At 71.9% G+C, this 57671-nt stretch carries 49 protein-coding genes, 1 tRNA gene and 5 pseudogenes; 37 read left to right on the top strand and 18 right to left on the bottom strand.

Annotated features, from left to right (window positions below):
- Positions 1 to 249: 249 nt before the first annotated feature.
- Positions 250 to 1749 carry a cellulase family glycosylhydrolase gene (locus BG482_RS33190; RefSeq protein WP_079142443.1) on the top strand — a complete coding sequence of 500 codons (1500 nt, stop codon included), beginning with the start codon at positions 250 to 252 and terminating at the stop codon, positions 1747 to 1749.
- Between the two features lie 210 nt (positions 1750 to 1959).
- Positions 1960 to 3693, top strand: coding sequence for a glycoside hydrolase family 6 protein (locus BG482_RS33185; protein ID WP_069772905.1), 1734 nt, complete (start codon positions 1960 to 1962; stop codon positions 3691 to 3693).
- 108 nt (positions 3694 to 3801) lie between these two features.
- Here the strand turns inward: BG482_RS33185 and BG482_RS33180 are convergent, their stop codons facing one another.
- Positions 3802 to 4572, bottom strand: a complete 771-nt coding sequence (locus BG482_RS33180; RefSeq protein WP_069772904.1) for a phytanoyl-CoA dioxygenase family protein — start codon at positions 4570 to 4572, stop codon at positions 3802 to 3804.
- Between the two features lie 125 nt (positions 4573 to 4697).
- Between BG482_RS33180 and BG482_RS33175 the strand changes: the two genes are divergently transcribed.
- Both BG482_RS33175 and BG482_RS33170 read left to right on the top strand, forming a co-directional pair.
- The gene (locus BG482_RS33175) at positions 4698 to 5618 is read left to right on the top strand and encodes a trans-aconitate 2-methyltransferase (protein WP_069772903.1); all 921 of its coding nucleotides are present in this window, start codon (positions 4698 to 4700) and stop codon (positions 5616 to 5618) included.
- 243 nt (positions 5619 to 5861) lie between these two features.
- Entirely contained in the window at positions 5862 to 6581 is a 720-nt protein-coding gene (locus tag BG482_RS33170; RefSeq protein WP_069772902.1) for an SDR family oxidoreductase, read from the top strand.
- Between the two features lie 83 nt (positions 6582 to 6664).
- Here BG482_RS33170 and BG482_RS33165 read toward each other — a convergent pair whose 3' ends face one another.
- The 3 genes from BG482_RS33165 to BG482_RS44250 all read right to left on the bottom strand — a co-directional run bounded on the left by BG482_RS33165 (position 6665) and on the right by BG482_RS44250 (position 10150).
- The gene (locus BG482_RS33165) at positions 6665 to 7501 is read right to left on the bottom strand and encodes an aldo/keto reductase (protein WP_069772901.1); all 837 of its coding nucleotides are present in this window, start codon (positions 7499 to 7501) and stop codon (positions 6665 to 6667) included.
- A 157-nt stretch (positions 7502 to 7658) separates the two neighbouring features.
- Positions 7659 to 9485: a long-chain fatty acid--CoA ligase gene (locus tag BG482_RS33160; RefSeq protein ID WP_069772910.1), complete on the bottom strand. Its 1827-nt coding sequence runs from the start codon at positions 9483 to 9485 to the stop codon at positions 7659 to 7661.
- Positions 9486 to 9817: 332 nt separating this feature from the next.
- Complete coding sequence (locus tag BG482_RS44250; protein WP_069772900.1) at positions 9818 to 10150, bottom strand: hypothetical protein; 333 nt, start codon at positions 10148 to 10150, stop codon at positions 9818 to 9820.
- Positions 10151 to 10200: 50 nt separating this feature from the next.
- Between BG482_RS44250 and BG482_RS41745 the strand changes: the two are divergent.
- Positions 10201 to 10377: pseudogene (locus BG482_RS41745) on the top strand (AsnC family protein); the annotation flags it as partial.
- A 15-nt stretch (positions 10378 to 10392) separates the two neighbouring features.
- Here BG482_RS41745 and BG482_RS33150 read toward each other — a convergent pair.
- Positions 10393 to 11307, bottom strand: coding sequence for a LysR substrate-binding domain-containing protein (locus tag BG482_RS33150; protein WP_069772909.1), 915 nt, complete (start codon positions 11305 to 11307; stop codon positions 10393 to 10395).
- A gap of 142 nt (positions 11308 to 11449) precedes the next feature.
- On the opposite strand from BG482_RS33150, the gene BG482_RS33145 reads away from it, so the two are divergent.
- Positions 11450 to 12466 (top strand): bile acid:sodium symporter family protein, encoded by a 1017-nt coding sequence (locus BG482_RS33145; protein ID WP_069772899.1) that lies wholly within the window; start codon positions 11450 to 11452, stop codon positions 12464 to 12466.
- An 86-nt stretch (positions 12467 to 12552) separates the two neighbouring features.
- Here BG482_RS33145 and BG482_RS33140 read toward each other — a convergent pair whose 3' ends face one another.
- Positions 12553 to 13470, bottom strand: a complete 918-nt coding sequence (locus BG482_RS33140) for a zinc-binding dehydrogenase (RefSeq protein WP_069772898.1) — start codon at positions 13468 to 13470, stop codon at positions 12553 to 12555.
- Between the two features lie 81 nt (positions 13471 to 13551).
- Between BG482_RS33140 and BG482_RS33135 the strand changes: the two genes are divergently transcribed.
- Positions 13552 to 13989, top strand: a complete 438-nt coding sequence (locus BG482_RS33135; RefSeq protein WP_069772897.1) for a MarR family winged helix-turn-helix transcriptional regulator — start codon at positions 13552 to 13554, stop codon at positions 13987 to 13989.
- Positions 13990 to 14008: 19 nt separating this feature from the next.
- Positions 14009 to 14548: pseudogene (locus tag BG482_RS33130) on the top strand (isochorismatase family protein).
- A 219-nt stretch (positions 14549 to 14767) separates the two neighbouring features.
- Here the strand turns inward: BG482_RS33130 and fdhD are convergent.
- On the bottom strand, positions 14768 to 15616 hold the full coding sequence (gene fdhD, locus BG482_RS33125) for a formate dehydrogenase accessory sulfurtransferase FdhD (RefSeq protein ID WP_069772896.1): 849 nt from the start codon (positions 15614 to 15616) through the stop codon (positions 14768 to 14770).
- 7 nt (positions 15617 to 15623) lie between these two features.
- Positions 15624 to 15787 (bottom strand): annotated as a pseudogene (locus BG482_RS44245) (Fe-S-binding domain-containing protein); the annotation flags it as partial.
- 185 nt (positions 15788 to 15972) lie between these two features.
- Between BG482_RS44245 and BG482_RS33120 the strand changes: the two are divergent.
- The 12 genes from BG482_RS33120 (at position 15973) to BG482_RS33070 (ending at position 26133) form a co-directional block, all read left to right on the top strand.
- Positions 15973 to 17307 carry an OFA family MFS transporter gene (locus BG482_RS33120; RefSeq protein WP_069772895.1) on the top strand — a complete coding sequence of 445 codons (1335 nt, stop codon included), beginning with the start codon at positions 15973 to 15975 and terminating at the stop codon, positions 17305 to 17307.
- Entirely contained in the window at positions 17273 to 17410 is a 138-nt protein-coding gene (locus BG482_RS44240) for a hypothetical protein (protein WP_176741532.1), read from the top strand. The genes BG482_RS33120 and BG482_RS44240 overlap by 35 nt, the downstream gene beginning before the upstream one ends.
- A gap of 181 nt (positions 17411 to 17591) precedes the next feature.
- Positions 17592 to 18539 (top strand): beta-ketoacyl-ACP synthase III, encoded by a 948-nt coding sequence (locus BG482_RS33115; protein ID WP_069772894.1) that lies wholly within the window; start codon positions 17592 to 17594, stop codon positions 18537 to 18539.
- Between the two features lie 338 nt (positions 18540 to 18877).
- Positions 18878 to 19555 (top strand): GntR family transcriptional regulator, encoded by a 678-nt coding sequence (locus BG482_RS33110; RefSeq protein WP_069772893.1) that lies wholly within the window; start codon positions 18878 to 18880, stop codon positions 19553 to 19555.
- Positions 19556 to 19690: 135 nt separating this feature from the next.
- Positions 19691 to 20167, top strand: a complete 477-nt coding sequence (locus BG482_RS33105; RefSeq protein ID WP_069772892.1) for a MarR family winged helix-turn-helix transcriptional regulator — start codon at positions 19691 to 19693, stop codon at positions 20165 to 20167.
- Between the two features lie 123 nt (positions 20168 to 20290).
- Positions 20291 to 20375 (top strand) — tRNA-Leu (locus BG482_RS33100).
- A gap of 419 nt (positions 20376 to 20794) precedes the next feature.
- Entirely contained in the window at positions 20795 to 21967 is a 1173-nt protein-coding gene (locus tag BG482_RS33095; RefSeq protein WP_069772891.1) for an ATP-binding protein, read from the top strand.
- Positions 21964 to 22365: a roadblock/LC7 domain-containing protein gene (locus BG482_RS33090; protein ID WP_069772890.1), complete on the top strand. Its 402-nt coding sequence runs from the start codon at positions 21964 to 21966 to the stop codon at positions 22363 to 22365. The genes BG482_RS33095 and BG482_RS33090 overlap by 4 nt, the downstream gene beginning before the upstream one ends.
- Positions 22362 to 22739, top strand: coding sequence for a DUF742 domain-containing protein (locus BG482_RS33085; protein ID WP_069772889.1), 378 nt, complete (start codon positions 22362 to 22364; stop codon positions 22737 to 22739). The genes BG482_RS33090 and BG482_RS33085 overlap by 4 nt, the downstream gene beginning before the upstream one ends.
- Entirely contained in the window at positions 22714 to 23307 is a 594-nt protein-coding gene (locus tag BG482_RS33080) for an ATP/GTP-binding protein (protein WP_069772888.1), read from the top strand. The genes BG482_RS33085 and BG482_RS33080 overlap by 26 nt, the downstream gene beginning before the upstream one ends.
- Positions 23308 to 23316: 9 nt before the next feature.
- A complete protein-coding gene (locus BG482_RS33075) occupies positions 23317 to 24663 on the top strand; it encodes a cytochrome P450 (RefSeq protein WP_069772887.1) in 1347 nt (448 codons plus the stop codon).
- Positions 24664 to 24885: 222 nt separating this feature from the next.
- A complete protein-coding gene (locus tag BG482_RS33070; RefSeq protein WP_069772886.1) occupies positions 24886 to 26133 on the top strand; it encodes a tryptophan dimethylallyltransferase family protein in 1248 nt (415 codons plus the stop codon).
- A 287-nt stretch (positions 26134 to 26420) separates the two neighbouring features.
- Here the strand turns inward: BG482_RS33070 and BG482_RS33065 are convergent, their stop codons facing one another.
- From BG482_RS33065 to BG482_RS33030, 8 genes are all read right to left on the bottom strand, one after another.
- Positions 26421 to 27707 (bottom strand): NAD(P)/FAD-dependent oxidoreductase, encoded by a 1287-nt coding sequence (locus tag BG482_RS33065; protein WP_107450841.1) that lies wholly within the window; start codon positions 27705 to 27707, stop codon positions 26421 to 26423.
- 207 nt (positions 27708 to 27914) lie between these two features.
- A complete protein-coding gene (locus tag BG482_RS33060; protein WP_069772884.1) occupies positions 27915 to 28676 on the bottom strand; it encodes a GntR family transcriptional regulator in 762 nt (253 codons plus the stop codon).
- A gap of 94 nt (positions 28677 to 28770) precedes the next feature.
- The gene (locus BG482_RS33055) at positions 28771 to 29772 is read right to left on the bottom strand and encodes a proline racemase family protein (protein ID WP_069772883.1); all 1002 of its coding nucleotides are present in this window, start codon (positions 29770 to 29772) and stop codon (positions 28771 to 28773) included.
- A gap of 37 nt (positions 29773 to 29809) precedes the next feature.
- Positions 29810 to 30730, bottom strand: coding sequence for a dihydrodipicolinate synthase family protein (locus BG482_RS33050; protein ID WP_069772882.1), 921 nt, complete (start codon positions 30728 to 30730; stop codon positions 29810 to 29812).
- Between the two features lie 33 nt (positions 30731 to 30763).
- On the bottom strand, positions 30764 to 32170 hold the full coding sequence (locus BG482_RS33045; RefSeq protein ID WP_069772881.1) for an NAD(P)/FAD-dependent oxidoreductase: 1407 nt from the start codon (positions 32168 to 32170) through the stop codon (positions 30764 to 30766).
- Positions 32163 to 32462, bottom strand: coding sequence for a (2Fe-2S)-binding protein (locus BG482_RS33040; protein ID WP_069772880.1), 300 nt, complete (start codon positions 32460 to 32462; stop codon positions 32163 to 32165). The genes BG482_RS33045 and BG482_RS33040 overlap by 8 nt, the downstream gene beginning before the upstream one ends.
- Positions 32450 to 33643 (bottom strand): FAD-binding oxidoreductase, encoded by a 1194-nt coding sequence (locus BG482_RS33035; RefSeq protein WP_107450840.1) that lies wholly within the window; start codon positions 33641 to 33643, stop codon positions 32450 to 32452. The genes BG482_RS33040 and BG482_RS33035 overlap by 13 nt, the downstream gene beginning before the upstream one ends.
- A gap of 57 nt (positions 33644 to 33700) precedes the next feature.
- Positions 33701 to 34576, bottom strand: coding sequence for a hypothetical protein (locus BG482_RS33030; protein WP_370745935.1), 876 nt, complete (start codon positions 34574 to 34576; stop codon positions 33701 to 33703).
- Between the two features lie 283 nt (positions 34577 to 34859).
- On the opposite strand from BG482_RS33030, the gene BG482_RS33025 reads away from it, so the two are divergent.
- The 4 genes from BG482_RS33025 (at position 34860) to BG482_RS33010 (ending at position 40330) form a co-directional block, all read left to right on the top strand.
- Positions 34860 to 35564, top strand: a complete 705-nt coding sequence (locus tag BG482_RS33025; protein ID WP_069772879.1) for a DNA polymerase beta superfamily protein — start codon at positions 34860 to 34862, stop codon at positions 35562 to 35564.
- A 283-nt stretch (positions 35565 to 35847) separates the two neighbouring features.
- Complete coding sequence (locus BG482_RS33020) at positions 35848 to 36573, top strand: alpha/beta hydrolase (RefSeq protein ID WP_107450839.1); 726 nt, start codon at positions 35848 to 35850, stop codon at positions 36571 to 36573.
- Positions 36574 to 37004: 431 nt separating this feature from the next.
- A complete protein-coding gene (gene fusA, locus BG482_RS33015) occupies positions 37005 to 39179 on the top strand; it encodes an elongation factor G (protein WP_069772877.1) in 2175 nt (724 codons plus the stop codon).
- 254 nt (positions 39180 to 39433) lie between these two features.
- Complete coding sequence (locus BG482_RS33010; protein ID WP_256096555.1) at positions 39434 to 40330, top strand: LLM class flavin-dependent oxidoreductase; 897 nt, start codon at positions 39434 to 39436, stop codon at positions 40328 to 40330.
- Between the two features lie 48 nt (positions 40331 to 40378).
- Here the strand turns inward: BG482_RS33010 and BG482_RS33005 are convergent, their stop codons facing one another.
- Positions 40379 to 42184 (bottom strand): coagulation factor 5/8 type domain-containing protein, encoded by a 1806-nt coding sequence (locus BG482_RS33005; RefSeq protein ID WP_069772875.1) that lies wholly within the window; start codon positions 42182 to 42184, stop codon positions 40379 to 40381.
- A gap of 230 nt (positions 42185 to 42414) precedes the next feature.
- Between BG482_RS33005 and BG482_RS33000 the strand changes: the two genes are divergently transcribed.
- From BG482_RS33000 to BG482_RS32960, 9 genes and pseudogenes are all read left to right on the top strand, one after another.
- A complete protein-coding gene (locus BG482_RS33000; protein ID WP_069772874.1) occupies positions 42415 to 43734 on the top strand; it encodes an ABC transporter substrate-binding protein in 1320 nt (439 codons plus the stop codon).
- Positions 43735 to 43739: 5 nt separating this feature from the next.
- On the top strand, positions 43740 to 44726 hold the full coding sequence (locus tag BG482_RS32995) for a carbohydrate ABC transporter permease (protein WP_069772873.1): 987 nt from the start codon (positions 43740 to 43742) through the stop codon (positions 44724 to 44726).
- Positions 44727 to 44733: 7 nt separating this feature from the next.
- Complete coding sequence (locus tag BG482_RS32990) at positions 44734 to 45573, top strand: carbohydrate ABC transporter permease (protein ID WP_069772872.1); 840 nt, start codon at positions 44734 to 44736, stop codon at positions 45571 to 45573.
- A gap of 173 nt (positions 45574 to 45746) precedes the next feature.
- Positions 45747 to 47105: a GH1 family beta-glucosidase gene (locus tag BG482_RS32985; protein WP_069772871.1), complete on the top strand. Its 1359-nt coding sequence runs from the start codon at positions 45747 to 45749 to the stop codon at positions 47103 to 47105.
- Between the two features lie 629 nt (positions 47106 to 47734).
- Positions 47735 to 48583 carry an alpha/beta fold hydrolase gene (locus BG482_RS32980; protein ID WP_069772870.1) on the top strand — a complete coding sequence of 283 codons (849 nt, stop codon included), beginning with the start codon at positions 47735 to 47737 and terminating at the stop codon, positions 48581 to 48583.
- A gap of 116 nt (positions 48584 to 48699) precedes the next feature.
- A complete protein-coding gene (locus BG482_RS32975; protein ID WP_069772869.1) occupies positions 48700 to 49239 on the top strand; it encodes a hypothetical protein in 540 nt (179 codons plus the stop codon).
- A gap of 523 nt (positions 49240 to 49762) precedes the next feature.
- A pseudogene (locus BG482_RS32970) lies at positions 49763 to 50308 on the top strand (GNAT family N-acetyltransferase); the annotation flags it as partial.
- Between the two features lie 106 nt (positions 50309 to 50414).
- Positions 50415 to 51959, top strand: a complete 1545-nt coding sequence (locus tag BG482_RS32965) for an ABC transporter substrate-binding protein (protein ID WP_069772868.1) — start codon at positions 50415 to 50417, stop codon at positions 51957 to 51959.
- A 4-nt stretch (positions 51960 to 51963) separates the two neighbouring features.
- Positions 51964 to 53826 carry an ABC transporter permease subunit gene (locus BG482_RS32960; RefSeq protein WP_079142439.1) on the top strand — a complete coding sequence of 621 codons (1863 nt, stop codon included), beginning with the start codon at positions 51964 to 51966 and terminating at the stop codon, positions 53824 to 53826.
- A gap of 89 nt (positions 53827 to 53915) precedes the next feature.
- On the opposite strand, the gene BG482_RS32955 is transcribed toward BG482_RS32960, so the two are convergent.
- Positions 53916 to 54671, bottom strand: a complete 756-nt coding sequence (locus BG482_RS32955; protein WP_069772906.1) for a CDP-alcohol phosphatidyltransferase family protein — start codon at positions 54669 to 54671, stop codon at positions 53916 to 53918.
- A 108-nt stretch (positions 54672 to 54779) separates the two neighbouring features.
- Here BG482_RS32955 and BG482_RS32950 point away from each other — a divergent pair, with 108 nt between their 5' ends.
- From BG482_RS32950 to BG482_RS32935, 4 genes and pseudogenes are all read left to right on the top strand, one after another.
- On the top strand, positions 54780 to 55763 hold the full coding sequence (locus tag BG482_RS32950; RefSeq protein WP_069772867.1) for a zinc-binding alcohol dehydrogenase: 984 nt from the start codon (positions 54780 to 54782) through the stop codon (positions 55761 to 55763).
- 116 nt (positions 55764 to 55879) lie between these two features.
- Positions 55880 to 56278, top strand: coding sequence for a 6-carboxytetrahydropterin synthase (locus BG482_RS32945; protein WP_069772866.1), 399 nt, complete (start codon positions 55880 to 55882; stop codon positions 56276 to 56278).
- Entirely contained in the window at positions 56275 to 57489 is a 1215-nt protein-coding gene (locus BG482_RS32940; RefSeq protein ID WP_069772865.1) for a glycosyltransferase family 4 protein, read from the top strand. The genes BG482_RS32945 and BG482_RS32940 overlap by 4 nt, the downstream gene beginning before the upstream one ends.
- Positions 57486 to 57671 (top strand): annotated as a pseudogene (locus tag BG482_RS32935) (trans-aconitate methyltransferase); the annotation flags it as partial. The gene BG482_RS32940 and the pseudogene BG482_RS32935, both read left to right, overlap by 4 nt.

Here is a 57671-nt window from a genome sequence, read left to right as displayed (position 1 = left end):
GCGGCTCGGAAGAAGTGGGGGGAGGAGCAACAAGCCTTGAACCAGTGGGAGCGCTCCCATAGTGGGGATGGGGGTGAACGCGGTCAAGGTGCTTGAAGAGTCGAAAAGATTCGACACCTCAACTTGAGGGAAAGTCAGTGACGCCTCTGTTCTTTGCCAGCACGTGGCGCTAGCTTCGAGGCACCAGTGGGAGCGGTTCCATCAGTCGACGCGTCTGTCACGACGCGCCTGAGCTGCAAGGAGTCGCTCATGCGACACCCCGCGCGTTCAGCACTTCTCGCCGTAGCCGGCACGGTCGCCCTCGTCGCGGGCGCCCTGCTGCCGGTCGTCACGGCGCAGGGGGCCGCGTCTGCCTGCACGGTGGAGTACTCCGTCACCGGTCAGTGGGACGCCGGCTTTCAGGGCGCCGTGACCATCACCAACAACTCGGCGGCCGTGACCGGTTGGAGCCTCGCCTTCGACTTCGCGAACGGTCAGAAGGTCACCCAGGGCTGGAGTGCCGAGTGGTCCCAGTCCGGCACGACGGTCACCGCCGTGAACGAGAGCTGGAACGGCTCCCTGCCCTCCGGTGCGAGCGTCAGCGCGGGGTTCGTCGCCTCCAGGTCGGGCACGAACACCGTACCCGCGGCGTTCAGGCTCAACGGCACGACCTGCAACGTCGACCCCACCCCCACCCCCACGCCCACCCCCACACCCACCGCGCCGCCCTCGACGGACCCGCCGGGTCCGGGTGACGGTCCGCCCGCGTTGCACGTCTCGGGGAACAAGCTCGTGGACGCCGACGGCGGGAACCGCCGTCTCCTCGGCGTGAACCGCTCGGGCGGCGAGTTCATGTGCGTCCAGGGGCGCGGCATCTGGGACGGCCCGGTCGACGACGCGGCCGTCAAGGCGATCGCGGACTGGAGGGTGAACACCGTCCGGATCCCCCTCAACGAGGAGTGCTGGCTGGGCCTGTCGAACATCGACCCCGCCTACGGCGGCGCCAACTACGTCAACGCCGTCAAGCAGTTGGTGGCCCGCGTCAAGGCGCACGCCATGACGCCGATCGTCGAACTGCACTGGACCTACGGCCAGTACACGGGCAACTCGGCGGGCTGTTCCGACGTGCACGCCACCTGCCAGAAGCCGATGCCCGACATGCAGTACGCCCCGGCGTTCTGGACGTCGGTGGCGAACACGTTCAAGAACGACACGGCCGTCGCCTTCGACCTGTTCAACGAGCCCTACCCGGACCGTGCCACCTCCACGACCGCCCAGGCGTGGCAGTGCTGGCGAGACGGCGGCTCCTGCCCCGGCATCGGGTACCAGGTCGCCGGAATGCAGGATCTCGTCGACTCGGTACGGGCGACCGGCGCCCGGAACGTGGTCCTGGCCGGAGGGCTCGCCTACTCCAACGACCTCGGCCAGTGGCTGACGTACAAGCCCGACGACCCGACCGGCAATCTCGCCGCCGCGTACCACGTGTACAACTTCAACAGCTGCGCCGACGCCGGCTGCTGGAACTCGACGCTCGCTCCCGTGGCCGCCCGCGTGCCGCTCGTGGCCGGGGAGATCGGGGAGAACACCTGCTCGCACGGTTTCGTCGACCAGGTCATGAAGTGGTTCGACGACCACGGCCTGTCCTATCTGGGCTGGACGTGGAACTCCTGGGACTGCTCGGCGGGGCCGTCCCTGATCTCGGGCTACGACGGTACGCCCACGGCGTACGGCACCGGCCTGCGCGACCATCTGCGCGCACTCCAGGGATAGGCGCCACGAGCCGGCCCCGCGGACATGGGGCCGTCCGAACAGGATCCGCCCGGCACGGGATCCACCCGGCGTCCGTCCGTCGGGCGCGGGCCCCCGGGGCAGGAGCCGCCTGCGGTCCCGCGGGTCGGACCCTCGCACCGCAAACGCACACCGAACAGAAACACCGAAGAAACGGACAAACTCCCGCAACCAAGAAGGAAACCCGCACTCATGAGCCGTAGCAGAACAGCGGTACTCGCCGCGCTGGCGCTGGTCGCCGGCGCCTCCGGGACGGCGCTCGCGGTCGTCCCCGGCGATCCGGGCATCGCCGCCATCCCGTGCAGCGTCGACTACAAGGTGCAGAACGACTGGGGCAGCGGCTTCACCGCCGCCGTCACCGTGACCAACAACTCCGCCGCCAAGTCGAGTTGGGCGGTGAAGTGGGCGTACGCCGGAAGCCAGAAGGTCACCAGCGCGTGGAACGCGAAGGTCACCCAGTCCGGCACGGCCGTCACCGCCGCCAACGAGACCTACAACGGGACGCTGGCGACCGGCGGTTCGGTCAGCTTCGGGTTCCAGGGGACCTACAGCGGCACCAACGCGGTCCCGACCACGTTCACCCTCGACGGCGTGACCTGCAACGTCGACGGCGGAACCGGCGGTCCCACCGATCCCGGCCCGACCGACCCCGGCCCCACCGGCCCCGGCGGTTCCACCAAGGTCGACAACCCCTACGCAGGCGCCAAGGTCTACGTGAACCCCGAATGGTCCGCGCACGCGGCGGCCGAACCGGGCGGCAGCCGCGTCTCCAACCAGCCCACCGGTGTCTGGCTCGACCGCATCGCGGCCATCAACGGAGCCAACGGCGGCATGGGCCTGCGCGCCCACCTCGACGCGGCCCTCGCCCAGAAGGGCAGCGGCGAGGAAGTCGTGCAGCTGGTCGTCTACGACCTTCCCGGACGGGACTGCTCGGCCCTCGCCTCCAACGGTGAGCTCGGCCCGACGGAGATCGACAAGTACAAGACGCAGTTCATCGACCCGATCGCGGCGATCCTCTCGGACAGCAAGTACGCGGGCCTGCGGATCGTCACCACCGTCGAGATCGACTCGCTGCCGAACCTCGTCACCAACACCGGAGGCAAGGCCACGGCCACCCCGGCCTGCGACACCATGAAGGCCAACGGCAACTACGTGAAGGGCGTCGGTTACGCGCTGAACAAGCTCGGCGCGATCCCCAACGTCTACAACTACATCGACGCCGGTCACCACGGCTGGCTCGGCTGGGACGACAACTTCGCCCCCTCCGCCCAGATCTTGTACCAAGCCGCCACCGCGGAGGGCGCGACCGTCGACGACGTGCACGGCTTCATCACCAACACGGCCAACTTCAGCGCCCTGAAGGAGAACAACTTCACCATCAACGACTCGGTGGCCGGCAAGTCGGTCCGTGAGTCCAAGTGGGTGGACTGGAACCGCTACGTCGACGAGCTGTCGTACGCCCAGGCCTTCCGCAACCAGCTGGTGACCACCGGCTTCCGGTCCGACATCGGCATGCTGATCGACACCTCCCGCAACGGCTGGGGCGGCTCCGCCCGGCCCGCCGGCCCGGGCGCCACGACCAGCGTGGACACCTATGTCAACGGCGGCCGTTACGACCGCCGGATCCACATCGGCAACTGGTGCAACCAGGCCGGCGCGGGTCTCGGCGAGCGTCCCAAGGCGGCGCCGGCCGCCGGGATCGACGCCTACGTGTGGATGAAGCCGCCGGGGGAGTCGGACGGCGCGAGCTCGGCCATCGCCAACGACGAGGGCAAGGGCTTCGACCGGATGTGCGACCCCACCTACACCGGCAACGCGCGCAACGGCAACAGCATGTCGGGCGCCCTGGCGAACGCCCCGCTGTCCGGGCACTGGTTCTCCGCCCAGTTCCAGCAGCTGATGCAGAACGCCTATCCGCCGCTGTAGGCCGATGCGCCGGTCCGCGACCGCGGTACGGCGACGACGGTCCCCGTCGGGGTCCGCGTCCGCCGGGGTCCGCGTCCGCGGTGAGGCGACGGTGATCCGCCGGGGCGCTCAGCCCTCCCGGGCCAGTCCCCGGCGGATCGCGAACTCGACCGCGCTGTAGTCCCCGTCCGGCCGCTCCAGTTCGAAGGGGGCGGCCGGATGCAGCGGTGGCTGGGCGAGGAACCGGGGGCGCTCCCCGTGGTGCGGCTGCGCGGCGTGCACCAGGAACGGATGGCAGAGGTAGACGTCACCGGGGCGTCCGGTGGCGTAGGCGACCGGACGGTGTGCGGTGGCCCGCTCGAGACGCGGCGCGATCTCGAGGATCGAGACGCCCTGCTCGCCGTACGGTTCCAGCAGCGGGGGCACGTCCAGATGGGAGCCGACGCGGACCCGGGTCGGGGCGTCGGTCTCGCTCACCTCGCTGAACAGGAACAACATCAGAAGCGCGCGATCCCTGGAGCGGACGTCGGCCCAGGGCCAGGTCGCACCGTCCGGGTAGTAGCTGCCCTCGATGTGCCAGCCCGCGTCGTCGGGCTCGGACTCGTGCGGGAAACGCAGCGGAAAGGTGCCCAGCGAGTAGCGCGGCGTCCAGCGGCCCTCGCCCACCAGCAGATCGAACGCCTCGTGCAGCGCCGCGCTGTTGGCCGCGGCGGCGAACGGGCCCTGTGCCATGTCCCCGATCCGGACCACCGGCTCCTGCCAGGTGCCGGGGTCGTCCGCGTCGTACCCCGTCTCCCGCCACAGCAGCACCGCGCAGTCCTCGGCGACCCGCGGCGGAACAGCCCCTTCGAGCCTCACGAACCCGTCCTCGAGGAACCGCTCGACCTGGCTGTCGTCCATCGGGCCATCCTCGGCGAACCGGCTTGCCGTCCGCATCCGGTTTTTTGCCGCCTCGGCAACAGGAGTGGCCTCGGGCCGGTGCGTCGGCGCACGCTGACGGCACCCCGGACGAGAGGCTGACCACCATGGCGCACCCCCCGCACGCATCCCACGGCGACCGGCACACGCCCGACGCCGGACACACCCACGGCCACGGCCACGGCACCGACATCGACTGGGCGGAGATGGCCCCGCACCTCGAAGCGCAGGCCGAGCTGTTCATGCCTTTGTACGAGCGGGCCCTGTCCTGGCTCGGAAAGGAGGTGACCGAGCCGGGGCTGATCGTGGACGCGGGCAGTGGCCCGGGGGTCGTCTCCACGTTGTTCGCCGAGACGTTCCCCGGCGCGCGGGTGATGGCCGTCGATGCCTCCGTTCCCCTTCTGGAACGGGCACGGCAACGGGCCGAGCGGCTCGGCCACGCAGACCGCTTCGGCACACTCGCAGGCGAACTCCCCGCAGTGCTGCAGGAGTTGGACTACCCCGCAGACCTGCTGTGGGCCGGCCGCAGTCTGCATCACCTCGGTGACCAGCGCGCGGCCCTGACCGCCTTCGCGGAGCGGCTCGCTCCCGGCGGGACGTTGGCGATCATGGAGGGCGGTCTGCCGTCCCGGTTCCTGCCGCGAGACCCGGGCTTCGGACGGCCGGGGCTGGAGGCGCGGCTCGACGTGCTGCAGGAGGAGTGGTTCGCGCAGATGCGGGCCGCCCTGCCCGGTTCCGTGGACGAGGCCGAGGACTGGGCGGCGCTGCTCGGCTCGGCCGGCCTGAAGCACGCCCGCAGCCGCAGCTTCCTGCTCGACCTGCCGGCGCCCGCCTCCGGGCGGGCCCGCTCCTACATCGCCGCGACGCTGTCGCGGCTGCGGGACGGCTTCGGCGACTCCCTCGACCCCGACGACCGCACCACGCTGGACCGGCTGCTCGACCCGGGCGACGAGGCGGGGGTGCACCGCAGGGCGGACGTCTTCGTGCTCGCGGCGCACACGGTGCACACCGCGGTGAAGCCGGTGTAGAAGCACGGCTCCGGCACCGGGCCCGCGCGACCACGTCCGCGCGATCGAGCCCGCGTGCCAAGCCCGCGTGCCAAGCCCGCGCGTCAAGACCGTGCGTCAAGTCCGTCCGATCGGGCTTGACTTGGAGAGTGCTCCAAGTGATGGACTGCGCAGCGCCCGTCGCACGACGCCTCGCATCTCGCGCACGTCGAGCCGCGCGACGGCGCACCGAGGACCGTACGGGCAACACCATGGGGGCATGTCATGAGCAACTCTTCCGGCGCTCCGGGCGCACCGGTCGCACTGATCACCGGCGGCGGCAGCGGCATCGGCGCGGCCGTCGCCCGCCGGCTGCTGGAAGCCGGACACCGGGTCGTCGTCACCGGTCGGGGCGAGAAGCGGCTGCGCGCCTTCGCCGAGGAACTCGGCGAGCCGCAGGGGCTGTTGACGGTCGCCGGGAACGCCGCCGACTACGACAGCGTACGGTCGGCGGTGGATCTGACGCTCAGCGAATTCGGCCGGCTGGACACAGTGGTCGCCAACGCGGGGACCGCCACCCACGACTCGGTCGCGGAGGGCGACCCGGCCGGCTGGACCGACATGGTGCTGACCAACGTCCTGGGCCCGGCACTGCTCGTCCGCGCGTCGATCGACGCCCTCAAGGAGACCGGGGGGCGGATCGTCCTGATCGGCAGCGTCGCCGGCTTCGTGCCCACCCCGGGCAACGTCTACGGGGCGACGAAGTGGGCGGTGACGGGGCTTGCGGAGAACACCCGCCGCCAGGTCACCGAGTGGGGCGTCGGCGTGACGCTGATCGCGCCCGGCCGGGTCGAGACCCCCTTCTGGGACAGCTACGGCAGCCTGCCGCCCGGGCATCTGCTGACCGCCGACCAGATCGCCGACTCCGTCGTGTGGGCGATCCGGCAGCCGGCCGGCGTGGACGTCAACACCGTCGTCGTACGGCCGATCGGCCAGCCCAACTGACGAGCCGGTGCGACGCGTCGAGGGCGCTCCCCGGACCGGGGAGCGCCCTCGACGCGTGCGGGGGAGCCACCCCCTTCAGTCCTTCAGGAGGGATCGAACGTCCCCGGGTCGGGACCGATGCGCCGGTCCTCGTTCAGGGCGCTGATGGCCGCCAGGTCCTCGTCGTCCAGGCTGAAGTCGAACACGTCGATGTTCTCCTCGATCCGCGACGGCGTCACGGACTTGGGGATCACGACGTTGCCGAGCTGGAGGTGCCAGCGCAGCACGACCTGGGCCGCCGTGCGCTCGTGCTTGCGGGCGATCGCCACGATCGCCGGAACCTCCAGGAGGCCCTTGCCCTGACCGAGCGGGGACCAGGCCTCGGTGGCGATCCCGTGCGCCGCGTGGACGTCGCGGGACGCCTGCTGCTGCAGGTGCGGGTGCAACTCGATCTGGTTGACCGCGGGGACGACCGACGTCTCCCCGATCAGCCGCTCCAGGTGCTCCGGCAGGAAGTTCGACACGCCGATGGCGCGCACCCGGCCGTCCGCGAGGAGCTTCTCGAACGCCTTGTACGTGTCGACGTAGCGGTCGCGGGCCGGGAGCGGCCAGTGGATGAGGTACAGGTCCACGTAGTCCAGGCCGAGCTTGGCCAGGGAGGTGTCGAACGCGCGGAGCGTCGAGTCGTACCCCTGGTCGTCGTTCCAGAGCTTGGTGGTGACGAAGATGTCCTGGCGGGGCACGCCGGAGGAGGTGATGGCCTTGCCGGTGCCCTCCTCGTTGCCGTAGATCGCCGCTGTGTCGATGCTGCGGTACCCGGCCTCCAGCGCGGTGGAGACCGCCTGCTCCGCCTCGTCGTCCGGCACCTGCCAGACGCCGAAGCCCAGCTGGGGCATCTCCACGCCGTTGTTGAGGGTGATCTGGGGGACCTTGCTGCTCACGAGCTCTTGATCCTTCGGTTGTCCGTCAAAGTGATGCTCCCATCGTCAACGATCACGTCGGGCGCCGCATTCCTGCCCCCGCCGATCGGTTTCCCGGGGAGCCTGTCGGAGACCCGTCTCGTGCCCGTCGGTAACCGTTTCACCTCCCTCGGCGAGATCATGTGCGATAGAGGGCGTCGACTTCCTTTGCGTAAGCGTTTTCGATGGCCTTGCGCTTCAACTTCAGCGACGGGGTGAGCAGTCCGTGCTCCTCCGTGAAGGGCTGGGCGAGGATGCGGAAGGTGCGGATCGACTCGGCCTGCGACACCAGCGTGTTCGCCGCGACGACGGCCCGGCGCACCTCCGCCTCCAGGTCGGGGTCGCGCACCAGCTCGACGGGCGTCAGCTGCGGTTTGGCGCGCATCTGCAGCCAGTGCTCGACGGCCTCCTGGTCGAGGGTGACCAGCGCGGCCACGAACGGCCGGTCGTTGCCGACGACGATGCACTGGTTGACCAGCGGATGTTCGCGCACCCGCTCCTCCAGCAGCCCGGGCGAGACGCTCTTGCCGCCCGACGTGACGAGGATCTCCTTCTTGCGGCCGGTGATGGTGAGGTAACCGTCTTCGTCGAGGGAGCCCAGGTCGCCGGTGGCCAGCCAGCCGTCGTGCAGGGTCTCGTCGGTGGCCTTGGGGTTGTTGAGGTAACCCTGGAAAACGTTTTCACCGCGCAGCCAGATCTCGCCGTCGTCCGCGATGTGCACGGTCATGCCGGGGATGGCCTGGCCGACGGTGCCGTAGCGGGTGCGCCCGGGCGGGTTGGCGGTCGCCGCCGCCGTCGTCTCGGTGAGGCCGTAGCCCTCGTAGATCAGCACGCCCGCGCCGGCGAAGAACAGACCGAGCCTGCGGTCCATGGCCGAGCCGCCCGACATGGCGTGCCGCACGCGTCCGCCCATCGCCGCGCGCACCTTGGAGTAGACGAGCTTGTCGAACAGCTGGTGCTGCATGCGCAGACCCGCGGAGGGGCCGGGTCCGATGCCCCACGCCTTCGCCTCCAGAGCCTCGGCGTAGTTCACCGCCACGTCGACCGCCTTCTCGAACGGCCCGGCCCTGCCCTCCCGCTCCGCCTTGCGGCGGGCCGCGTTGAAGACCTTCTCGAAGATGTACGGCACGGCCAGGAAGAACGTCGGCCGGAAGGAGGCCAGGTCCGGGAGGAGGGCGGCCGCGTGCAGCTGGGGCTGGTGGCCGAAGCGGACCCTGCCGCGGATCGCGGCGATCTGCACCATCCGGCCGAAGACGTGGGCGAGGGGCAGAAACAGCAGAGTGGCCGCCTCGTCGCCCTTTCTGGAGTGGAACACCGGCTCCCACCGCTCGATGACGGTGTCCGCCTCGAACATGAAGTTGCCGTGCGAGATGACACAGCCCTTGGGCCGGCCCGTGGTGCCGGAGGTGTAGATGATCGTCGCGGTGGAATCGGGAGTAACCGCTTCCCGGTGCCGGTGCACCACCTCGTCCTCGATGCCGGCGCCGGCGTCGTAGAGCTCCTGCACACAGCCCGAGTCCAGCTGCCAGAGCTGCCGCAGCTGCGGAAGGCGGTCGATGACGGTGGCGATCGTCATCGCGTGGTCCTCGTGCTCGACGACCGCGGCCGTGCACTCGGCGTCGTAGAGCATCCAGAAGCACTGCTCGGCGGACGAGGTCGGGTAGACCGGCACCACCTGCGCGCCGATGGTCCACAGGGCGAAGTCGAACAGGGTCCACTCGTAGCGGGTGCGGGACATGATGGCGACGCGGTCGCCGAACCGGATGCCCTGGGCCAGCAGGCCCTTGGCCAGGGCGAGGACCTCGTCGCGGAACTCACCGGCGGTGACGTCGCGCCATTCGCCCTGTTCGTCCTTGCGGCCGAGGGCGATGTACTGCGGGTCCTCCTGGGCGTGCCGGAAGACGACGTCGGCCAGACCGCCCACCGGCGGCGCCAACGCCAACGGAGGGTTGGTGAACTCGCGCAAACGCACCCCGCTTCTCATGGCCCCACAGCGCCGTGAAAGCTACCCCACCCGGCGACGGGGCGGGAGAGGGGCGGAAAGCGAGCGATGCCCTCGTCTGCGCGGGTCGGGCGCGGAAAATGGGCGCACATGGGGAAGGGTCGGACACAAAGCTGACGGTTGAGTAAGTTTCGGTACCGTAATCTCCACCGAATCTGCCCGTACCGCTTACGCTGTCCGACCGCTTCCGGGGCCGGGCGCGATCCGCGCGGCCCGGCCCGGTGCCCCGCGTCAGGAATGCCTTCCCGCCGGCCTCATGTCCGCGTCAGGCCCCCCGGCCGATCTCATGCCGCGCGTCAGGAGCGCCTCCCGCTCCTGCGCCGCGGGTCAAGGGCGGGGAGCGCCCGCTCCTCCGACGGAGCCGGGGACGCCGGTCCCGTCGCCTGCGGGACGGCCGCGCGCGGCGCCCGGACCAGGAGGAGGACGAGCGCGGCGGCGGCCACGCCCGTGCAGCCCGCGACCACGAGTGCCGCGTCCGGTCCGGAAGCGAACGCGGACCGCAGGGCATGCTCGGAGAACGTCCCGTGCAGCGCCTCGGCGCCGCCGCCCGCCGGCGTGTGGGCCGCCGCGTGCGGCAGGGCGCCGGTCGTCCGTGTCGCGCCCACCGTGGCCGGCGCGGCGCCGGCCACGCCGGCCACGGTCGAGCCGGCGCGGGCCGCTACGGCGGCGCGAGGAGGTCGCCTCCGCCACGGCCGGCCCCTCCCACATCGTGGTCACCGCGGTGCTCCGTGACACGGCGGGCCTCTACGCCTGCCTCAGCGGACCCCTGGGACGCCTGGAGGGCGTCCAGCACGTGGAGGCGACGCCGCTCCTGCGCAGGGTGGAGCAGCTCACGTATCAGCCCGGCGGGCGGTAGGGCGCAAAGGGGCGTTCAGGCGTCGTCGGCCGGACGGGGGTCGCCGTGGCGGGTGGGGCCGGGGGGTGGCCGCCGGTGGAGACGGTCGCCGCCGGTGAGGATCGCTGCCGCCAGTGCGTCGGCCGCGCCCTGGGCGGAGGATCGTCGGGGACCGTGCACCAGCACGAAGTCGACGCGCCCCAGCTCCGGCAGCCCCGCCCGTTCCGGGATCCGCACCAGGCCTGGCGGGATCAGGCCCCGCGAGTGCGCCATCACGCCCAGCCCCGCCCGTGCCGCCGCGATGAGCCCGTTCAGACTGCCGCTGGTGCAGACGATCCGCCAGGCCCGCCCCTGCCGTTCCAGCGACTCCAAGGCCAGGGCGCGGGTGATGCCGGGCGGCGGGAAGACGATCAGCGGAACCGGACGGTCGGCGTCCAGACGCAGCCGCTCGGCGCCGATCCACACCAGTTCGTCGTTCCGGACCAGCTCGCCGTGCGGGTCCTCGGGGCGCCGCTTGGCCAGCACCAGGTCCAGTTTTCCGGCGGTCAGCTGTTCGTGGAGGGTCCCCGACAGCTCCACCGTCAGTTCCAGGTCGACCTCGGGATGGTCGTAGCGGAAACTCTCCAGGATCTCCGGCAACCGGGTCAGCACGAAGTCCTCCGAGGCGCCGAAGCGCAGCCGCCCGCGCAGCCGGGTGCCGGTGAAGAACGCCGTCGCCTGCTCGTGGACGTCCAGGATCCGGCGCGCGAAGCCGAGCATCGCCTCGCCGTCCTCCGTCAGCTCCACGGAGTGGGTGTCCCGGGTGAAGAGGGGCCGCCCGGTCGCGCCCTCCAGCCGTCGCACGTGCTGGCTGACGGTGGACTGGCGCAGCCCCAGCCGCCGCGCGGCCTGCGTGAAGCTCAGTGTCTGGGCCACGGCCAGGAAGGTTCGCAGCTGAGTGGGGTCGTACACACCCGCCACGGTACCCGCGTCATCGCGATACGTGATGACAGTGAGAGCGGTATGCCGGATTCCCGATCACTGTGACGGGGGCGACCATGGAGGGGGGCCTTCCGGTCCCCGAGTACGCCTGTCGAACCGCACGTGGAGCCCCGTGAAACGCCTGCGCTGGCCGGGTCGGATGCCGGTCGACCCCTACATCCTGCTGCTGCTCGGGACGGTCGGGCTCGCGGCGCTGTTCCCGGCGCACGGCTCCGCCGCCGACGTGGCCTCCGGCGCCTCCACGGCTGCGATCGCCTTCCTCTTCTTCCTGTACGGGGCCCGCCTGTCCACCCGTGAGGCGATGGACGGGCTGAAGCACTGGCGACTGCACGTGACCGTCCTGGTCTGCACGTTCGTCGTGTTCCCGCTGCTGGGCCTGGCCGCGCGCGGTCTCGTCCCGGTCCTCCTCACCGATCCCCTCTACCAGGGGCTCCTCTTCCTCACCCTCGTCCCGTCGACGATCCAGTCGTCGATCGCCTTCACCTCCATCGCGCGCGGCAACGTGCCCGCCGCGATCTGCGCGGGATCCTTCTCCTCGCTGGTCGGCATCGTCGTCACACCACTGCTGGCCGCCGCCCTGCTCGGCGGCAGCGGCGGCGGCTTCTCCGCCGACTCGGTCGTCCAGATCGTGCTGCAACTGCTCGTGCCGTTCGTCGCGGGGCAGCTGCTGCGCCGGTGGATCGGCGCATTCGTCACCCGGCACAAGAAGGTGCTCGGACTCGTCGACCGCGGTTCGATCCTGCTGGTGGTCTACACGGCGTTCAGCGAGGGCATGAACCGCGGCATCTGGCACCAGGTCGGCGCCGTACGACTGGGCGGTCTGCTCGTCGTCGAGGCCGTGCTGCTCGCCGTGATGCTCACCCTGACCTGGTACGGCGGGAAGGCGCTGCGGTTCGACCGCGGGGACCGTGTGGCCATCCAGTTCGCCGGCTCCAAGAAGTCCCTGGCCTCCGGACTGCCCATGGCGAGCGTCCTGTTCGGCGCGCACGCCTCTCTCGCGGTGCTGCCGCTGATGCTCTTCCACCAGATGCAGTTGATGGTCTGCGCGGTCATCGCCAAGCGCCGCGCACGGGACCCGATGGACCCGGCGAGCGCACAGGCCGACGACCGGGCAGCGGCGACGGCGTGAAGGACGCGGGGCTGCCGGGCGGCCCGGCAGCCCCGCGAGAGCGCCTCGGTGGTCTGTCGTCTCGACGGTCCAGGGCCGTCCCCAGGTCAGGGCACCAGGACCACTTTTCCCAGGTTGGTGCGCGACTCGATCACCGCGTGTGCCTCGGCGGCGTCCTCCAGGGCGAACTCGCCGTGCACGCACGGCTTCAGCGCGCCCTCGGTGAAGAGCCGCCACAGCTCCCGCCGTCGCCGCTCGCACAACTGCGGCTTCTCGCGCGCCACATGGGCCATCTGGAATCCGATCACCGACTTGGCGCCCACCAGCAGGTCGTAGGCCCGGACGGTCCCGCCGCCCGAGCTGTACGCCACGAGCCGGCCGCCCGGGGCGAGGGCCGCCACGGCCGGAGTGAGCAGGTCGCCGCCGACCGCGTCCAGAACGTAGTCGGCCGGGGCGCCCCAGTCGTCCTGGTCGTAGACGATGACGTCGTCCGCGCCCAGCGCCCTCACGAACGCGGACTTCGCGGGGTCGGACACGGCGCCCACCACGCGGGCCGCGCCGCGCGCCCTGGCGAGCTGCACGGCGAGGTGGCCGGCCCCGCTCGCCGCGGCGGTGACGAGGGCCGCCTCGCCCGGTTCGGGGCGCGCGGCGGCCAGCGCGCCCAGGGCCACCTGCCCGCAGCGGACGAGGGCGACGGCGTCGACCGCGCTCGCGTCCTCGGGGACGCGTGAGGCCATCGTCCGGTGGACGATCGCGAAGTCGGCGTAACCGTGGCCGAAGCACAGGCCGGTGACGCGCTCGCCGACCCGGAAGTCGTCGACCCCGCTCCCGACGGCCGTGACCCGCCCGGCGATCTCACCCCCGAGCGCGATCGGTTCCGCCGCTTCCGCGACCTTGCGGACGACGGGGAGGGTCACGCCGACGGCCTCGCACCGCAGCAGGAGCTCCCCGGGGCCGGGCTCGGGGACGGGTGCCTCCTCCAGGAACAGCGGGCCACCGGTGGACTCGTACCGGACGCGACGCATCGCACCTCCACAATTCGTTGGGAGTCCCAACGGTATAGCCGGTTCGTTGGGGTGTCCAATGATTTTTGCTAGGGTGCCGCCATGTCCGAAGCGCCCCTTGCCGCGATCCGCTCCCTGCCCAGCTGGCTGCTCGGCCGCGCCGCCGCGCGGGGCCGCTCGCTGGTCGCCGACGCCCTCGCCGTCGAAGGCGCCAAGATGTGGTCCCACGTCGTGCTCTCCGCCGTGCGCGATCTCGCCCCCGTGGCCCAGGCGGACCTCGGACGCGCTGTCGGCCTGGACCCCAAGGATCTGGTCGGCGTCCTCAACGACCTGCAGTCCGCGGGCCTGGTCCTGCGCGAGCCGGATCCGAACGACCGCCGCAAGAACGCCGTGTCGCTCACCGCGTCCGGTGAACGCCTGCTCGAGCGCTGCGAGAAGGCCGCCCGGGAGGCGAACGACGCGTTGCTCGCCCCGCTCACGCCGGCTGAACGGGGCCAGTTCACGGCCCTGTTGGTCAGGATCTCCGGCAGGGACCGCTGACGGTGGACAGCGTTCCGTCATGATCACACTCGCCGCGCTCGATCCCGCGCGCACCGCCCTCGTGCTCGTCGACCTGATGGACCCGATCGTCGGACTGCCTCTGGAGCCTCGGCAGGCCTCCGAAGTGCTGCAAATGGCCCATGAGTTGGCGGCGTCGTCCCGCTCGGCGGACGCCCCCGTCGTCCTCGTCCTCGTCCTCGTCGAGTGTCCGGGCGTCGCCGAGCAGCCGCCCGGCAGCGGTCTCGTCCAGGGCCTGCGTGCGGAGGGGGACTGGGAGATCGCTCGTCAAGCGGACCATCGGCGCCTTCCAGGCCACCGGCCTGGACGCCCGGCTGCGTGAACACGGCGTCGGCACACTCGCGTTCGGCGGCATCGCCACCGATCTCGGAGTCGAGTCAACCGCCCGCGCGCCGGCGATCTCGGCTACGACCTGGTCTTCGTCGAGGACGCGATGTCCGCCCTGACGGGCGCCGAGCACGAAACGCCGTCGGTGAGGCGGGACTTCCTCCGGCTCGGGACGGTGGTGCGCGCGGCCGAGGTCCGATTCACGCACGGGTGAGCGGCAGGGGGCAGCCCGGGACGGACGTCACGGTTCGGATCGGCGGGAGGCCCAGATGGACCGTCGGCCCACACCGACGGGCTGCTCACCTCGGCGGACGGCCAGGTGGAGGGCCCGTTGAACAGGCTGGGAGCGGGGCGGGGTCTGAGACGGGATCCAGCGGTGCGGGGGGCGCTCCCCGCCGCTCGGGCCCCGGCGCGGGGCCGCGGGACGACCGGGTCAGCCCTTGGCGGCCGAGGTCCGCGGGGCGATGCGGTCCCCACCCGCGTACACGTTCATGGAGCTGCCACGCAGGAAGCCGACGAGTGTCAGCCCGGTCTCCGCGGCCAGATCGACGGCCAGGGAGGAGGGGGCGGACACCGCCGCGAGCAGCGGAAGACCCGCCATCACGGCCTTCTGCGCCAGCTCGAACGAGGCGCGGCCCGAGACCAGCAGGATCGCCCGCGACAGGGGCAGGTCCGCGTTCTGCAGAGCCCGGCCGACCAGCTTGTCCACCGCGTTGTGCCGCCCCACGTCCTCGCGCACGTCCAGCAGCTCGCCGTCCTCGGAGAACAGGGCAGCCGCGTGGAGTCCTCCGGTCCGGTCGAACACCCGCTGGGCCGCGCGCAGCCGGTCGGGGAGGCTCGCCAGCAGCTCGGGCTCGATCCGCAGCGGGGGAGCGTCGGCGATGGGCCAGCGGGTCGTCGTACGGACCGCGTCCAGACTGGCCTTGCCGCACAGGCCGCAGGACGAGGTGGTGTAGACGTTGCGCTCCAGGCTGATGTCGGGGATCTTCACGCCGGGGGCGGTCCGCACGTCCACCACGTTGTAGGTGTTGACGCCGTCGGCCGTCGCGCCCGCGCAGTAGACGATGTTCAGCAGGTCGGACGCTTCGGCCAGCACGCCCTCGCTGACGAGGAAGCCGGCCGCCAGCGCGAAGTCGTCACCGGGGGTGCGCATGGTGATGGCGAGCGGCTTGCCGTTGAGCCGGATCTCCAGCGGCTCCTCGGCCACGAGGGTGTCCGGCCTGGTGGTGACCGCCCCGTCCCGGATGTGGATCACTTTGCGCCGTTCGGTGACTCGCCCCATGTCGTGATCAGCCCCGGTTCTGTACGTACTGGCAGCCGAAACGGCCCTTGCTGCGGAGAAGGCCGTGGGTCACCGGGTCGTCGTGCGGTGAGGTGACCTTCGCGATGCCATTGTCCTGCACATGGAGTCCGAGGTTGCAGCCCGCTCCGCAGAAGGCGCTTTCACGGTCGTGATCCGGGGCCGGGCCGCCTCGTCCCGCGAGGCTCGGGACGAGGCGGCCCGGGTTCGGGTCGCTTCGTAAGCGGTTGCGGAAAGTCGCCGGTCCGACCGTTCGGCGCAGCCCGCATACCGTTCACCGCATACGGTCGACGCGCCGCCTTCTCAACGACCGCGCGCGTTCCTACCGTTCAGGATTCATGAGTCCCCCCGTCGCGCCGCCCGGCTGGAGCCGCTGGCTCGTCCCGCCGGCCGCCCTCTCCGTCCATCTCTCCATCGGCCAGGCCTACGCGTGGTCCGTGTTCAAGCCGCCGCTGGAGTCCGCGCTCGGCCTCAGTGGCACCCAGAGCGCGCTGCCCTTCCAGCTCGCCATCGTCATGCTCGGCCTCTCGGCGGCCTTCGGCGGCACCCTGGTGGAACGCAACGGGCCGCGGTGGGCGATGACCGTCGCCCTGGTCTGCTTCTCGTCCGGGTTCCTGATCTCCGCGCTCGGCGCCGCCGTCGAGCAGTACTGGCTGATCGTCCTCGGCTACGGCTTCGTCGGGGGAATCGGTCTCGGAATCGGCTACATCTCGCCCGTCTCGACACTGATCAAGTGGTTCCCGGACCGCCCCGGCATGGCGACCGGCATCGCCATCATGGGCTTCGGCGGGGGCGCGCTCATCGCCTCGCCCTGGTCGGCGCAGATGCTGGAGTCGTTCGGCTCCGACAGCTCCGGGATCGCGTCGGCCTTCCTCGTCCACGGGCTCTCGTACGCGGTGTTCATGACCCTCGGCGTGCTGCTCGTGCGGGTCCCGCGCGGTGAGCGGCCCGTCGCGGGCGGCCCGAGCGCCGTCGAGGGGGTGCAGGTGTCGGCGCGCAGCGCGGTGCGCACCCCGCAGTTCTGGTGCCTGTGGGTCGTGCTCTGCATGAACGTGACGGCGGGGATCGGCATCCTGGAGAAGGCCGCCCCGATGATCAAGGACTTCTTCGCGGACACCTCCACCCCGGTCTCGGCGTCCGCGGCCGCCGGCTTCGTCGCCCTGCTCTCGGCCGCCAACATGGCCGGCCGGATCGGCTGGTCGTCGACCTCCGACCTGATCGGACGCAAGAACGTCTACCGCGTCTACCTGGGCGTCGGCGCCCTCATGTACGCCTTGATCGCACTGATCGGGGACTCCTCGAAACCGCTGTTCGTCCTGTGCGCGCTGGTGATCCTCTCCTTCTACGGCGGAGGCTTCGCGACGATCCCGGCCTACCTCAAGGACCTCTTCGGCGCCTACCAGGTCGGCGCCATCCACGGTCGGCTGCTCACCGCCTGGTCCACGGCCGGCGTGCTCGGCCCGCTGATCGTGAACTGGATCGCCGACCGGCAGGAGGAGGCGGGCCGGCACGGCTCGTCCCTGTACACCCTGTCCCTGTTCATCATGATCGGGCTGCTCGCCGTCGGCTTCGTCGCCAACGAGCTCGTTCGCCCCGTCCACGCCCGACACCACATCCCCGCCCAGAGGGAGGCCGCCGATGTCGAACGACAGCAGCCCGAGTCCGCGGCCTGACCGGCGGCCGCTGATCGCCTTCGCCTGGCTGTGGGTGGGGGCGCCGCTCGCCTACGGGCTGTACGAGCTCGTACACAAGGCGACGCAGCTGTTCACCGGGTAGCGCAAGCCGCGGGGCGTGTGTTCGCCGAGTGCACGTGCGACGGCTGTGCGGACGTCCGAGGCCTATGGGGAAGCCGACAACCCGGGAACCGGTTTCCTGTCGCTTCACGCGCCCCCGTACCCGTGAGTCACTGATCAGACTGGAGGATCCCGCTACCCAAGGCAACGAGGGGGACCCTCCAATGAACGGCTCGCGCATCGCCGCCGTCGGCCACTACCAGCCCGCCAAGGTGCTCACCAACGAGGAACTGGCGGGTCTGGTCGACACGAGTGACGAGTGGATCAAGAGCCGGGTGGGCATCCGCACGCGCCACATCGCCGGCCCCGACGAGCCGGTGGACGAGCTGGCCGCGCACGCCGCCGCCAAGGCCCTCGCGTCGGCGGGTCTCACGCCGGAGGACATCGACCTCGTGCTGGTCGCCACCTCCACGGCCGTCGACCGCTCGCCCAACATGGCCGCCCGGGTCGCCGCCCGCCTCGGCGTCCCGCGGCCCGCCGCGATGGACGTCAACGTCGTCTGCGCCGGCTTCACCCACGCGCTGGCCACCGCCGACCACACCGTCCGCGCGGGCGCCGCGACCCGCGCGCTGGTGATCGGCGCCGACAAGATGTCCGAGGTGACCGACTGGAGCGACCGCACCACCTGTGTGCTGGTCGGTGACGGAGCGGGGGCCGCCGTGGTCGAGGCCTGCCCCGACGGCGCCGTGCCCGGCATCGGGCCCGTGCTCTGGGGCTCGGTGCCCGAGATGGGGCACGCGGTGCGCATCGAGGGCCAGCCGGCCCGGTTCGCGCAGGAGGGGCAGAGCGTGTACCGATGGGCCACGACCCAGCTGCCGCCCCTCGCGCGTCAGGCCTGCGAGCGGGCGGGACTGGCTCCCGAGGACCTCGCGGCCGTGGTCCTGCACCAGGCGAACCTGCGGATCATCGAACCCCTCGCGCAGAAGATCGGCGCGGTGAACGCCGTGGTCGCGCGTGACGTCGTCGAGTCGGGCAACACCTCCGCCGCCAGCATCCCGCTCGCCTTCTCCAAGCTCGTCGAGCAGGGCGCCGTCTCCACGGGAGACCCGGTGCTGCTGTTCGGCTTCGGCGGCAACCTGTCGTACGCGGGACAGGTCGTGTACTGCCCGTGATCCGGAGCGGCCCGGGCCACGTGTACCGCCCGTGACCTGGGGTGGCCCGAACCCGGGACGCGGTCGGCGGGCACGGCCGAAGCGCGGCGGCATGTGACGTGTTCTGCCGTGCCTTGCTCGGGCAACGGTGCGCCGTGGACTGTGGACGAAAGGCAGTCGATACTCGACGGCGGACGGCGGACGGCGGACGGCGGACGGCGGACGGCGGGTCGGCGTCGGCGGGTCGGCGGGCCGCCGACGGAAGACCGGGGGCCGCCCTGCAGAAGACCGGACGCGCCGTTCGACGCCTGGCTTTCGGGATGCAGCCGCCCGGTGCTGCCCAGGAGGGGGACCGACCGATGTCGTCGACAGGACTGCCGCAGGGCGCGGTGCCCAAGCTCGAACGGCCGGGCCCGCTGCGCGACCGCGTCTACGAGGCGCTGCTCGAACTCATCACCACCCGCGCCCTGCGGCCCGGCCGGCACCTCGTCGAGAGCGATCTCGCCGCCCGCCTCGGCGTCTCGCGGCAGCCGGTGCGCGAGGCCCTGCAGCGGCTGAACACCGAGGGCTGGGTGGACCTCAGGCCTGCCCAGGGCGCGTTCGTGCACGAGCCGACGGAGGAGGAGGCGGACCAACTCCTCACCGTCCGCACGCTGTTGGAGGCCGAAGCCGCGCGGCTCGCCGCGACCCGCGCGAACGGGGCGGGCATCGAGGCCCTGGAGGAGATCCTGGCGCAGGGTCTGCGGGCCGTGGCCGGTGACGACGTGGACGCGGCGGTCGCCCTGAACGCCCGCTTCCACGCGAAGGTCGTCGACCTCGCGGGCAACGCGGTCCTCGCCGAACTGGCGGCGCAGGTCGAACGCAGGGTGCGCTGGTACTACACGCCGATCGCGCGGCAGCGCGGCCACCGGTCCTGGGTCGAGCACCGCGCCCTCATCGCCGCCATCGCGGGACACGACGAGCGGTCGGCCGCCAGGCTCATGCGCGAGCACACCGAGCACACCCGGCGCTCGTATCACGCGCGCGACGAGTCCTGATCCTCCCGGCGCCCCGCAGCCTCCCTCCCGGGACCCGGACCTCCGACCCCCGGACCTCCGACCCCCGGACCTCCGACCCCCGGCCCGGTGCGGTGATGCCGGCCTCCGCGGGAGGCGGGCCGATACTCTCGGGGCATGGTGAGTGACGGAGAGGTGCCGCCCGCGCCCCCGGAGTATCGGCTCGGCTGTCTCCTCCATCAGGTTCAGGCCAAGCTGGCCAGGGCGTCCGCCGAGGCGCTCGCCCCGTACGGGGTGGACGGCCATGATCTGGCGGTGCTGGTCGTGCTCGCGACGGGTGAGACGTCTTCGCAGATCGAGGCGGCGGCGCGGCTGGGCGTCGATCGCACCACGATGGTGTCCCTGATCGACGGCCTGGAGGACCACGGCCTGGTGGAACGGCGGCGCAGCTCGCGGGACCGACGCCGCAACGTCGTCCGGCTCACCCCGTCGGGCCGGGACTGTCTGGACCGGGCGGACCGTGCACGCAGGGCCGCGGAGCATCGCTTTCTCGCCCCCCTGGACGAGCAGACGGCGGCCACCCTGATGCGGGCCCTGCGGGCGCTCGTCGTGGAGGAGCCGGCGGCGAAGCGATCGGGCGGTCACCCGCCGTGAGCAGGTCGCGGCGGAGGCCCCGCACCGGCCCGGCCAGCGGTTATGCAGGTGAAACGCACTCCGAAAGCTTGGTATTGTTGTCCCTGTCGCCGCCGGGAACACTCGCGTGGCGGCAGACACCTGGTCCGGGTGGCGGAATGGCAGACGCGCTAGCTTGAGGTGCTAGTGCCCTTTATCGGGCGTGGGGGTTCAAGTCCCCCCTCGGACACTCTTTACTCTCCGTGTCGAGCGGGTTCCGCTCGGTGATCCATGGATACCCGTATTCGGCCTCAGGCCGGGTGCGGGTTTTGTTGTTTACGTCTGCGTTCTCGCCCGAATGTCGCGGAAGCCCGTTTATCGGTTGCCCTCTCGTACCGCCCGCGGCGTCGCTCGCAGGTCGCTCCGCGGATGCTCTCCAGTGCTACTGACGAACCGTCAATGTTCACCTCAGTAGCCATATTGGCGGTCTGTGGCCGCTTCTTGTGGTGATACGATCACGCTCGCTTGTAGAGCGGGCGGATGGGTGCAAGACGACATCTCCGGCTACGGGGACAGTCCGGGCGGTCACCCCGATGCGGGCGGTCCGCCGGTCCACCCGCAATTGACGGGAATTCAGCAACTGGCCGTCAGTCGCCTGAAGAGAGTCTTATGACTGATTACATACAGAACCCGGTACTCTGGGCTCTCCTCGTCGCCGTACTCGTCGCCGTCGCCCTGATCGTTCGTCAGCGCAGGGCGGCGCGGACGTTGAGGCAGGAGTTCGCAGATCTCCGGGCTCGTCACGCCGAGCTCGAGAACGGGTACGCGAAATCCGTCGAGGCAGCTCAGGAAAGAGCCGAAGAGGCTACGAAGACGGTCCTCAAGTCCGCGATGCGGACGCTCCAGGGCCTCGCCGCGGAACAGCAGTTGATCGTTTCCCGGCTGCAGAACAAATACGGCGAGTCGTTGATTCTCCAGGACCTCCTGGAAATCGACCACACGAACTCCCAGTTCGGTCGCCGAGCCCAGTCCATCGCCGTGCTCTGCGACGGCTGGCTGGGACGTCAGCGTGATGTCGCGTCGGTTTACGACGTGGTCCGCAGCGCGCAGGGCAGGGTCCGTCACTACCGGCGGGTGGAGATTCTCTCGCAGGTCGATTTCGGCATCACCAGCCGTGCCGTCGAACCCGTCGCACTGGCGCTCGCGGAACTGCTCGACAACGCCACGAGCTATTCGAGCCCGGACACCGTCGTCGAAATCAACATCCGTACCGTTCCCAAGGGCATCTGCATCGTCGTGGACGACGCCGGTGTCGGCATGAACGACGAAGAGCGCGCCCGTGCCGAGAAACTCTTGTCGAGCGAACGGGTATCGGGTGTCTCCGCGCTCGGCAACCCGCCGCAGTTCGGCTTCGCGGTCATCGGCGTCCTCAGCGAGCGCTTCGGCTTCGAGGTGTCCGTGGACTCGACCTCCCCGTACGGAGGCGTCCGCGCGGTCCTCCTCCTGCCGCACGACCTGCTCACCAACGCGCCCGAGCAGAAGGAGCCGGCTCCGGTCGCTCCCGCTGCCCAGGCCGCCCCCGCAGGCGGGGGCCCGGAGACCGGGCTGACCGCGACCACCACCTCCGACGGCCTGCCGAGGCGGCGCCGCAAGCGACCGATGGCCATCGTGCCCGGCAGCGCGTCGAACGCCCCCGGCTCCTCGCGTTCGGGCGCGGAGACGGCGGCGATCATGGGCGCGTTCCAGCGCGGCACCCGATCCGGCCGGGCCGCGCAGACGGACCCCGCGGAACAGTCGAGCAGCACCCGTGGTGCAAGCAGCGAAGGGCATGAGTTCTCGTGAACGACGACCTGTCATGGATGCTTGACAGCGCCCTGGAGATCCCCGGGGCCCTGCATGCCGTCCTGATCTCCGCCGACGGCCTGTTGATGGCACGGACGCAGGACTTCGGCAAGGACGACGCGGACCGCGTGGCCGCGGCCATGAGCGGTGTGCAGTCGCTCAGCCGCTCGCTCGCCTTCTTCTGTGAGGACGCCACCCAGAAGTGGCGGCAGACGCTCGTCGAGTTCGACGGAGGCTGGGTCTTCCTGATCTCCGCCGGCGAGGGCGCCTACCTCGGTGTGTCCGCCTCCCCCGAGGTCGACATGGCGGACATCACCTTCCGGATGCAGCAGCTCGTCGGCCAGCTGGGCAAGGCGCTGACCACGCCCCCGCGCGAGAACCTCGGCGTGCGGTCATGACCGGTTTCGACGAACTGGAGCCTCAGACACCGGAGTTAGTGCGTCCCTACGTCATCACCAAGGGACGGGGGCTGCCCGACGAGGAACAGCTCTCCCTCATCACCCTGGTCACGGCGGCCGCCGATCACCAGCAGCGGCCCACCCGTCTGTCGCCCGAGGAACAGAACCTGCTCGAACTGTGCGCGGCCGGCTACCTCTCGGTCGCGGAGATCGCGGGGCACACCCAACTGCCCCTGGGCGTGGTGAAGATCCTCCTCGCCGCCCTCACCGAAGGCGGTTACCTCATCACCCGCCCACCGGTGCAGCGGGCGCCCCTCGCCGACCGGGACATCCTGGAGGAGGTGCTGAATGGTCTCAGGGCCAAGTTTGGATGAGCAGGCGTACGTCCGCGGCGGCGCGACGCAGACTGCGGTGAAGATCCTCGTCGTGGGCCACTTCGCGGTCGGCAAGACCACGTTCATCGGAGCGATCTCCGAGATCGAGCCGCTGTCCACCGAGGAGACGATGACCCGGGCGGCCGAGTCGGTCGACGACCTCAAAGGGGTCCAGGGCAAGACCACCACCACGGTCGCCATGGACTTCGGACGGCTGACGATCAGCGACCGCGTCGTGCTCTACCTGTTCGGTACGCCCGGCCAGCAGCGTTTCGTGCAGATGTGGGAGGACATGGCACGCGGCGCGCTCGGCGCGCTGGTGCTCGTCGACCCCGAGCGGCTCGCGGACTCCTTCGCCGTGATCGACCTGATCGAGCAGTACGGACTCGACTACGCGATCGCCGTCAACCACTTCGACGGCTCGCCGCTGCGGGACGAGCTGGCCCTGCGCGACGCGCTGGACCTGCTCGACGACACCCCCGTCGTCACCTGCGACGCACGGGACGAGAAGTCGTCGGCCGAGGCACTCATCACGCTCGTCCGCCACTTGCAGGACCGTGCCCACTAGGGAGCAGAAATGGACCGACCCACCGCACCCGTGCCCCCGCCCGGGTGCCCGGCGCACCAGCCCGGCGCCAGAGTGCCGATGCACGGACCGGAGTTCGCGGCCGACCCCCAGGCCTACTACTCCTATCTGCGCCACTACGGGCCCACCGCGCCCGTGGAGCTCGCCCCGGGAGTCGAGGCCACCCTCGTCACCGACTACGCGACCGCACTCCAACTCCTCCAGGACTCCGGCTCCTTCCGCAAGGACGCCCGTCGCTGGCGGGACCTCAACGAGGGCCGGGTGCCCCCGGACAGCCCGGTCGCGCCCCTGCTGTCGTACCGGCCCAACGCCATGTTCAGCGACGGCGCGGAGCACCTGAGGCTGCGTCAGGCCATCACGGACAGCATGGCCCGCGTCGACTCGCGCAGGCTCAGCCGGAGCACCGAGCAGGTCTCCAACTACCTGATCTCCCAGTTCGGTTCGCGGGGCTCGGCCGATCTGCTCGGTGACTACGCCAAGCAGTTGCCGCTGTTCGTGTTCAACGAACTGTTCGGCTGCACCGCCGACATCGGTGACCGCGTCGTGTTCGGCATCACCGGCATGTTCGACGGCGTGAACGCCGAGCAGGCGGTCGGGGTGATGTTCGGGGCCATCGGCGAGCTGGTGGCGCTCAAGCGCGCGCGGCCCGGGGACGACGTCCCCTCGTGGCTGATGGAGCACCAGTCCAAGCTCACCGACGAGGAGTTGGTGCACCAGATCGCGCTGCTGCTGGTGGCCGGCAACGAGCCCCTGCGCAACCTGATCGGCAACACCCTGCACCGGCTGCTCACCCATGACGCGTACGCCCACCAGGGCGGTCTGATCGACGAGGCGATCGACGACACGCTGTGGGAGAACCCGCCGATGCAGAACCTGGCTCCGCACTACCCGACGTCCGACATGGAGTTCGCCGGACAGAAGCTGCAGGCCGGCGACCTGGTGCTGGTCAGCTTCGCCGCGGCCAACACCGGCCCGGCGCTGACGGCGGCCCGTCAGGCGGGCAGCAACCGCGCGCACCTCGCCTGGAGCGCGGGCCCGCACGCCTGCCCGTCCAAGGAGCCCGCCCGGCAGATCACCGTGACGGCCATCGAGAACCTGCTCAACAAGCTTCCCGACGTCGAACTCGCCGTGCCGACCGAGAGCCTGACCTGGCGGCCGGGTCCCTTCAACCGGGGGTTGACCGTCCTGCCGGCCAAGTTCACCCCGGTCCGGACCGCACCCCGGCCCGCACCCGAGGCCCGCACCGAAGCGTCCCCGAGCCGGGAGCAGGGTCCGACGCGTGGCAGGGGGGAACGCGGAGGTGTATGGAGCCAGTTCCTCAACTGGCTGACGAGGTGATTCACACAACACTCGCCAACTCTCCACCATTGCATGACGTTTCAACCTCAGGGGTAGTGAGGAACGCGGTATTCCGTGTTCCTCACGAGACAGAGGAGGTGTCGTGGACCACATATCCACCGGCGCCGTGTTCGCACAACGCCCCACCGTCGTGCACCCCCTGATACCCGCCTCCCCAGGCGGGTATCTTCTTGTCGGCCCCCTTGCGCGGGGTGAGGTCGGATGACCGGCCCCAGAGCCGGATCAGCGGGCGCGTCGCCGGTCGCCACACTCGGCGGACACGCCGCCCGCCAGTTACTGCGGCTGGGCGAGAACGTAGGGCTGTCCGCCGCCGACTGCGAGGGCTACGCACGCACACTCGTCGAGGCGCTGGGCCCGGTCGCGCGGCGCCCCCTGGAACTGCCCCCGCCCAGCCGGAGTTTCCTCTCCGACGACCACACGCCGGTGGAGTTCTCCGTCTCGTGCGAACCGGGCGCGGCGCCGAGCCTGCGGGTGCTGCTCGAACCCGGCGCCGGCGAACAGGACCTGACGCACAACGGCCGCACCGGCCTGCGGGTGTTGCGGGAGATGGCGCAGCGCTGGGGCTTCACCACCGATCCCCTCGACGAAGTCGAGGACCTCTTCTTCCCTTCGTCGCCCCAGGGCCCGCTGGCCCTGTGGTGCGCGCTGGAGTTGCGTCCCGGCGGGATCCCCAAGGTGAAGGTCTACCTCAACTCCGCGGTCGCGGGGCGGGGGCGTGCCGCCCGAACGGTGCGCAGGGCGCTGAAACGACTCGGGCACGGTGAGGCGTACGCGTCGCTGCCCGAGCACGATCGGCACCTCTTCTTCGCGCTGGATCTGGGCGACTGGGCGGAACCCCGGGTCAAGGTCTACCTCGCGCACGACGAACTGTCGGCCACGCAGGCCGGGACCCTGTGCCGGATGGACGACGGTCCGCACCCGGCGGAGATCGAGGAGTTCTTCGGCATCGCGGCCGGCCACGACAGCGGCGTCGTGACGGGCGACCTCGAAGCCGACGCGGATCGCGCGCGTGGTGCGCGGGAGGAGGGGACGGGACCACGGACCGTCCGCAGGCCCGTCCAGACCTGCCACGCCTTCACCGACACCGGAACCGGACTGCCGAGCGGCTTCACCCTCTACGTCCCGGTGCGGGACTACGCCCGGCACGACGGGGAGGCGCTGGTCCGGGCGACGACACTGCTCGGCCGCTACGGAGTCGACCCGACCCCGGTGCTCCGCGCCTCGACCGCGATCAGCGAGCGGCGGCCGGAGGACGGTGTGGGGCTCGTCGCCTATCTGGGGCTGGCCCACCAGCGGGGCCGCCCGCCACGGGTCACGACGTACATCTCCTCGGAGGCGTACGAGGTCCGGCCGCCGGCGTCCGACTCCGGCGCGGTCGCGAAGGCCGGGCCCGGGGATCTCCTGGCCGCCGTCGCCCTGTCGCCCGCACCGCTGCCGGCCGGGCCGTGACCGCAGGACCGCCGGCGGGGACCGGGGGACGGCGGGGCCCGCGACACGGCAGCGTCTGCAGCGCGCCACCGCTCACCCGGCCAGGGGTGTGACGGCACCCGGAACCCGGCGCGAGGCAGCCCGAGGGGACCGGTACGCCGACGTGGTCGGACCGCTCCCCTCGTCCCACGAGGACACACGACGACTCACCAGGACGCGAAACGGTGACCGCCCCGACCGCCCGGGCGGCCTCGTCCGCGCACGGCCGGACTCACCGTCGTGCGCGCGGGCCCACGGCCGCCAGGACGTCACTCCTGGCGCAGTTCCTCCAGATAGGGGGCCACGTCGACCTGGATCGACGCGCCCTGCGTCGGGCCGTACTGATCGGCGATGCCGGCCAGGTAGGCGGCGATCTCCTTGCGCATGACCTCCGGCTCCGGCAACGCGGCCTTGCCCGCCGCGACCCGGGCCACCCAGCGCGACTGGGCCTCCACCAGCCGGGTGACGGAACCGTGCGGGCGGACCAGGCCGATGAAGTGCAGCCCGGGATGGTCGGGCGCGACCACCCGCTTGTAGAGCTCGACCGAGCCCTGCGGACCGATCGGGCAGCCCGGCGGGAGGAACGGGTACGCCATGCGGTACCCGGTGCAGTGGACGATCACGTCGGCGCGGACCGACGTGCCGTCGGTGAAGACGACCCGGTCCTCGTCGAGGAAGTCGATCGCCGGCTTGGGCGTGACCCCGCCGTGGCGTATGCGGGTGAGGATCTCGTCCGAGATGGTGACGGCCGAGGCGAAGATCCGGTGGTCCGGCTCGGGCAGACCGTAGTCGGAGAGCCTGCCGCGGGCGACGAGCAGGGCCTGCTCGATGAAGCGGCGCTGCTCCTCCAGGGACATGCGCGTCCACCACGGAGCCTCGGCGACGTCGTCGAGAGGCATGCCGAAGACCTGCTTGGGCAGGATGTGCAGGCCCCGGCGCACCGAGAGGACCGTCCGGGCGGCGTGGCGGGACAGGTCGGCCGCGATGTCGACCGCGGAGGCGCCCAGCCCCACGACGACGACGTCCCGTCCGGCGTAGTCGCTGCCGTCGCGGTAGTCCAGTGCGTGGAGAATCGTTCCTCTGAAGCGGTCGGAACCGGGTGCCGGAGCGGGCAGGACCGGATCGGTGTTGTGCCCCGAGGCGACGATCACCTGCGTGAAGTCGCGTGCGGTGCGCTCGCCGCGGGAGTCCCGGCTGACGACCGTCCACGACCCGTCGGACGTCCGCCGTACGGATTCGACGGTCGTCCCCAGCTCGATGTGGTCCAGTACTCCCGCCCACTCCGCGAAGGAGCGCAGGTATACGGCGACGTCGCTGTGCCGGGGATAGACGGGGTACGACGCCGGCATGGGGAAATCGGCGTACCCCGTGAGCCGCTTGTTGGTGTTGAGGTGGAGCGACAGATAACCCGGACCGCGCTCGCCCGCCTGCGGCTGCCGCCACAGACCGCCGACGTCGGACGCCTGCTCGAGGCAGACGAAGTCGAGCCCCTCGGACTTCAGGGCGTGCGCCGCCGCCAGTCCCGACAGACCCGCGCCGATCACGCACCGGCTCACGCGTTTCCCCACAGAAACGACACCACCCTTTCGCATACGGCCAGTTGCATGCCCGAGCGGTGCTCTCCCCACTCTTCTCGCACCAGCGACAAGGATCACAGGTGTGCACATCGCGTGAAGGTGGCGGACGGGTAGGGCCCGGGTAGGGGGCGCGGAGCGAGCCGGCCGCCGCGGGACGGATCGTCTCCGCGCGCCGAGGGCGGGGCGTTACTCGCGAGCCGACGCCCACAGCCCCCGCACATGCCCCAGGTGCCGGGTCATGACCTCGCGCACGGCCCGCTCGTCACGGGCTGACAGGGCGTCCAGCAATTCCAGGTGCTCCTCGGCCGAGGCCAGCAGACGGCCCGACGCGGAGAGCGCGGTGAGACCGTACAGGCGGGCCCGGCCTCGCAGTTCGCGCACCACCTCGACCAGGTGCGCGTTCCCGGCCAGCGCGAGCAGGCCCAGGTGGAAGCGGGTGTCGGCCTCCACGTAGGCGATGAGGTCGCCCGCCACCGCGGCGGCGACGATCTCGCGGGCGGCCGGGCGCAGCGCCTCCAGCGACACCGGGTCGGCGCTCGTGGCCAGCGCCACCACCGTGGGGATCTCGATGAGGGCGCGGACGTGGGTGTACTCGTCCAGTTCTCTGTCGGAGACGTCGGTGACCCGGAACCCCTTGTTGGGAACGGCGGCGACCACGCCCTCCTTGGCGAGATCCAGCATCGCCTCGCGCACCGGTGTGGCCGAGACGCCGAAGCGGGCGGCCAGCGTCGGCGCCGAGTACACCTCGCCGGGCAGCAGTTCACCCGCGATCAGGGCCGCGCGCAGAGCGTCGGCGACCCGTTCGCGGTAGCTGCTGCGCCGGCCCCCGAGTACGGGCAGCGCCGGGCCGGCCGCCGAGGGGGCGGCAGGCGTGCCGGGCACGGCCGACGCGGTCGGCGGCGTCGGCGCCGCGGGTGTCTCGCTGCTGGTGCGCCGGGCGGCGGCCATGGTGGGTCTCCTCGGAACGAACGGTGCCATGTCACGGTGAACCAGTGCACTGTGCCATGTCACGTGCCACCGGCTCACCGCCGGTGCGGTGGTCTCAGAGCACGAACCCGGCCGGGAACGGATCCGTCGGGTCCAGCAGGTACTGGGCCGTCCCGGTGATCCAGGCGCGCCCCGTGAAGCTGGGCAGCACCGCCGGACGTCCGGCCACCTCCGTCGTGCCGAGCAGCCGGCCGGTGAACTCGGTGCCGATGAAGGACTCGTTCACGAACTCGGTGTGCAGGGGCAGTTCGCCCCGCGCGTGCAACTGGGCCATGCGCGCGCTCGTTCCCGTCCCGCACGGCGAGCGGTCGAACCAGCCGGGGTGGATGGCCATGGCGTGCCGGGAACGGCGAGCCGTGGCGCCGGGCGCGTACAGGTGCACGTGATGACATCCGCGGATGGACGGGTCCTCGGGATGGACCGGCTCCTCCTCGGCGTTGATCGCGTCCATCAGGGACAGACCGGCCCGCAGGATGTCGTCCTTGCGGGCCCGGTCGAAAGGCAGCCCGAACTCCTCCAGCGGCAGGATGGCGTAGAAGTTGCCGCCGTACGCCAGGTCGTACGTCACCGTACGGCCGTCCGGGAGCGTCGCCCTGCGGTCCAGGCCGACCGCGAAGGAGGGGACGTTGCGCAGGGTCACGGCCCGGGCCGCGCCGTCCTCGACCGCCACCTCCGCGACGACCAGCCCGGCGGGCGTGTCCAGGCGGATGGTGGTGACCGGTTCGACGACCTGCACCATGCCCGTCTCGACGAGCACGGTGGCCACTCCGATCGTGCCGTGCCCGCACATCGGCAGATAGCCGGAGACCTCGATGTAGACCACGCCCCAGTCGCAGTCGGGCCGGATGGGCGGCTGGAGGATCGCGCCGCTCATGGCGGAGTGGCCGCGCGGCTCGTTCATCAGCAACTGCTTGACGTCGTCGCGGTGTTCACGGAAGTACAGCCGCCGCTCGTTCATCGTCGCGCCCGGGATGGCGCCGATGCCACCGGTGATCACACGGGTGGGCATCCCCTCGGTGTGCGAGTCGACGGCGTGCAGGACGAGCTTGCTGCGCATGAAGCCCCCTCGTGTGGTCCCGTTGTGCGGCGCGACGTCACGCCAGGCCGGCGGCGACGGCCTTCTCGGTGGCCGCGCGGACCGCGGCCTCCTGCTCGGGCGGCATCGGCCCCCGCGGCGGCCGGCATGCGCCGCCGTGACGGCCCACGACGTCCATCGACAACTTGATCGCCTGCACGAACTCGACCCGCGAGTCCCAGCGCAACAGCGGGTGCAGCTGCCGGTACAGGGGGAGCGCGGTCGTCAGATCACCGGCGACGGCCGCCCGGTACAGCTCCACCGACGCCTTCGGCAGCGCGTTGGGGTAGCCGGCCACCCACCCCTTGGCGCCCGCGACGGCCAGCTCCAGCGCGACGTCGTCCGCGCCGATCAACAAGTCGAGTTCGGGCGCGAGTTCGGCGAGGCGATAGGCGCGACGGACGTCGCCCGAGAACTCCTTGACGGCATGCACGAGCCCCTCGCCGTGCAGCCGGGCCAGCAGTTCGGGCACGAGGTCGACCTTGGTGTCGATCGGGTTGTTGTACGCCACGATCGGCAGCCCCGCACCGGCGACCTCCGCGTAGTGGGCCGTCACGGCCCGCTCGTCGGCGCGGTAGGCGTTGGGCGGGAGCAGCATCACCGCCGAACAGCCCGCACCGGCCGCCTGCTCGGCCCAGCGACGGGCCTCGGCCGAGCCGTAGGCGGCGACTCCGGGCATCACCCGGGACCCGCCGATCGCGGCGACCGCGGTCTCCACCACCCGGGCGCGCTCCTCGGGCGTGAGCACCTGGTACTCGCCCAGCGACCCGTTGGGGACGACGCCGTCACAGCCGTTCGCCACCAGCCAGGCGCAGTGCTCGGCGTACCGGTCGTAGTCGACGCGGAGAGCGTCGTCGAGCGGGAGCGCGGTGGCGACGAGGACACCGTGCCAGGGGCGGTGGACGGCAGTGAGGGAGGAGCGGTCGGCAGGGGCGGTCATGTGCAAGTCCCTTCGCTGTGCGGAACGTTCAGGTCACCGGGGCGTCGTGGGGTCGGTCGGGGCGGCGAGCACGCCGAGCGGCACGGGCCGGGCCAGCAGCCGTCGTGCCGGGGTGAGCGGGCAGCCCGCGACCCCCGCCACCCCGGGCTCGCACATCCGGCCCTGGCACCAGCCCATCCCGGCGCGGGTCAGTAGTTTCACGGTGCGCAGATCACCCGCGCCGAACGTGCCGACGGCCTCACGGACGGCGCCCGCGGTGACCTCCTCACAGCGGCACACGACCGTGTCGTCGGTGATCTGCTCCGGCCACCGTGCGGGCGGGTCGCCGTACGCGCTCCCCAGCGCCGCGAAGAACGTCCGCAGCCGGGTGCGGGACCGGGCGGCCGGCGCCCACCCCCGTGGGTCGGGGGCCGTGCCGGTCAGCCTCGCGGCCGCCGATCGGCCGGCGATGTGCCCCTCGGCCAGGGACAGGGCCGCGCCGCCGATCCCGGTGGTCTCGCCCGCGGCCCAGACGCCCGGGACGTCGGTGCGCTGTTCGGCGTCGACCCGGACGGCGGTCCCGTCGAGGCGGCAGCCGAGGCCTTCCGCGAGGTCGGTGTGCGGCAGCAGGCCATGGCCGACGGCGAGCAGGTCGCAGACGAGTCGCCGCTCGGAGCCGGGCGCCGGTCGGCCGTCGGCGTCCGGCGCGGCGACGGTGACGGACTCCACCCGATCCTCGCCGTGTGCCGCCACCACCATGTGACGGGCCATCACCGCAGTGCGGTGGCGCAGGAGCCGGGCCGCGTACGCGGCGCCCTCGACGAGTTTCACGGGCGCCGTCGCCCAGATCCGGGCCTGACGGACGAAGGCCGCTGGAGCACCCGCCTCGACCAGGGCGACGACCCGTGCGCCCCCCGCCGCGAGGCCGGTCGCGACGGGCAGCAGCAGCGGGCCCGAGCCGGCGACCACCGCGGTGCGGCCGGACAGCGAGAGACCGCTCTTCGCCAGGGCCTGCGCGCCGCCCGCGGTGACCACCCCGGGCAGGGTCCAGCCGGGGAACGGCAGGACCTTCTCGTAGCCGCCGGTGGCCAGCAGCACCGCGTCGGCACGGACCGCCGTGGACTCCTCCTGCTCCGGGCCGAGCAGCGCATGCACGACGAAGCTTCCCGACTCCCGCTCCACACACCACACATGACGGTTGCTCATATGCGTGACACGCCCCGCGGCGAGCTGGGCGTCGAGCCCGGCGCGCAGTCGGTCCCAGGTGCGCCGCTGGTGAGGAAGCACCTGCGGTCCGCCTGGCGCGAGCCCTGGGGGCGGCTGCCGGTAGAACTGCCCGCCCACCGCCGCGGCGGAGTCGATCAGCACCACGCGCACGCCGCGGGACGCGGCCGCCAGGGCGGCCGCGAGCCCCGCGGGACCGGCTCCGATCACCGCCAGCACAGGCCGCCGCTCAGTCATCGTGCCCCGTCCCCCGCTGCGTGCGGACGTCTGCGCCCTGCACGGCCGGCACCAGACAGGCACGCTGGTTGGGACGGCCGTCCACGCTCACCAGACAGTCGAAGCACACGCCGATCCCGCAGAACGCCCCTCGTGCACCGCCCGCGCCCCGGGTGGTGCGCCAGGCCGTCACGCCGGACGACCACAGGGCGGCGGCGATGCTCTGCCCCGGCAGCGCCCGGATCTCCCGGCCGTCGAAGGTGACGGTGAACGGGACGCCCGGGTGGGTCCGGGCCGGCTTCAGTGGGTCCACGGGGCGGTCTCCTCGGTGCGGCGGTCCGGGTGATCGGGGTCGTCGAACCGGTCGGGGCGCAGCGGCGCCAGGTCCAGCTCGGGGCTCTTGCCGGCCAGGCACTGCGCGATGAGCAGGCCCGTGCCGGGCGCGAGCCCGATGCCCGCGCCCTCGTGCCCGCAGGCGTGGAACAGCCCGGGCACGCGCGGGTCGGGGCCGACGGCCGGCAGATGGTCCGGCAGGTAGGGGCGGAAGCCGAGATACGTGCGCATCGCCCGGACGTGCTCCAGGAACGGGAACAGCCGTGTGGCGCCCGCCGCGAGGGCGCGCACCGCCGGCAGCGAGAAGGACCGGTCGAAGCCGACCCGTTCCCGGCTCGCGCCGATCAGCACCGGCCCGGCGGCGGTCCCCTCGACGACCGGCGAGGTCTGCAGCGCGGCGGAGTCGCTCGCCACGTCGGCCACGTAGTCGGCGGCGTACACCTTGTGCCGCACCCGGGGCGGCAGCGGCTCGGTGACCAGCACGAAGCCGCGGCGGGGCAGTACGGGCAGCCCGACACCCGCCAGCGCGGCGACCTCGGCTCCCCAGGTGCCGGCCGCGTTCACCACCGCCGGAGCGAGGAGGTCGCCCCGGTCGGTCCGCACGCCCCGCACGGCGCCGTCCGGACCGCGCAGGATCCGCGTCACCGTGCGGCCGCTCTCCAGGCACGCGCCCGAAGCCCGCACCAGGTGGGCGGCGGCGAGGGCGGGCATCACCTGGGCGTCCTGCGGATACAGCACCCCACCGGCGAGCCCGGGCGCCAGGTGCGGTTCCAGATCCCGCAGTCGGTGCGCCTCGACCGGCACGGTGTCCACCCCGGCCGCACGCTGCCCGGCGGCCAGGCCCGTCAGTGCGTCGAGGGCATCGGGCGTGGACGCCACGACCAGCCCGCCCTTGGCCTCGTACTCGAAGGCCTCGGCCAGCCCTTCTCGCGCCAGCTCCCGCCACAACCGCCCTGACAGCAGAGCCAGTTGAAGCTCGGGCCCGGGCTCCTTGTCGGAGACGAGAACGTTGCCCTCGCCCGCGCCGGTCGTGCCGCCGGCCACCGGGCCGCGGTCGACCAGGATCACCTCCAGTCCGGCGCGGGCCGCGTACAGCGCGCAGGCGGCGCCGACCATGCCGGCGCCGACGACCACGACGTCACCGCTGGGTCGATGGATCACGCCAGTAATATGTCACATGGTGCAGAGCGGAGGAAGAAGCCGCACAAGCCCTCCCGCTCAGTCGAACTGGCTGGGTTCGGGGGCCGGCGTACGGCCCTCCCGGACGTCCTTGAGCCGCGTGGTGCCATGGCTGACCGCGTCGTCGGTGCTGTCGTGGTCCACGCCGCCGGTCCCGCCGTTGATGACCGTGATCGCGTCGTCGCCGACCCGGACGACGGCGAGGTCGAGGGTGAGCGTGACGGGAGAGCCGCCGGAGACGCCCTTCACGGTCACGGTCAGGCCCTGCCGGGCGTCACCGGCCTTCGGGAGGGAGGCCTCGACGACCTGCACGGAGCGCGTGGAGTTCTGCGAGCCGACCGCGTTGAACTGGTCGCACGCGGTCGGCAGCGACTTCAGCCAGGCCAGCGACTTGTCGAGGTCCGCCTTGTCGTACGCGGCCACCTGGTAGAACAGCCGGGCCGGGCCCTGCTGGAAGCCGGTGACCGCCGACCCGCCGGACGGCTTCCCGAGCAGGTCGTTCTCGTAGAGCCCGTCGAGCAGCCGCTGGCAGTCGGCCGCCTGTGTGCTGGCCGTGAGGAACTGGGCGACGTCGACCTTGCCGACCAGGAGGCGGTCGTGCCAGTTCCCCGCGGTCTTGACCTGCGTCCAGTCGTCCTCCAGATCGCCTTCGGTGATCAGCGCCATCCGCGCGCGGACGTTCGTGAGCGGCAGCGCGGTGGGCGCGGTGGTCCGACCGGCGGCCGGCGCGGCCGCGACGTCCGAGCCGGTCGACCCACTGTCGTCCGCGCTCGAACAGCCCGCCGTGACCAGCAGGGTCCCGCAGGCCAGGGCGGCGGCCAGCCCACGGGCCGGACGCGCCGGACGGGTCGGACCGGCCGGGCCCGACGGGCGGGGCGGGCAGGACGGACGGGACGACGGGCGAGCGGTGGTCACGGGTGCCTCCTGAGGACGGGGTCGGCTGCCCCTGCCTCCACGGCACCACCGGCTGAGCCGCTCGACCAGCGCAAGGAGCCGTACGGGTGAGGCGGCGAACGGAGCCCCGAGCCGCCCCGACGGGAGCCGGACACCGGACCGAACCGGAACCCGACGGGCGCCGCACACCGGACGGAGCCGGAAAATGCGAGGTCGCGCGGACCGGGCCCGGGGCATCATGGCGGTCCCGGCACACGGCCACGAGTCCGGGAGACCATCGTCGACGTACGACCGGGGGGCACCTGTGACCGTCACCAACATCCTGCTGTCCGGCATCGTCGGCTCGACCGCCTACGGCCTCGCCCGCGAGGGCTCCGACATCGACCGCCTCGGCATGTTCGCCACCCCCACCGAGGAACTGCACGGACTGCACCGGCCCCCGGAGTCCCACGTCAGCACGGCGCCCGACCGCACCCTGCACGAAGCGGGCAAGTGGTGCCGCCTCGCCCTGGCCGGTAACCCGACCGTCATGGAACTCGTATGGCTCCCCGACGAGTTGTACGAGGTCCGCACGCCGCTCGGCGACGAACTCATCGCCCTGCGACAGACGTTGCTCAGCGCGCGGCGCATCCGCGACGCCTATCTGGGCTACGCCACCCAGCAGTTCCGCAAGCTGCAGAACCGTCAGAGCGACCCCCACACGGACGGCCTTCCCCAGCGGGCCGCCAAACACGCCCGGCACCTCAAACGACTGTGCACCCAGGGCTACGAGCTCTACGCCACAGGCCGGTTGACGGTCCGCGTCGAGGACCCGGAGAGCTACCACCGCTTCGGCGAGCAGGTCGCAGCCGATCCCGAAGCGGCGCAACCGCTGCTGCGCCGCTTCGAGGAGGCGTTCGCCGACACCCGCAGCGTGCTGCCCGAAAAACCCGACGAAAGGGCGGCCGACGCCTGGCTGCGCCGGGTGCGCAGGGAGTTCTACGCGCTCGCGCCGGTCACCTCCGCGTGAACGAGGCCGACCCGACCCGTGCGCACGCCCCGGGGGTCGGCTCGCGCAGTGCTGCCTCGCACGAGGACGCGGCTCGCCGCCCACGCCGGGAACTCGCGCCCGGACCCCGGACCGCGAGTTTCCGGCAGGGGTCGCTCGCGGGTTCCCGGCAGAAATCGCTTCGCCGGTTCCGGTCGCGGACTCCGACCGCGTCGTTGACGGTGCACCGTGCGGCCGTTAGCGTTCCGCGAGTTGGTGCGCGGGGGCACGCGGAGCGCTCCGCGCCCTGACGGGGGAGAGACGTATGAGACAGCGCATGCTCGCGGCCGCCGTGCTCGTGTGCGCGGGGGCGCTGACGCTCGCGGCCTGCGGCGACGACGGGGACACGGCCGGGGCCGGCGCGTCGCCCACGGCCAACGACTTCGGCTGCCTGAACGCCGCGCAGACGGCGAAGTCGGTCACCTTCAAGGACGCCGGGGGCAATGAGGTCGCCGGTTACGAGACCGGTACCGGCAAGACCGGCGTGGTGCTCTCGCACCAGTCGAACAACAACGTCTGCTCGTGGATCGCGGGTGCGGACGAACTCGCCAAGAGCGGTTACCGGGTCCTTGCCGTGGACAGCAACGGTTCCGAGGTGCCGGAGATCCAGGGCGCCGCTGAACGACTGCGGAAAGAGGGCGTGCAGAAAGTGTTGCTGATGGGCGCGTCCAAGGGCGGAACCGCCTCGCTGGCCGCCGCCGCGAAGGTGAAGCCGCCGGTGGCCGCGGTCGTCTCGCTCTCCGGACCCGGCTCGTACAACGGCATGGACGCCACCGGGGCGATCGCCGGGCTGACCATGCCGGTCCTCCTGGTGGCCGCACAGGACGACGGCCAGTTCGCCGCCGACGCACACGAGTTGGACAAGCTGGCCCGCAAGTCGAAGGACGAGAAGCTGGTGATCGTCTCCGGCAGCGCGCACGGCAACGACATCCTGCAGCAGCAGCCGGCCGTGTGGAACCAGGTGAAGGCCTTCCTCGCCCGCTACCGCTGAGCATGGCCGCGCCGCACACTCCGGCGGCCCGCCCGCCGGCACGACCGTGACGCGGCCCTGGGGGAGGGGACGGCGATAAATCGTGTGCCGAGCACGATCGTTCGGCCCTACACTCGCCGAACCGAGCGCAGCCCACGAGCAGGGCGGCGCGACGACCGTGACGAACGAAGGGAGCCCGGCCATGCGTGACCACACCGCTGCCGTCGCTCCCTGCTCCCGCTACGAGGTGATCCTCGTGTCTTCGGCCGGCCGGTGCTCGCCGCGCGGCCGGCACCGGTGATCCTGACGGACGCCTGAACACCGCGACGCCTCGGCACGGCCACCGCGCCTGACGTCGCGTCACATCACGCAGGGTCACAGAGCTCTGCCCCAGGGATCTCGCCAGGAAATCGCGCTGCCCGTTCTCGGAACACCCCGAAAGGCCAGGGGCCATGCGCAACCACCTCGACCGTCAGCTCCGCGCCGTGCGCAACCTGGGCATCCTCGCCCACGTCGACGCCGGCAAGACCACCGTCACCGAGCGGATCCTGTACGCCACCGGGACCACGCACAAGCGCGGCGAGGTCCACGACGGCACGACCGTCACCGACTTCGACCCACAGGAGCGCGACCGCGGCATCACCATCTTCGCCGCGGCCGTCAGCTGCGACTGGGACGGCCACCGCGTCAACCTCATCGACACCCCCGGGCACGTCGACTTCGCCGACGAGGTGGAGCGCGCCCTGCGCGTCCTCGACGGGGCGGTGGCGGTGTTCGACGCCGTCGCGGGCGTGGAGCCGCAGAGCGAGTCCGTGTGGCGGCAGGCCGACCGGCACGGCGTCCCCCGGATCGCGTTCGTCAACAAGCTGGACCGGTCCGGCGCGGACCTGGACGCCGCGGTGAAGTCGATCCGCACCCGGCTGCACCCGGTACCGCTGGCCGTACAGCTGCCGATCGGCACGGAGGACCGCTTCACCGGCGTCGTCGACCTGCTCCGGATGCGGGCGCTGACCTGGAGCGACGGCAACGACACGGCCGTCGAAGGGGAAGTTCCGCAGGAACTCGGGGAGGAGGCGCTGCGGCGACGCCGACTGCTGGAGGAAGCCGTGGCGGAGCGGCATCCGGCCGCCCTCGAGGAGTTCTGCGACCGGGGGACGCTCTCCGCGCAGACCCTCTCCGCAGCCTTGCGCGACCTGACCCGCACGAGTGACGTGCTGGTGGTGCTGTGCGGCTCGGCCTACCGCAACCGGGGGATCGAGCCGCTGCTCGACGCGGTCGTCGCGTATCTGCCGTCGCCGCTCGACGTGCCGCCGGTGAGCGGCCTCCGGGACGCCGTCGCCGCAGGGCACGGTACGGACCACGGCGGGCACGCGGCCGACGGCCGTACGCGCGACGGGGACGGGGACGGCGGTGAACGCCCCGCCGACCCCGAGGCGCCGTTCGCGGCGCTCGCGTTCAAGGTCGCCGCCACCGCCACGGGACGGCTCACCTACCTGCGGGTGTACTCGGGCACGATCGAGAAGGGAGACCTGGTGTGGGAGTCGGGCGCCCGGCGCACCGAACGGATCGGTCGGATCCTGCGCGTGCAGGCGGACCGGCACGCCCGGCTGGACCGGGCCGTCGCCGGGGACATCGTGGCTGTGGTCGGGCTGAAGTCGGCCCGTGCGGGCTCGACCCTGTGCGCGCCGGAGGCGCCCGTCGTCCTCGAACCGCCCGGGGTTCCCGACCCGGTCGTCTCGGTGGCGGTGGAGCCCCGCACGACCGCCGACGCCGACCGGCTGGCCTCGGCGCTGGCCCGGCTCGCGGAGGAGGATCCGTCGCTGGTCGTCAGGACCGACGCCGAGACCGGTCAGACCGTGCTGTCCGGGATGGGTGAACTGCACCTGGAGGTGGCGGTGGAGAAGATCCGTCGCAGCCTCGGTCTGGAGGTCAACGTGGGGCGTCCGAGGGTGACCTACCGTGAGACGGTCGCCCGCGGGGTGTCCGGCCTGGTCTTCCGGCACGTCAAACAGGACGGCGGAGCAGGGCAGTTCGCGCACGTCATACTCGACGTCGAACCCCTGGGCGCGGGCGGCGCGCACGGCGGGGACGGACGCGGCGGTGCGGACGGTGACGTCGAAACCGGTTTCGAGTTCCGCTCCGCCGTCGTCGGCGGACGGGTGCCGCAGGAGTACGTACGCGCCGTCGAGGCCGGCTGCCGGGACGCCTTGGCGGAGGGACCCCTCGGCGGGCACCCGGTCACCGGGGTGCGGGTCACCCTGGTCGACGGGGCGACCCATGTGAAGGACTCCTCCGAGACGGCCTTCCGTACGGCGGGCCGGCTCGGGTTCCGGGAAGCGCTGCGCGGTTGCGCGATGGTGCTGCTGGAGCCGGTCGTCGAGGTCACGGTCACGGTGCCCGAGGACGTCGTCGGCGGCGTCCTCGGCGACCTCGCGGGCCGGCGCGGGCGGATCACCGACTCGACCGTGCGCGGTGGTTCGGCGGTGGTCACGGCCACCGTGCCGCTGGCCGAGCTGTTCGGCTACGCGACCCGGCTGCGCAGCCGTACCCAGGGCCGGGGCGCTTTCACGGCCAGGCCGACCGGATACGCCCCGGCCCCGTCGGCGGCGGTCGTGCCCGCGCGATGACGCGGTGGCCCGTGCGGTTGCCCTCGTCGGCCGGGCGGGGCGTAGGTCCACGGGCCTCGGACCGTGGACCTACGCCCCGGCATGGGTGGTAGGCCACAAGTCGCATTGTCGGTTCGTGCCACGCGCGAATAGCGTTCGTGGCACGAAGCGACGGGGCGTCCGGGGGGCGCCCCTCCAACGGGGAGAGGGCCGTCTGCGCCATGTCGTTCCATCAGTCGTCGCGTCAGTCGTCGCATCAGTCACGGCGGGAGCCGTTGTTCGGAACGGGACTCAGCACCGCCGTCGGCGAGGTCGAGGAGACGCTCCGCCTCGCCGTCCGGGCCGACCGTCAGGGCCTGGACCTGGTAACCGTTTCTGACCACCCTTACTACGGCGGACGGCTCGACGCGTACGCGATCCTCGGTGTCGTCCTCGGGCGCACCGAGCGCGTCTCCGGCCTGGTGTGCGTGACCAACCTGCCGAGCCGCCCGGCCCCGATGCTGGCCCGCACCGTCACCTCGTTGTCCGCTCTGACCGGCGGACGGCTGGTGCTCGGCATGGGGGCGGGCGGGCTGTGGGACGACATCGCCCGCCTCGGGCTGCCCAGGCTGGGGCCGGGCGCCGCGGTACGGGCGCTCGAAGAGGCGATCGTCCTCGTCCGGCTGCTGTGCGGCGGTGCCGGGCCGGTCACCTTCGAAGGGGAGTTCTATCAGGTCCATGACCTGGAGCCGGCTCCGGTCGAGGCGCCGCCGGTGTGGACCGGCGCCGTCGGCCCGAAGTCCCTCGCGGTCACCGGACGGGTCGGCGACGGCTGGATCCCCGGACACGCCGCGGACTGGCTCAGCCCGCGTTTCAGGGACTCCCGTCCGGTCATCGACGAGGCCGCGCTGAAGGCCGGCCGCGACCCGGCGGACGTCGCCACCGTCTACAACCTGCCGGGCGTCATCACCTCCGCCCCGGCAGCCGCCCCGCGCGACCGCGAAGGTCGCTGGCAGGGCGGCTCGGTGCGCCAATGGGTCGAGGAACTCACCGGTGCCGCACTGGAGTTCGGAGCGGCCGGGTTCGTGCACTTCCGGATCGAGGACGGGACGTCCGCCGACGTCACTCTCGGCCGGTGGTCCGAGGAGATCGCCCCGGCCGTGCGTGAAGCGGTCGCCGCGGCACGGGGCTGATGTTCCGTCACATATTGTTGCTCTGGCCGTAATTAAGGTGTGCCCGGCTCAGGGGTACGACACCACGGTCGACGGCACCGTCGAGGTTCCGGAGGTCGGCGCCCCGGTGTCGTTGACGACGTGCTCGTACTGTCCCTGGCCGCCGAGGGAGACCACCAGCAGGTCGTGGAACTTCACACCCGGCGTGTTCGGGGCGGCGAAGCCGTGGTGCTGGACGATCGTCGGGTCGACGTTGTAGTAGCAGTAGCTGCCCAGACCCCACCCCTCGTGCGCGGTGACCTTGTCGCCGACCTTGTAGGCGGCGTAGCCCTTCACCGAGCCGTTCTGGACGGCCGCCTGGTTCGGGGCGTCGTACGCCTTCTCGTTCTGGAAGAAGATCGTGCGTCCGCGCTGGCCGTACCACTGCACGTCGTACTTGTTGAAGTGCTCCACGAACAGGCCGGTGGCCAGGACGTCGTGGCCGTTGACGACCACGCCGTAGTCGGCCCGGTTGGTCTCCCAGCCGACGCCCTCGCCGTGGTCCGCGCGCCAGACCCAGGTGTGGTCGACGATCGTGTGACGGTTGTTGATCACCATGCTGGTCGTGGCCTTGCCGGCGCCGGCCCCTCCGATGCGCACGAACACGTCCTGGACGGTGGTCGGGTTGGCGGAGTGGTCGCGCGAGGCTCCCGGCGGGCCGACCTCCAGCAGGGTGGGGGAGTTGACCGGCCCGGCGTCGATGAGGAAGCCGGCCAGGCGTACCCCGTCCACGTCGGCGACCTTGAGCGCGGTGACGCCGTTGTCGGGGACGAGCGTGGCGTAGCCCAGGCCCAGCACCACGGTGTCGGCGCGGGTGACCCTGATCGGCTGGTCGAGGCGGTAGACCCCCGGTGTCAGCAGCAGGTCGAGGCCCTGTGCCAGGGCCTGGTTGAGGGTGGCCGCCGAGACGCCTGGCCTGGCGACGTAGAACCGCGACAGGGGCAGCGAGGTCCCGCGTGGTGTGCCGCTGCCCCAGGTGACCCCGCGTGCGTTCGTCCGCTTCGCGGGCAGGAAGACGCGGAACCCGCCGTCGTCGACGTACAGGAACGGCTTCTCCCGTGACACGGGCGTCGTGTCGAGCGTCGTGTACGGCGGGTTGGGGAAGCTCTGGGCGGGCGCCCCCTCGACGCCGGAGAACACCATGTTCCACACGCCGTTGAGCCAGCTGCCGATGGCGCTGTCCCGGGTGTACCACTGCTGCTGCGAGTAGGGGCCGATCTCGCCGTCGATGCGGCTGTCGGCGATGTACCCGCCGCTGGCCCAACCGTACCCGGACGGGGCCAGGTTGAGACCGCCGCGCACATGCATCCGGCGGAAGGGGGCCGCCTGGGCGACCGCCCAGCGATTGGTCCCGCTGACCGGGACGAGGGCGAGGTTCTCCGCCGAACGCCAGAAGTTCTGGGTGGCGTTGCCGCCGAACCAGCCGGCGTCGACCGTCACGTCCCCGTTGATCGTGGTGTCGTCGGGGGAGAGGCCGAGGCCCGCGATGGAGGTGTAGAAGCCGAGTTGGGCGTTGAGGCCGTGGTACACGCCGGGCTTGAACAGCAGCGCGTAGCGTCCGGCGCCGAACTGGGCCGACTCCTGCTGCCGGAACACGTCGTCGAGGCGGGCCTGGATGTCGGGCGTCGACGGATCGAAGACGAGGACGTTCGGACCGAGGTCGCCGCCGCCCTGAAGGGCGCACGGACGTCTCCCGGGTGCGGCAGCGGCAGGCGCGGCGGTGGCCGGCGCGGCGGCCAGTGCGGTGAGGGCGGGTGCGGCCGCGGCCGTCGCGGCGGCGGCGAGGACGGCTCTGCGGCGCACGGCGGGCGTGTCCGACGGCGGGGTGTGGGGCATGGGCGGCTCTCCTCGGTACAGGCCGCTCGAAGGGAACGGCTGAATTGGGGAAGTGAAGGAGGACGTGCCTGAGAGCGCTCTCTCAACGCTGAATGCTTCAACTGCCTGAACGTGCGCGTCAAGTGGTGGAGACGGAGTTCCGCGGAGTGTGCCGGGACTCTTGACGTGCATCGCTCATGGGGTTTAACTCACGTCCTAAATTAAGCCATGATGACACCGGGAGCCCACCCATGCGCACCATCCGAGCCGCGGCCGCAGGTGCCGTCGTCCTGACCCTCGCCCTCGCGGCCACGGCCTGCGGCGGAGGGAGCTCGACCGATGGCGGGGGCTCCAACGACTCGCCGAAGACGCTGACTTACTGGGCCTCCAACCAGGGCGCGAGCATCGAGGTGGACAAGAAGGTCCTCCAGCCGGAGCTCGACAAGTTCGAGAAGAAGACCGGGATCAAGGTCAGACTGGAGGTCGTCCCCTGGTCGGACCTGCTCAACCGGATCCTCACCGCGACCACCTCCGGCCAGGGCCCCGACGTCCTCAACATCGGCAACACCTGGTCCGCCTCGCTCCAGGCCACCGGCGCGCTGCTGCCCTGGAACGGCGCCAACCTCGCGAAGATCGGCGGAAAGGACCGTTTCGTCGCCTCCGCGCTCGGCTCGACGGGCGCCCAGGGCAAGGACCCGGCCGCGGTGCCGCTCTACTCCATGGCGTACGCCCTCTACTACAACAAGCAGATCTTCGCCGACGCCGGCATCACGCAGCCCCCCGCCACCTGGGCCGAGTTGACGGCCGACGGCAAGAAGATCCAGGCCAAGGGCAAGCAGGTCCTCGGTGCCGAGGGCGCCAACGTCTCGGAGAACATCCACCACGTCTTCGTCTTCGCCAAGCAGCACGACGCCGACTTCTTCACCGCCGACGGCAAGCCCGACTTCACCTCCGACAGCGTGGTCACGGCCGTCAAGCAGTACGTCGACCTGATGGCGAGGGACAAGGTCATTCCGCAGGGCAACGCCGAGTACGCCCAGAACCAGTCCGTCAGCGACTTCGCCAAGGGGAAGACGGCGATGCTGCTGTGGCAGTCCGCCTCCGCCAACCTCGCGTCCCAAGGAATGAGCGAGGACCGGTACGGCATCGCCCCCGTGCCCGTGCAGTCCGGCGCTCCGGGAACCGGCGCCCAGGTCAACTCGATGGTCGCCGGCATCAACCTGGCCGTCTTCAAGAACACCGACAACCTCGACGGCGCCACCGAGTTCGTGAAGTTCATGACCGGTGACGAGGAACAGAAAATTCTCAACAAGGCTTACAGCACCATTCCGCCGGTCGCGTCGGCGCAGACCGACCCGGCTTTCGCCACCCCGGCGAACACCGTCCTGAAGGACACCCTCGCCAAGAGCGCCGCCGCTCTGCCGCAGGTCGCCGACGAGTCGCAGTTCGAGACGACGGTCGGCACGGCCGTCAAGGAGCTGTTCGCCGAGGCGGCCGCAGGCCACCCGGTGACGACCGAGTCGGTGAAGGCCAAGCTCGCCAAGGCCCAGCAGCAGATGCCGGCGAAGTGAGCCGGATGGCCACCACGGTCGAGGCCGGAAAGCCTCATGTGACCCCTGACGGCGACGCGGTCGCGCGATCACGGCCCGGGCGGAACCGCCGTGCCGGACTGCCCTACCTGCTGCTCCTGCCCGCCCTGATCCTCGAACTCCTGGTGCATCTGGTGCCGATGGTGATCGGCGTCCTGATGAGCTTCAAGGAGCTCACCCAGTTCTACATCCGCGACTGGGGCACCGCCCCCTGGTCCGGTCTCGACAACTACCGCGTGTCGGTCGACTTCGACGCCCCCGTCGGACAGGCCCTGCTCCACTCCTTCCTCGTCACGGTCGGCTTCACCCTGGTGTCGGTCGCCCTGTGCTGGCTCATCGGCACCGCCGCGGCGATCTTCATGCAGGATGCCTTCCGCGGCCGCGGACTGCTCCGGGCACTGTTCCTGGTGCCGTACGCGCTGCCCGTCTACGCGGCCGTGATCACCTGGGTCTTCATGTTCCAGCACGACAACGGCCTGGTGAACCACGTTCTGCACGACCAGCTCCACCTCACCGACAAGCGGGCCTTCTGGCTCATCGGCGACAACAGTTTCTATGCGTTGCTCACCGTTTCCGTGTGGAAGGGCTGGCCGTTCGCGTTCCTCATCGTCATGGCCGGCCTGCAGAACATCCCGCGCGAGCTGTACGAGGCGGCTGCGCTGGACGGAGCCGGGGTGTGGCAGCAGATCCGCCGCATCACCCTGCCCTCCCTGGCCCCGGTCAACCAGGTCCTCGTCCTGGTGCTGTTCCTGTGGACGTTCAACGACTTCAACACCCCGTTCGTCCTCTTCGGCCGGGCCGCGCCGGAGGCCGCGGACCTGATCTCGGTCCACATCTACCAAGCGTCCTTCGTCACCTGGAACTTCGGCGCCGGATCGGCGATGTCGGTCCTGCTGCTGCTCTTCCTGCTCGCCGTGACCGGCGTCTACCTGGCCCTCACCACCCGGGGAAGGAGGCCCTCCCGTGCGCGATGACTCACCCATGGCGCCGCCGAGCTCGTTCCTGTGGTCCCGGCGGATCTTCCTCACCCTGCTCACCGGCTTCGTCCTGGTGCCGGTCTACGTGATGGTCTCCAGTTCCCTGAAGCCCCTCGCCGACGTCACCGGCACGTTCCGCTGGCTGCCCAGCGGACTGACGATCCGCCCCTACATCGACATCTGGTCGACGGTCCCGCTCGCCCGGTACTTCGTGAACTCGCTGATCGTGGCCGGCGCGGCGACGGTCTGTTCGGTGGTGATCGCCGTGTTCAGCGCATACGCAGTAAGCCGTTACGACTTCCGTGGCAAACGCACCTTCACGGTCACCGTGCTGTCGACCCAGATGTTTCCCGGGATCCTCTTCCTCCTCCCGCTGTTCCTGCTCTACGTCAACATCGGCAACGCCACCGGCATCGCGCTGTTCGGCTCGCGCGGCGGTCTCATCCTGACCTACCTGACGTTCTCGCTCCCCTTCTCCATCTGGATGCTGATCGGCTACTTCGACTCGGTGCCGCGCGACCTGGACGAGGCCGCACTGGTGGACGGCTGCGGACCGCTCGGCGCGCTCCTGCGGATCGTGGTGCCGGCCGCGATCCCCGGCATCGTGGCGGTCGCCGTCTACGCCTTCATGACCGCCTGGGGCGAGGTCCTCTTCGCCTCCGTCATGACCAACGACACCACCCGCACGCTCGCCGTCGGACTCCAGGGCTACTCCACTCTCAACGACGTCTACTGGAACCAGATCATGGCCGCGTCGCTCGTCGTCAGCGTGCCCGTGGTGGCCGGCTTCCTGCTGCTCCAGCGCTACCTCGTCGCCGGCCTGACCGCCGGAGCCGTGAAGTGACCCGGAGCGGTGAATCGAAGAAGGGCCCTGAAGCGGCCCGGAGCCGTGGAGTGACCCGGAGCCCTGAAGCGGCCCGGAACCGTGGAGTGACCCGGAGCCCTCAAGCGGCCCGGAGCCGTGCAGCGCGTCGCGGCGGTCCGGTGACCCGACACCCCGATCCCGAAAGGACCTCAGTGACCATCGACCTCGCCGCCCTGCCCCGCGACTTCCTGTGGGGAACCGCCACCTCGGCGTACCAGATCGAGGGAGCCGTGGCGGAGGACGGCCGATCGCCGTCGATCTGGGACACGTTCTCGCACACCCCCGGAAGGATCGCAGGCGACGACCACGGCGACGTCGCCTGCGACCACTACCACCGCTGGCGCGACGACATCGCCCTGATGCGCCGGCTGGGGGTGAACGCCTACCGGATGTCGATCGCCTGGCCGCGCGTCGTCCCCGGCGGCGACGGCCCGGTGAACCCCAAAGGCCTGGACTTCTACGACCAGTTGGTCGACGGTCTGCTGGAGTCGGGCATCATCCCGTCCGTCACCCTCTACCACTGGGACCTGCCGCAGGTTCTCCAGGACCGCGGCGGCTGGCCGGAGCGGGAGACCGCAGAACACTTCGCCGCCTATGCGTCGGCCGTCGCCGAGCGGCTCGGCGACCGCGTCACCCACTGGGCCACCCTCAACGAACCCCTGTGTTCCGCCTGGATCGGCCATCTCGAAGGCACGATGGCCCCCGGCCTCACCGATCTGACCGCCGCCGTCCGCGCCTCCTACCACCTCCTCCTCGGCCATGGACTCGCCGTCCAGGCGATCCGGACGGCCGTGCCCCGCGCGAAGATCGGCATCGTCAACAACCTCTCCACCGTCCACCCCGCCACCGACCGGCCCGAGGACGTCGCCGCCGCCCGCCGTATGGACGGCCACACCAACCGCTGGTGGCTCGACCCGGTGCACGGCCGCGGCTTCCCCGCTGACATGCGGGAGGTCTACGGCGTCGAACTCCCGGAGAAACATGACGACTTGGCGACGATCGCCGCGCCCCTGGACTGGCTGGGCCTGAACTACTACTTCCCGGCGACGGTGACCGACGACCCGGACGGACCCGCCCCCCACGCCCGTTCCGTCCGCCGGGAGGGCGTCCAGCGCACCGGCATGGACTGGGAGGTCGACCCGAGCGGCCTCGAGACGCTGTTGCTGCGCCTGACCGACGAGTACGGCGCCCACCGGCTGTACGTCACAGAAAACGGTTCCGCCTACCCGGACGTGGTCCGCCCCGACGGCAGCGTCGACGACCCCGAGCGCCAGGCCTACCTGACCGGCCACCTCGCCGCCTGCGCCTCCGCCGCCCGCCAGGGCGCCCCGCTGGCGGGCTACTTCGCCTGGTCGCTGCTGGACAACTTCGAGTGGGCGTACGGCTACGACAAGCGGTTCGGGCTCGTCCACGTCGACTACCGCACCCAGACCCGCACGATCAAGGGCACCGGACACCACTACGCGGAGATCGTCCGCAGGCACAGGGAGGGGATGGCACGGGCCGCCTGAGCCGGCTCGGGCCGCGGGGCCGGAACTGCCGGGCCCGGACTGCCGGGCAGCTCGGGCCGTGGGGTCTGGGGCTGCAGGGCCTGGGCTGCCGGGCAGCTCGGGCCGTGGGGTCTGGGGCTGCAGGGCCTGGGCTGCCGGGCAGCTCGGGCCGTGGGGTCTGGGGCTGCAGGGCCTGGGCTGCCGGGCAGCTCGGGCCGTGGGGTCTGGGGCTGCAGGGCCTGGGCTGCCGGGCAGCTCGGGCCGTGGGGTCTGGGGCTGCAGGGCCTGGGGCCGCGGGCTACGGGCTGCGGTCGTCCGGAGGCGGGCGGACCGGGGCTCGACAGCGGTGGCACGCCCGAGACCGGGCGCGCCGAAGACCGGTGGGCGTGGGTGCGGGAGCCCGCGCCCACCACCCCACCCCGCCGATCCGGCACGGTTCCACCACTGCCGTGAGGCCGTACCCCGCAAGCAGCGCCCCACGGCGCCCGGGGCTGTCCCGTGCCGGATCCCTCAGCAATCGCGGCGAGCACACGTCACATGGCGGACGGGCCGCGGAAAGGGCATGACCCGGCTCGATGGGGACCCGGCGCGCCTCGCACGCCGGAACCGGGTCGGTTGTCCCTCGCGGACCTCCCTGTGAGGATCTCCCCATGCCGATCTTCGCCGCGTCCGACGGAACCCGCCTCGCCCACCACGGTGCGGGCGACGGCCCACCCCTGATCTGTCTGCCCGGCGGCCCCATGCAGTCCGCCGCCTACCTGGGCGACCTCGGCGGACTCACGTCCCAGCGGCGGCTCATCGGGCTCGACCCCCGGGGCGCCGGCGAGTCGGCGGCCCCGGCGGACACCGCCTCGTACCGCTGCGACCGTCAGGTCGACGACGTCGAGGCGCTGCGCGTGCACCTCGGCCTCGACCGGATCGACCTGCTCGCGCACTCCGCGGGGGCCAACCTTGCACTCCTGTACGCCGCCCGCCACCCGGACCGGGTGGCCCGTCTGCTGCTGATCACCCCGAGCGTGTACGCGGCCGGGCTGGAGATCACGGCCGAGGACCGGTTGACGACCGCGCGTCTGCGCCGCGAAGAGCCCTGGTTCGCCTCCGCCTACGCCGCCCTGGAGGCGATCACCTCCGGCCGGGCCGCGGCCGACTCCTGGCAGCTCGTCGCCCCCTTCTTCCATGCCCGGTGGGACGAGGACGCCCGGGCCTTCGACGCGGCGGGCGAGAAGGAGAAGAACCAGGAGGCGGCGGCCGCATACGTCGCGGACGGCGCCTTCAACCCGGCCGCCACCCGTCGGGCTCTCGCCGCCCTCCCGTCCCCGGTCCTGCTCCTCGCGGGCGAGGGGGACCTGGGCGCGCCGCCGCGCGTGATGCGGGAGTTCGCCGCGCTCTTCCCCGCCGCCGAGTTCGTCGTGCAGCCCGGCGCGGGGCACTTTCCGTGGCGGGACGATCCCGAGCGCTTCGTGGCGGCGGTGACGCAGTTCCTGGACGGCGGGCGGTGAGCGCGGGATTCGTTCACACGATCGAGTGATGTGCCGCCGGGCGGGCACGGGCCGCCCCCGCGGACCGTTGTGCGGGTGACGGGATCTTCCCGTTCACGACGACCACGGGGGAAGACATGAGCCTGCACATCCAGCGCAACACCGACGGCACGATCACGGGGCACAACACCGAGACCGGCTTCATGGTCACCTCGGACGACGAGGAAGAGGTACGGCGGCTGGTGCACGAGGACGCCGGCTGGGAGTACACGCCCCCGCCTCCGCCGACGCCTGCGGGGTACCACCGGTTCGTGCTGGTCCACGACGAGTTCGGCGACGGCGCCTTCGGTGACGAACGGTACGAGGGTCTGCGCACCCGTCCGCCCAGCGGTTGCGAACCGGTCGACCGGGGCTGCTTCGCCCTCACGTGTGAGCGCCCCGGAGCCACCCTGCTGGGAGCAGTGTCCGACACGGTCGCGGAGATCCGCCGCGCGCACGGCCTGGTGATGAGCAGCCTCGGCCTCGAGAAGCCGGAGGAATGGTTCGCCGACGACCGGGACGGCTATGGAGCGCAGACCGTCGCGCATCTGATGCTCACGGCCGCCCACCGCGCCGCACTCCTCGGCTACGGGCGGAAGGACCTGGTGCGTCTCCTCGATGCGAGCGGTCTGAGGTGAGCGGAGTGGGCGTCCCCCGGTGAGCGGAGCCGAACGCTCCCGTGACCATCAGGGGTACGCCTCCCACCTGTTGGACGTGTCGGGCGTGGAGTTCGTCGTCGCCCAGCAGGTGCAGCAGCCGTGAGCCGCGGCCGGGCGGGGTCGTTTTGATCGGCCGCGCGTGAGGCGATGCGCGGGTTGGCGCCGCGGAGCAGGCCCTTGTCGTCGAGGTGGGCGGCCAGGGGCGGGGCCGTGGAACCCGGCGTGGTGGGCGTGGGGTCCAGGGCTGTGACGGGTGCTGGTCGATGTCGTCGTCCACGGCCGGCACGTCGGCGCCCGGGTGTGCCAAGTGCCGTGCGAACGGGGCCGGCAGGGTTGCCCTGCCGCTGCCGTCCTTCCCCATGAATGCGATGCGGGTCACGACACCGGCTTGTTGAAAATGAATGTCATGTGGCTAGATTTAGGGGTCCGTCGTGATCTCCGTCAAATCCGGGAGTGGTGCTCCAGTGATCATCTTGTCGTGCTTACTGCATATCATTCGCAGGTGCGTAATTACTGCATCAGACCTGCGGGTCACGAGGACGTGGACGGCGCCCGAGCCGTCATGCTCGACACCGTCTACCGCGATTTCGGCAGCGGCTACGTGCCCCGTTGGCACGGCGACATCATCGATCCCCTCGCCGCCTACCTCGCTCCGGAACGCCACACCCTGCTGGTCGCGCTCGACGGCGGGAACGGCGGCGACGGCGGGAACGGCGAGGTCGTCGCCACCGCCGCACTCGACTCCCGCGGCCCCGCGCACCCGCCGAACCCGCGTCACGTCGCCGAGCGCTATCCCCCCGGGACGACCGCCCAGTTGCGCCGCGTCTACGTCCGGCGCGAACACCGGCGGCGCGGCCTGGCCCGACGGCTGGTCGCCGAGCTGCTCGCCTTCGCGGCCGCGGACGGCGGCTACCGGTCCGTCTATCTGCACACCGATCCGGCCGTCGAGGGAGCCGAGGGGTTCTGGCGGTCGCTCGGCACCGTCGTGCACGACGAACGCCAGGAGGCGGACGGCGGCCAGGGCATCGTGCACTTCGACGTCCCCCTCGATGCCGTCGCCGACACCTCGGTCGGCGCGTCTGTCGCCCTCCCACACCCGGGCCTTCGCACTGCGTCCCCCTCACTCCACCCCCCTCGCACAGACCGGTGACCTCATGCGCGTTCCCCGTAGCCTCCGAAACCCCGACCGGCCGCGTCGGCCCCGGCTTCTCGCCACCCTCTGTGTCGCTCCGCTCGTCGCCGGTTGCTTCGCCTCCCCCGGGGGCGGCGACAGCAAGGCGTCCGCGGCCCGGGGCGGCCCCCGTCTGCGGGTCGCGCTCGCCTTCCCGCCCGCCGAGAACCTCTCCCCGTACGGGGCCGACGCGACGATCCTGAGCCGTCTCGGCGTCACCGAAGGGCTGACGGCGCTCGACGGCAACGGCTCCGCCGTTCCCGGGCTGGCCGCGTCCTGGCGGCGTGAGGACGACCGCACCTGGCTGTTCACCCTGCGCGAGGCCGTCTTCCAGGACGGCACGGACGTCACGCCCGCCGCCGTCGCCGCCTCCCTCGCCCGCGCCGGTGAGGCCAGGCCCGCCCCAGCCGCCCTGGCCGGCGTCACCCTCACGGCGAAGGCTGCGGGCGGCGCCGCCGTACGCGTCACCACCGACTCCCCGGACCCCGTCCTGCCCCTGCGCCTGTCCAGCCCGAGTCTCGCCGTCCTCTCGCCGAAGGCGTACGGGAACGGGGGGAGCGGGCGGCATGACGCCGTCGATCCGGTCGGCACCGCCACCGGCCCCTTCGAGATCACCCGGGTGACCGGAACCGGCGCCGCCGCCCTCGACCGCTTCGACGACTACTGGGGCGGCCGTGCCCAGGCCTCGGGAATCGACGTGCGTTTCGTCGCCGACGGCGCCGCCCGTGCCAACGCCCTGCGCACCGGCCAGGTGGACCTCGCCGAGGCGATACCCGTCGCCCAGGCCGCCACCCTCGACGCCGGCGCCCGCCGCGAGACCGCCACGACCCGCACCACCAGCCTGCACCTCAACGCGAAGTCGGGCGTCTTCGAGGACCCGGCCCTGCGCGCCGCCGCCCGAGCGGCCGTCGACGCCTCCGTCTTCACCGAGGGCGTGTACGAGGGGCACGCCGACGCCGGCGCCGGGATCTACGGCCCGGCCGTCACCTGGGCGCAGGGCAAGCGCGTCCGGCCTGCCGGGCGAGCGCGGGCGGTCGCCCCCGGCGGCGCCTCCATCACTCTGGCCACCTACGACAACCGGCCCGAACTCCCCGAAGTCGCACAGGTGTTGAAGCAGCAGTTGGAGAAGGCCGGTTTCACGGTGCAGCTGGAGGTACGTGAGTACTCGCGGGTGGAGAGCGACGCCCTCGCCGGGAGGTTCGACGCGTTCGTCGCCGCCCGTAACAGCCTCCTGGACACCGGCGATCCCGTCTCCGTCCTCGCCGGTGACTTCACCTGCGACGGCGGTTACAACCTCGCCCGGCTGTGCGACGCGGACGTCGACCGGGCGGTCGGGAGGGCGCAGGCGGCGGCCGACGCCGACGAGCGGCAGGAAGCAGCCATGGCCGCCGAGGCCGTGATCCTGGGCACCGACGCCGTGATCCCGCTGGTCCACCAGCGCATCATCACCGGCGTCGCGGCGAAGGTCAGCGGTGTGCTGCCCGACCCCTACGAGCGCACCCTGGTCACCGCCGGGACCAGGCGCTGACGTCATGAGGAGCAGGATGGGCGCGCTGCTGTGGCGCGTCGTGCTGGCCGCGCTGCTGGTGTGCGGGATCGGGCTGCTGCCCTGGCTCTCGCGGACCGACCCGGCGCTCACGGTGCTCAAGGCGCGGTCCGCCGATCGCGACCCCTCCCCGGAGGTGCTCGCCGACATCCGCGACCGGCTCGGCCTCGACGACGGTCCGGCGCGTCTGTTGGGGCGGTGGCTCGCGGGGCTGCCGCGCGGGGACGCCGGACGGTCCTGGATCTCCGGCGCCGACGTCGCGTCCGGCGTGCTGGAGGCGCTGGGCGTGTCGCTGCTGCTGACGGCGGCGGCTCTGGCGGTCGCCCTGGCCGTCGCGGCCGGTGTCTGCGCCCGCACTCTGGTCCTCGGCGCGCGGCGACGGCTTGCGGGCCGGTCCGCCGGGGGCTCCGGCTCCGCCGTCCTGGCCGCGCTGCCGGAGTTCCTTCTCGCGTCCGTCCTGGCGACGGTGGTCGGCGTGCAGTGGGGATGGCTGCCCGCCCTCGGCTGGTACGGCCCGCAGTGGACGGTGCTGCCCGCGCTGGCCCTGGGCCTGCCCGCCGGTGCGGTCCTCGGGCGGCTCCTGGACGACCAGTTGCCCTCGGCGTTCGCCGAGCCGTGGGCGTCGGCCGCCGCCGCGCGCGGACTGCCCGGCCGGAGCATCGCCCGTAAGGCGCTGCGCCGTTGCGTGCCCGGACTGCTGCCCAACGTCGGGCTGTTCGTGGTGGGGCTGACCGGAGGGTCGGTCGCCGTGGAACAGATCTTCGACATCCCCGGCCTCGGCCGGAGCACCCTGCAGGCGGCGATCGCCCAGGATCTGCCCGTCCTGCAGGCCGGAGCCCTCGTGCTCGTCGCCCTCGCCGCCCTCACCACCGGCGTGGCCCGGCACGCCGCCCGGCTGCTCGTCGGTCCCGCTCCGCGCGACGGGGCCCTGCCCACACTGCACCGGAAGGCACCGGCCGCCCGCAGGGCGCCGCCGCTCGTCCAAGGCGCCCTGCTGCTGCTCGTCGTCGGCCTCGGTCTGCCCCGCGACCCGCTCGCCCTGGACACCGGCGACAGGCTCCGATCCCCTTCCGCGGCGCACCCGTTCGGTACGGACGCGCTCGGCCGGGACCTCCTCGCCCGGGTCGCGCACGGCGCCGTCGACACGCTGCTCCTCGCCTTGGCCATCAGCGCGGTCGCTCTGAGCACCGGGGTTCTGCTCGGGCTGGCGCCCCGGCTGTCCGGGCCGCTCGTCGACACCGTCAACGCCGTGCCGCCGGTGCTCGCCGCGCTCCTGGTCGCCGCGGTCCGGGGCAGCGGCCCGACGACGCCCGCCCTGGCCGTGGCGGTCGTGGCGTGGGCGCCGCTCGCCGCGCACACCGCGGCGCTGCTGCGGCAGGAGCGGGCCACCGTCCATCTCGCCGCCACCCGGGCGCTCGGCGCGGGCCCCTGGTATCTGCTGAGGAGCGAACTCCTGCCGGCCGTCCTGCCGCAGGTCGCGCGTCACGCCCTGCTGCGGCTGCCCGGCGTCGCCCTGGCCCTGGCCTCCCTCGGCTTCCTCGGGCTGGGCGCCCAGCCGCCGTCCCCCGAGTGGGGTCTGCTCCTGGCGGAGAACCAGCCCTACGCGGAACGCGCCCCCTGGGCGGTTCTCGCCCCCGCCGCCGTCCTCGCTCTCCTCGGCGCCCTGGCGGTGACGGCCCCCTGCCTGCTGCGACCGCCGGGGCGCAGCCCACGATCCCGGGGGTCCGTACGACCTCGACGCGGTGGTGCGGCGGAGCGGCCGACCCCGCAACAGCGCGCGCCCCGAGCCGAGTCGGTGGGGTCGGGGCGGCTGCGGCGGGCGTCCGTGCCGCCGCCGCGCCGGGCGTGAACGGCCGAAGGGCCCGGTTCGTCGACGAACCGGGCCCTTTCGATCGGACGGCCGGTCGCCTGAGCGATCGGCTCCCTGAGCGAAGTCGACTACACGAGCTCCAGTACCGCTTCCGTCGGGAGTTCGGTGACCGTCCGCGAGGTCCGCCACAGCCACAGCACGTCCCGGCCGAACGACCACACCAGCGAGCCGAGCGCCAGCAGCACCACGGCGAAGGTGGCGGCGTAGGGCAGCAGTTGGGAGCCGGCCAGCAGCAGCAGGACGCCCTGCAGCGCTGCCACCGTCTTGCGGGCGGTGCTCGGCGGGAGGGGGGCGTTGAGCCAGGGGGCGACGCGGGCCGCGGCGACGAAGGCGTAGCGCATGCCGCCGATCAGCAGGACCCAGGGGCCGAGCGCCATCGAGACGTACACGCTGAGCACCAGGATCAGGAACGCGTCGACCTCCATGTCGAAGCGCGCGCCCAGGGCCGTCGAGGTGTTGGTGCGGCGGGCGACCTTGCCGTCGACGCCGTCCAGGATCAGGGCCACGGCCGTCAGACCGACCAGCAGCGTGACCGGGGGCGTGCTCTCGAAGGAGTCCGCGACCAGTGCGGTCACCCCGCCGACCAGTGTCGCGCGGCCGAGGGTGACCCGGTTGGCCGGGCCGAACGTGCGCAGGCTGGAGCGGTGCAGCGCCCGGGAGAGCACCGCCCAGGTGGCGATGGCGAAGACGAGACCGGTCACCCAGCCCGCCGGCCCCATGCCGATCGCCGTGCCGAGCAGGGCCAGCAACAGGATCTGAACGCCCGCTCCCACAGCGGTCTCCTGCTGGACCAGCCTCGCGTCGTAAGTGTTGTTCAGGGCCACCGCACGTTCCTCCGGCCAGATGACAGAGATGATCAGTGCCGCGTACTGTGCGCGGACTGTGCACACCTCGGTACGTGAACAGGTTCCCGATCGTTCAGGAGGATGTGGATGTCGATCGCCGCTCGTGCGTTCTGGGTTGTCTCTCCCGGTGAAGGGGAGATCCGTGAAGTCGTCGTCGCGGACCCTGCCGAGGGCGAGGTCCTGGTGCGCTCGCTCTGGTCCGGCGTCAGCCGCGGCACGGAGACTCTCGTCTTCCGCGGCGGGGTGCCCGAGAGTCAGCACGCGGCCATGCGGGCGCCGTACCAGGAGGGCGACTTCCCGGCGCCGGTGAAGTACGGCTACCTCAACGTCGGCGTGGTGGAGCGGGGACCGGCGGAGCTGCTGGGCCGTACGGTCTTCTGCCTCTATCCGCACCAGACGCGGTACGTGGTCCCGGCCACGGCGGTGACGGTCGTGCCGGACTCGGTGCCCGCGCGCCGGGCCGTCCTCGCGGGTACCGTGGAGACGGCCGTCAACGCGCTCTGGGATGCCGCGCCGCTGGTCGGCGACCGGATCGCGGTGGTCGGTGGTGGCATGGTCGGCTGTTCGGTGGCCGCGCTGCTGGCCCGTTTCCCCGGAGTCCGCGTGCAGTTGGTGGACGCCGACCCGGCGCGGGAGACGGTCGCCGAGGCGCTCGGCGTGGGTTTCGCGTCGCCGGCGGACGCCCTCGGCGGCTGCGACCTCGTCGTGCACGCCAGTGCCACCGAGCAGGGCCTGACGCGCTCGCTGGAGCTGCTGGCCGACGAGGGGACCGTCCTCGAACTGAGCTGGTACGGCGACCGGAAGGTCTCCCTCCCGCTCGGCGAGGACTTCCACTCGCGGCGGCTGGTCGTACGCAGCAGCCAGGTCGGCACGGTCTCCCCGGCGCGACGTTCCAGCCGCACCTACGCCGACCGGCTCGCCCTGGCGCTGGAACTGCTGGCCGACCCGGCGCTCGACGCCCTCGTCACGGGAGACAGCGCTTTCGACGAGCTGCCGCAGGTGTTGCCGAAGCTCGCGTCGGGCGAGATCCCGGCGCTGTGTCACGGCATCAGGTACGAGCAGAGCGCCTGACCTGAGAAAAGAGTGAGATCAGGCTGAACAGGGGGAACCGAAGAGCCGTACTACACGGCATCCCCCGGCGGTCAACGGCCGGGGGAGCAGAGGCGCCGCACCTGGAGGGTCGTCCGTTGTTCAGTGTCACCGTCCGCGATCACATCATGATCGCCCACAGCTTCAGCGGCGAGGTCTTCGGACCCGCGCAGCGCCTGCACGGAGCGACGTTCCTCGTGGACGCCACCTTCCGCCGCGAGCAGTTGGACGACGACAACATCGTCGTCGACATCGGACTGGCCACGCAGGAGCTGGGAGCGGTGGTCAGCGAGCTGAACTACCGCAACCTCGACAACGAGCCGGACTTCGCGGGGGTCAACACCTCGACGGAGTTCCTGGCCAAGGTCGTGGCGGACCGGCTCGCGGAGCGCATCCACAAGGGCGCCCTCGGCGAGGGCGCCCGGGGCATCGCCGCCGTGGCCGTCACCCTGCACGAGTCGCACGTCGCCTGGGCGAGCTACGAGCGTGCGCTGTGACCGACGTGACCCTGGAGAAGGCCGCAGTGCAGACCGCCCCGGCCGGCAAGCAGGCCCAGCTCGCGTACGTGCCCGTGCAGGCGCCGCTTCCCAAGATCGGTGGGATCATCCCCATGTCCCTGCGCTCCGTGCACTTCGTGATGCCGGGTGGCGTCGACGACGCGGCGAACCCGAGCGGCGGCAACGCCTACGACCGGCGCCTGTGTCTGGACCTGCCCGGTTTCGGCTGGCAGGTCCACAAGCACCTGGTGCCCGGGTCCTGGCCCCGCCCCGAGGCGGAGGCCCGCGCGGATCTGGCGCGCCGGCTGGGGGAGTTCCCCGACGGGACGGTCGTCCTTCTCGACGGGCTGGTCGCCTGCGGGGTCCCGGAGATCATCGCGCCCGAGGCGGAGCGGCTGCGGATCGTGGTCCTCGTCCATCTGCCGCTGGGTGACGAGCGAGGTATCGCGCCGGAGGTGGCGGCCGAGCTCGACGCCAAGGAGCGGGAGGTGCTGCGGGCCGTGCCGGCCGTCGTGGCCACCAGTGACTGGGCGGTGCGCCGTCTCGTCTCGCACCACGGTCTCGCCCCCGAGCGGGTGCACGTCGCCGCTCCCGGCGCCGACATCGCCCCCCTGGCGTCCGGCACCGACGGCGTGTCCCGGCTGCTGTGCGTGGCCTCCGTGACCCCGCGCAAGGGCCAGCACCGGCTGGTGGAGGCGCTGGCCGCGGCCAAGGACCTGCCGTGGAGCTGCGTGTGCGTGGGCGGTCTCGGCCAGGACCCGGAGTACGTCGCCCATCTGCGCGAGCTCATCGGCAGGCACGGTCTGCAGGACCGGCTGGAGCTGGCGGGCCCGAAGGCCGGCGCCGAGCTCGACGCCGCCTACGCCTCCGCCGACCTGATGGTGCTCACCTCGTACGCGGAGACGTACGGCATGGCCGTCACGGAGGCGCTGGCCCGCGGCATCCCGGTCCTGGCGACGGACGTCGGCGGACTGCCCGAGGCGGTCGGCCGCGCTCCCGACGGCGGTGTCCCCGGCATTCTCGTCCCGCCGGAGGACCCGGCCGCCCTCGCCGCGGAACTGCGCGGCTGGTTCGGCGAGCCGGACGTGCGACGGCGGCTGAAGGCGGCCGCGCGCGGCCGCCGGGCCGCCCTGAACGGCTGGGCGTCCACCGCCCAGAGCCTGGCCGGCGTTCTGGGCAGGCTTTCCAGCGAACCCCGGAGGGCGGCATGAGGAAGACGACGGCGACCCCGGCCGACGTGGCACGACGCGTGGTCGGCGTCCCGGCCCGGCCCGGCCGTGCGGAGTCGGTCTCCGTGGTGGAGGCCGCGCTGCCCGCGGGCGCGCCGACCGCGTCGTACCCCGGGCCGGAAGGGGACCCCGCGCCGCAGGCGCCGGCTCCCGGCGCCGCCCGA

Source organism: Streptomyces sp. LUP30 (assembly GCF_001746365.1).
Taxonomy (GTDB): Bacteria; Actinomycetota; Actinomycetes; order Streptomycetales; family Streptomycetaceae; genus Streptomyces.
This window is presented reverse-complemented; position numbering and strand designations above follow the sequence as displayed.

Bases quoted from the DNA above. Each gene is read 5' to 3' on its own strand.
- BG482_RS33120 (WP_069772895.1), top strand. From the start codon at position 15,973: ATGAGTCCCCCCGTCGCGCCGCCCGGCTGGAGCCGCTGGCTCGTCCCG.
- BG482_RS32975 (WP_069772869.1), top strand. From the start codon at position 48,700: ATGAGCCTGCACATCCAGCGCAACACCGACGGCACGATCACGGGGCAC.
- BG482_RS33115 (WP_069772894.1), top strand. From the start codon at position 17,592: ATGAACGGCTCGCGCATCGCCGCCGTCGGCCACTACCAGCCCGCCAAG.
- BG482_RS33105 (WP_069772892.1), top strand. From the start codon at position 19,691: ATGGTGAGTGACGGAGAGGTGCCGCCCGCGCCCCCGGAGTATCGGCTC.
- BG482_RS33050 (WP_069772882.1), bottom strand. From the start codon at position 30,730: ATGACCGCCCCTGCCGACCGCTCCTCCCTCACTGCCGTCCACCGCCCC.
- BG482_RS33075 (WP_069772887.1), top strand. From the start codon at position 23,317: ATGGACCGACCCACCGCACCCGTGCCCCCGCCCGGGTGCCCGGCGCAC.
- BG482_RS33140 (WP_069772898.1), bottom strand. From the start codon at position 13,470: ATGCGTCGCGTCCGGTACGAGTCCACCGGTGGCCCGCTGTTCCTGGAG.
- BG482_RS33180 (WP_069772904.1), bottom strand. From the start codon at position 4,572: ATGGACGACAGCCAGGTCGAGCGGTTCCTCGAGGACGGGTTCGTGAGG.
- BG482_RS32965 (WP_069772868.1), top strand. From the start codon at position 50,415: ATGCGCGTTCCCCGTAGCCTCCGAAACCCCGACCGGCCGCGTCGGCCC.
- BG482_RS33020 (WP_107450839.1), top strand. From the start codon at position 35,848: ATGAGACAGCGCATGCTCGCGGCCGCCGTGCTCGTGTGCGCGGGGGCG.
- BG482_RS33135 (WP_069772897.1), top strand. From the start codon at position 13,552: ATGTCCGAAGCGCCCCTTGCCGCGATCCGCTCCCTGCCCAGCTGGCTG.
- fusA (WP_069772877.1), top strand. From the start codon at position 37,005: ATGCGCAACCACCTCGACCGTCAGCTCCGCGCCGTGCGCAACCTGGGC.
- BG482_RS33055 (WP_069772883.1), bottom strand. From the start codon at position 29,772: ATGCGCAGCAAGCTCGTCCTGCACGCCGTCGACTCGCACACCGAGGGG.
- BG482_RS33045 (WP_069772881.1), bottom strand. From the start codon at position 32,170: ATGACTGAGCGGCGGCCTGTGCTGGCGGTGATCGGAGCCGGTCCCGCG.
- BG482_RS33175 (WP_069772903.1), top strand. From the start codon at position 4,698: ATGGCGCACCCCCCGCACGCATCCCACGGCGACCGGCACACGCCCGAC.
- BG482_RS33005 (WP_069772875.1), bottom strand. From the start codon at position 42,184: ATGCCCCACACCCCGCCGTCGGACACGCCCGCCGTGCGCCGCAGAGCC.
- BG482_RS32995 (WP_069772873.1), top strand. From the start codon at position 43,740: ATGGCCACCACGGTCGAGGCCGGAAAGCCTCATGTGACCCCTGACGGC.
- BG482_RS33060 (WP_069772884.1), bottom strand. From the start codon at position 28,676: ATGGCCGCCGCCCGGCGCACCAGCAGCGAGACACCCGCGGCGCCGACG.
- BG482_RS33070 (WP_069772886.1), top strand. From the start codon at position 24,886: ATGACCGGCCCCAGAGCCGGATCAGCGGGCGCGTCGCCGGTCGCCACA.
- BG482_RS32980 (WP_069772870.1), top strand. From the start codon at position 47,735: ATGCCGATCTTCGCCGCGTCCGACGGAACCCGCCTCGCCCACCACGGT.
- BG482_RS32950 (WP_069772867.1), top strand. From the start codon at position 54,780: ATGTCGATCGCCGCTCGTGCGTTCTGGGTTGTCTCTCCCGGTGAAGGG.
- BG482_RS33110 (WP_069772893.1), top strand. From the start codon at position 18,878: ATGTCGTCGACAGGACTGCCGCAGGGCGCGGTGCCCAAGCTCGAACGG.
- BG482_RS33095 (WP_069772891.1), top strand. From the start codon at position 20,795: ATGACTGATTACATACAGAACCCGGTACTCTGGGCTCTCCTCGTCGCC.
- BG482_RS33170 (WP_069772902.1), top strand. From the start codon at position 5,862: ATGAGCAACTCTTCCGGCGCTCCGGGCGCACCGGTCGCACTGATCACC.
- BG482_RS33080 (WP_069772888.1), top strand. From the start codon at position 22,714: ATGGTCTCAGGGCCAAGTTTGGATGAGCAGGCGTACGTCCGCGGCGGC.
- BG482_RS33190 (WP_079142443.1), top strand. From the start codon at position 250: ATGCGACACCCCGCGCGTTCAGCACTTCTCGCCGTAGCCGGCACGGTC.
- BG482_RS32990 (WP_069772872.1), top strand. From the start codon at position 44,734: ATGGCGCCGCCGAGCTCGTTCCTGTGGTCCCGGCGGATCTTCCTCACC.
- BG482_RS33085 (WP_069772889.1), top strand. From the start codon at position 22,362: ATGACCGGTTTCGACGAACTGGAGCCTCAGACACCGGAGTTAGTGCGT.
- BG482_RS32960 (WP_079142439.1), top strand. From the start codon at position 51,964: ATGAGGAGCAGGATGGGCGCGCTGCTGTGGCGCGTCGTGCTGGCCGCG.
- BG482_RS44240 (WP_176741532.1), top strand. From the start codon at position 17,273: ATGTCGAACGACAGCAGCCCGAGTCCGCGGCCTGACCGGCGGCCGCTG.
- BG482_RS33185 (WP_069772905.1), top strand. From the start codon at position 1,960: ATGAGCCGTAGCAGAACAGCGGTACTCGCCGCGCTGGCGCTGGTCGCC.
- fdhD (WP_069772896.1), bottom strand. From the start codon at position 15,616: ATGGGGCGAGTCACCGAACGGCGCAAAGTGATCCACATCCGGGACGGG.
- BG482_RS33000 (WP_069772874.1), top strand. From the start codon at position 42,415: ATGCGCACCATCCGAGCCGCGGCCGCAGGTGCCGTCGTCCTGACCCTC.